The organism is Pseudoalteromonas sp. (assembly GCF_041629635.1).
In the GTDB taxonomy this organism is placed as follows: Bacteria; Pseudomonadota; Gammaproteobacteria; order Enterobacterales; family Alteromonadaceae; genus Pseudoalteromonas.
The window spans coordinates 1-53074 of the sequence record NZ_JBFKMX010000012.1 but is presented as its reverse complement, the minus strand read 5'-3'; the positions used below and the strand labels follow the sequence as shown (position 1 = coordinate 53074).

Below are 53074 nucleotides of genomic sequence, written 5' to 3'. Positions count from 1 at the left end.
AAACCTGCCAAGCTGGGCAAGCTTTAGTACTATTAATGGTGAAATATCTGGCACACCAAGCGCTAACGATATCGGCACCTTTGAAAACATCGAAATTACTGTCAGCGATACGCAAGCTTCTTCTAGCATCACAGTAAGCATTACTGTAAATAAAGCGCCAATTACAAATACCCCTCCTGTAATATCGGGCACACCAGCTGATGCTGAAGAAAATAAACCTTACTCATTTATTCCAGCCGCAAGTGATGCGGATGGCGACACCTTACGCTTTAGTGTTAAAAATCTACCTAGCTGGGCGAACTTTAATACTATTAATGGTGAAGTATCTGGCACACCGACCGCTAACGATATCGGTATCTTTGAAAACATTGAAGTCACCGTCAGCGATACGCACGCTGCTTCTAGCATCACGGTAAGCATTACTGTAAATAAGGCGCCTATAACAAATACCCCTCCTGAAATTTCAGGCATGCCGAAAAATGCCATTGTGGGAATTCCATATGAGTTTTTACCAACGGTTAAAGACAATGACGATGACAAGCTGACTTTTTCAACATCTAACTTACCGACTTGGCTGAGTCTTGATGCAAATACAGGTAAGTTGTCAGGCACAGCTAAAAATGAGCATGTAGGTACGTTTGATAACATTATTTTGACAGTAAGTGATGGCAAGGCCGAGAACACTCTAACTTTCTCTGTGACTGTAGACGCGGCTAATAACTTACCCGTTTTAGTTACAGCACTAGCTACAGCACGCGCAGATGAAAGCTTTAGTTTGCAACTTCAAGTAAAAGATGATGACAATGACAGTGTAGAAATAACACCGCTTAATCTACCACACTGGCTTAGTTTTAATACCAGTAGCTTGGTGTTATCAGGAACACCTAAAGACGACAACGTAGGTAATCGAAAACTTGAATTTACCCTATCAGATGGTAAAGAAACCAATTCACAATCACTTATTTTAACAACCGAGAAAAGTTGGCTTACCATTGCCATTGAAACCGGTAATGCATTGGTTGTAAAAGAGAGCGATACCATTCTAAACGCCGCAATTAACGAATTGTCATCACATAAAGTACGATTTAACGATATTAAATCACAGCTCTTTAAAAAAAATAGCCAAGGTGATGTACTAGATGCTATTGACTGGGATCCGACCCATGATGCGGCAATTTTGCAAGGTCAATATCCGTTTAACGATAATGTACTTTATACCACCAGCTCTAACCAATCTGGCGGACCAGATAGGGTATTACCAATCGCAATAGCTGGCAGTAAAACGCCGACATCAGGAAGATACATCGCTTACGGTGGCAACCCATTTAGAAATTCCGTAAACGATCAAATGCTCAAATTTATGACAAACACATTTGATTGGCTGACTCAAAGTAACACAACAATAAAAAGCCAATTTAATGTTGTGCTTAGTCAATTAGATGAAAGTTATTGGTTTAGAGATCGCAGCTTAACCCGCGCTTGGCTTGATGCTAACTACAGCAATGTCTCTTACAACCAAGCAGGTGATTGTGATGGCAGTAAGTTAGCTGAGTGTATTGCTGCAAAACCTGACGTTATTATCATTTCTCGCATGCTTCGCGATGGCGATAACCAACAGGCAATTTTAGATGCTGTTAGCTCGGCACTTAATCAAAATATTCCTGTGCTATACATTCAGTACGATGGTGGTATTGGTGAACACGGCCGCAAACTGTTGCAGTTGCTTAATATCAGCCATAAAAATGATAATTACTGGTGGAAACTTTATTTAGACGACTTTAACCCAAGTACTGTATTTAATAAGCTGCCAAACGATATGCAGGCGATAAACACTTTGTTAAATAACTTCAAAACAGGCGTGTTTAATGTCGACCTATCAAACTGCGAAACCCGTAGCTGCCCAGATAATTCGAATAGTTATAACGAATTTTTTGCTGGCGCCGATGTTGTTAAAACCATGTTTAATGGTTTTGACAGTGAAAAACGCAATATTTTCAAAAGTGCTGACTATCGTTTAAACAAATTGCTGATTTTACTTGCCGACCATTATCGTCAAACGGTGAGTTTTCCTATGGATAAAATAGCGACAGATACCGTTTCATTCTTTAAATCCTTGTACGCCGATTATGCGGTTTATAATGTACGCGACATTAATCCTACTCAGCCTGATATGGGTAACTTTAGCCGTTCGGATTTCAGCCATATAACGCCTGAACATGCTGCAATTACTTTAACAGCAAAACCTTATTTCCGTTCAGCGGGGGTTTATGCCATTCCGGGGCAATCATTTACGGTAACGCGCACTGATAACCAGGCAGTCACAACCCATATCTTTATCAATACGCTGCGTACAGGCGCAACCCACATTTTCAGTGAAAACAAATACAATCGCCCGTATTTACTTCAAACACAAAAAATAGAAGTAAAACCAAATGAGTCGGTAACGCTTACATCAAGCTACGGTGGGCCAATTCAAATTGCATTTGATAAAAAAGACCTAGAGGTAAACTTTAGTTTTACTCATGTTGGTCGTCATCCTCATTGGCGCAACAAAGATGATGACGCTATTTTTGCAGAACGTATGGCAAGTGGTGATTATGATTGGGCAGAAATTGCTACTCCAGGTTTTGAAGTGCATTCCAAACTCAGCAAACTAGAAGCATCCCTAGCAGGCAGTATTTGGCCTGTAGCCTCCGACTTTGCCAATGCAACATCACGCTACACTCATAACCTAGTACATGTATTAGCTGGCTTTAAAGGGCCAGGTATTGATGTAGAGCCTGAAATTCATGACTTTGTAACCGCTCGCGGGCTCGAAGTAGATACCATTGATATCGTCAAGCATATGAATGCCGACCAACCGACTTGTGGCTGGGGCTGTAGCGGTAATCCTTATGATGCCGGCTGGAACTTTAGCCCTACAGGTCATGGCGACTTGCATGAACTTGGTCATGGTATAGAACGCAGCAGCATGCGTTTTGAAGGCTATGGTGGTCACTCAAATACCAACTTCTATTCATATTTTAGTAAGTCAATTTATGAAGACGACACAGGAGAGTCAGCAAGTTGTCAAAGTTTACCGTTTGAAACACTGTTTAATACACTTCAGCAAAGTAAACTTGAAGCAGATTCAATTGCTTACATGCAAGCGAATTTAACTAAAGGCTGGTCTGAACATCACGCAATTTATTTACAACTGATGATGGCGGCACAGGCTGAAAACACACTTAACAACGGCTGGTTCCTCTACCCTAGATTACATATTTGGGAACGTGAGTTTTATCGCGCAGATGACTCTGATAGTGCATGGGAAGCGAAAAAGAGTGGCCTTGGTTTTTCCAATTATTCTCGCGCAGAGTTATCAAGCATCTCTCGAAATGATTGGCTTTATATATCGCTCAGCAATATAACCCAATTAGATTTAACCACTTGGTTCACCATGTACGGTTTCACAGTATCAGACACAGCAAAAACGCAAGTTAAATCAAATGGCTTTAAAGAGATTGCTGAGGTGTTTTATACCAGCACGGGTACAGGATATTGCTCAAGCCTAGTGCAGTCATCAGTACCCGTAGATGGCAAACAAGTTTGGCCGCATAACTAACCTCTTCGTGTAATATAAAAAAAGCCCAGTTAAATAACTGGGCTTGACTATCTAACTCCAGGGAAATCAGTAGGAGTTTAGAACTGTTGACGGAACGATAGGTAGTATGAACGACCGTAAATAGAATAGAGGTCGCCATCATATCCACCCCAGCGATCAAAGCTTGGGTCTTCATCCGTAATATTGTTAACACCTAATGTAAAGCTGTTGCTCCATGGTAAGTGCATGGTGTATGACAAGTTGTGTGTTGTGTATTCATCCACAACAAACAATTCAGTTTCAGAACCTTCAACAAGATCCCAAGACTTTTGTTCACTCATCCAATTACTCCAGTAACTTACACTATGGTCACCAAGCTGGTAGCTCATAGTCATATTCAAACGTAAATCTGGGTAACCTTCACGACCTGATACGTCTTCTGCTACTACTGCTTCACCATTATCTACATATGTGTATGTATACTTAAGGTACTTGCTGATATTCAATCCTAGGTCCAACTGACCTTCACCAATTTCAAAGCCAGCGTTAAATGAAATATCAAGGCCTTCACGGTCTGATTCACCTAAGTTGATTCGTGGTGCAACAACATAGTCGATACGACCATTTGCAAGTAGAGAAATTTCAGAACCTGGGTAAATTAACGAAATGTCAGGACGTTCAACACCTAAATCATCTGCAATTTGATACAACTTAGCTTGCGTTTGCATGATTTCATCTGAACTAATTGAAGAAATTAAGCCTTCCGTCGTTAATGTCCAATAATCAACAGTAATATCAATGTTTTCTGTAATGTTGTAAGAAACACCAAAGTTAGTTGATTCTGATTCTTCTGGACCAAGGTTTAAATTACCGCCAGTGCGAGTTGGCGCTTCTTCAATACGGTTACAACTATCAATGTCTTCGCCTTCTTCATAACAAGCTACATAGTTAGTGATATCTCCGTAGCCTTCAACCATACCTTTATTCAAATCTGATAGCGTTGGCGCTCTAAAACCAGTCCCCCATGACGCACGAAGTAATAGAGAATCTAAAGGACGGTAACTAACAGAAACTTGCGGATTGGTTGTTGAGCCAAAATCAGAATAATCATCATAGCGACCTGCTAAGTTTAATTCTAACTCGTCTAAAACAGGCACAACAATTTCAAAATATGCAGACATCACATCACGCTTACCAGCACCACCCGAACCGCCCGAACCGCCAACAATTAATCCGGCTTCAGCTAATGCATCAACTTGGTGATCGTATTCTTCTTCACGATAAGAAGCACCAACATATGCACCGATTTCGCCAGCAGGAAGTTCCATCACTGAGAATGAAGCACCACCGGTCAGTTCTAAATATTCAGCTGCGCCGCGTTTATCATAATTTGCTTTTGCCCCTGCAGGCAGTGGTGAATTTGGATCGCGTGGATCCCAGCCAATAAATTCACCGGCTTGCTCATCGTAATAACCGATTAAATCATTCTGCGCACCATCTAGCAGATAGCCTGTACCCCAAGTAAATGCATTGTATTTATTATAGTTAGCTGATACATCCCAATCGAAATGTTCTGTTGTACCTTCTAATGCAAACAAGAAATCAAGTACACTGTCGTGTTTTTCAGCTACACGGTCACCAGCTGTATCAAAACGGTAACGCATACCCGCCCAAGGATCAGCATATAATTCTTTTAGCTCAATACCCTCAGGTGTAGTGTAAGCAGGTAAACCCTGTGGAATAGAAATTGAAGCAGGAACAGGTGCTGAGATATCAAGGTATTTATTTTGTGCCCAATATGCACGCGCTGTAAGTTCGATAGAATCGCTCAGCTCGTAAGTATAATGAATAAGAGTATTGTCACGAGTCGCTTTTGATGTTGCAGCAGCAGCTCGTGTGTAATCGTAGCCACAAATACTATCACCCGCATAATTACGATCGTTTAGTGGACCAATAAATGCTTCACCATAAACCTCGCTACAGCTTACGTCATTTGCAAACGGATGTTCCCATGCCCACCCACCAGCGCCACCTTGAGTTAAAACTCGACCTGTCCAAGAGATATTTTGCCAATCATTTGCATCTGATGAATCACCACCTGGTTGCACAAATGGTTGAGTGTAATCACGTTCCGAAAACATAATATTGTCTTGTTGGAAGTGCTCGATTGTAAAGACAAGGTTGCCTTTATCTGAACTTAATCCCCCAGTGAAAGAGAATTTATTGCTATCACCACCTTCACGATCATGCTGCTCAGTACGCGCATCAAATTGAACACCTTGAAAATCTTTCTTTAAGATAACATTAATAACACCTGCGATAGCATCAGTACCATAAATAGCAGATGCACCATCAGTTAAAATTTCGATTCGTTCAACCGCAGCCATTGGAATTGTGTTTAAATTTGATGCACCACCATCTAAAACAGGTGATTTCGCCATTCTTTTGCCATCAAGCAATGTTAGCGTATGCTGAATCGAAGCACCTTTTAGCGCTACCGTAGATTGTGATGACCAAGAATTATTAGCACCACCACCATAAGAACCGAACGAGTTTAAGTTTGAGTTACGTAATGCGTCACCAACAGTTGCAAAACCCTGCGCTTCTAAATCAACAGCATTTAATACTGTTACAGGGACAGCGCCTTCCATATCAACACGTTTAATGCGTGAACCAGTTACTTCAATACGTTCAACTTGCGCTGCAGCCTCTTCTTCTGCTGCATTAATTGCAGGTGCACCAATTAAAAGGGAAGAAATAGTTAAAGGAAGGAACGCCTTTTTAAAACTTATTTGGTAACCCAAAAAATGTGATTTCATTATATTGCTCGCCATTTATTAAAATAATTTATGTAATTGTGTTATTTAAGTGAGAGTACATAACACACACTCATTTATATAAAATATATTGTATACTTTCTACACAAATAAATAATTTTTTACACTTTTGTATACAAAATATTAATAAGAAATGACGAAAAATAGCTTTTAATACTTAACTATCAGATAGATAGACTTAAGATTGTGATCTAATGTAATCAGAAAATTTTTTGACGAATAAACTGTTTAATGCAAAAAATAAGAAAAAAGGAGCCTAAGCTCCTTTTGGTGTGGGAAAATCAATTTTTAAGCGACTTGTTCATTTGCCGCCGTCAAATTTCGATAACTGGTTTTAAACTTTTCAACAATCAAGTAGTTAACAGGCACCAAAATTAAGGTTATAAACGTGGCGAACACAATACCAAAGCCAAGCGATACTGCCATTGGAATTAAAAATTGTGCCTGTGTTTGCTGCTCAAATAATAACGGCATTAAACCACAGAAGGTGGTAATACTGGTGAGCATTACTGGCCTAAAGCGTGAGACGCCTGCGGTTAATACCGCATCCATTAGTTCAAAACCCTCTTTTCTGCGTTTGTTAATGTAATCAACTAACACTAAAGAGTCGTTTACTACCACCCCAATTAAGGCAAGCATTCCTAGTAAACTCATTATGGTAAGCTCCATCGCCATAATCCAGTGTCCAAGTACCGCACCTATCATGCCAAACGGTATTACGCTCATTACAATAAGTGGTTGAATATACGATTTAAAGGGAATAGCCAATAATGCATAAATTACAAAAAACACAAAAATGAGCGCCCAACCAAGTGAGCTAAATGACTCTCTTTGCTCTTTCGCTTCACCTTCAAGGGAGTGTCGAACACCTGGGTATTTAGCGACTAAACCGTCAAGAAAATCTTTAAGTTCGGCCTGTAACACTGTCATATTGGTATTTGCTTTTTCAATATCCGCAGTAATGTTTACAGTACGGTAACGGTTAATACGGTAAATACTCGACGGGCTTTGCCCTGGCGTTAGTGTTGCCACATGGTTAAGAGGCACTTGACCACCACTTGGTGTATTGATTAATAACGAGTTTAACGTTGTAAGCGAGCTTCGCTCATTAAGCGGTAAACGCACCATAACGCGAACATCATCTCGGCCACGTTGGATCCGTTGTACTTGCACCCCAAAAAATGCATTACGCACTTGGCGAGTCACATCTGTTCTAGTTAAACCAAGGGTTTTGCCTTGCGCTGTAAGCTCTAACTGCAACTCTTCTTTGCCATCACTTAAGCTGTCAGCAATATCAAATACCGTTGGGTAAGTCGCAAGTTGCTTCTTCACTTGATCCGAAACTTCTTGCAAAGTAGTCAGTGACATTCCAGTTAATTGAACATCGATGGGATCGCTTGAGCGACCAATTTCGGCACGAAACGTTAAACTTTCAGATCCTGGAATTTGCCCGATTAAACCGCGCCATTCCGACACTAACTCGCGTGAGCCAATATCAAGCGTACGCGACTCTGGCGGTGTGATCTCAAATCGTACCCCACCGGTGTTAGTTGCACCACCGCGGCCACCTGTGGTTGCCAACACATTAATAATGACACTTTCACCGGTCTCAGCATCACGGTATTTTTCACGTAATACTTCGGCTTTATCTGCCATCAAATCAATGTATTTAGAGGTAACTTCAAAGGGTGTTCCGGTTGGCAAGGTTAGATTGGCTCGCACTGTTTCGCTTGGAATTCGTGGGAAGAAAATAAACTTCGTCCAACCACTCATAATAAGAGACAAGATAATAAAAAACACAGCAACAAATAACGACACTGTGACGCCTTTGTGACTCACCGCTTTATTTAATAAAGGACGATAATATTTAAAAATAATTCTCTCGAATCCATCAGCAAAATTTTGTTGGAATTGGCTAAATTTACTTACTTTGCCTTTTTCTTTTCTGAGCTTTAGATATTTAAGGTGAGCAGGCAATACAAATTTTGATTCAACCAACGACATTAATAATACAGGAATTACCACGACAGGAATTTGCGCAAATAACGCGCCACGGGCACCATCAATAAACGCCAGCGGCAAAAAGGCGGCAACCGTGGTTAATATGCCAAAGGTTACCGGTGTTGCCACTTCTTGCGTGCCTTTAATTGCTGCTTCTTCGCCTGATTCAGCGCTATTTAAATGCGTGTAAACATTTTCGCCGGTGACAATGGCATCATCAACCACAATACCCAACACCAAAATAAAACCGAATAAGGTCATAATATTTAGCGTGATACCAAACAGTGGCATTGCTAAAAATGCGCCCATAAACGACACTGGAATACCAATAAAAACCCAAAACGCAATTGCGGGGCGTAAAAATAAAGTAAGCAACGCAAGTACTAAAATGCCACCTTGTAAGGCGTTTGATGTGAGTGTCGAAATGCGGTTTTTAACAATAATGGAATCATCGTCCCAATAACTTAGCTCATAGCCTTGAGGCAATTTTCCTTGCTGGTTTTCGATATACGCCTTTACTTTATCAGCAACGTCTATCGCGCTTTGATCGCCAATGCGGTAGACCTCAATAAAAGCAGCCTGTTTGCCATTAAAACGAGTACGAACCGGTGATTCTTCAAAGTCATCTCTGATATTCGCCACATCTGATAAACGCACTAACGAACCATCAGCTAAGCTTTTCACAATAATGCTGGCAAATTCGTCTTTGTAATAAGCTTGCCCTTTTGAGCGCAGTAAAATATCACCACCGCTTGAACGTAAATTACCCGCTGAAATATCCGCACTTGATCGTTCAATGGCATTACCCACATCAGCAATGCTTAATTGATATTGACGTAGTTTGTCTTGGCTAATCTCAATAGCAATTTCATAGTTACGCACACCATCAAGTTCTAACTGAGTAACCCCAGGAATACGAAGTAAGTCATCACGGACTTTCTCGGCAAACTCACGTGTTTCTTTTTCTGAATAGCTACCCGAAACCGTAACATTAATAACATCGCGTTTGCGCTGTGCCAAAGACACCACAGGTTTTTCAGCGTCTGCCGGAAAGGTATTAATTGCATCTACACGGCTTTTAATATCCGCTAACATTTCACGAGGGTCGTAACCAGAATCCACTTCAATGGTAACCGATGCTGAGCCTTCCGATGAACGACTGCGGATCTCTTTTATACCCTCTAAGTCTTGTACTGCTTCTTCTACACGAATGGTAATACCTTGTTCAACATCCTCAGGAGTTGCGCCACGCAAAGACATATTCACGCTAATACGGTCGGTTTCAAAGGATGGAAACACCTCAAGCGGTAATTGCGTTGTTAATGAGAATAAACCGCCAATTAAAATGCTGATCATCAGCAAATTTGCGGCAACATGATTGCGTGTAAACCAAGCGATCATAGGGCTTTCTCCTGTTCGCGTTTCGCTTTACGCTCAGCAATCAGTTGCTCCACGGTAATACCGCGTTGTTTCGCAATTTCTTTTAACTTAGTTAAGCGCGCTTCTTGATTTTTTTCTTTGCTTGGCTGCTCGCCAAGTATAGCGACTTTAGTTCCGCTACTCACTTGTCCAAGTGGCGTCACAACAAGCCTTGAATCTGCCTCAAGGCCTTTGCTCACTAGGCTTTCAGTTTCACCTTGCCATGCAAGCGTGATGTCTTTTCGCATTAATTGGTTTTCATTATTAAGTACGTAGACATAACTGCCCTGATAAATGGCATTATTAGGAATAACTAAGGCATTTGGAATTTCACGCCCTGTAATTGTGGCATTAACATATTGACCAATTTTCACCGGGTTTTGCCCAGTCACAGGGGTTGAGTAAGGATCTTCAATTTGTGCAACCACATAAAGTTGTTGTGAAGCATCATTAATTGCACCTTCTGTACGTACTAAAGTGCCTTGCCACACTTGTTCACCAATTAAGTCAGAATTAAAAGTGACTTGGCTATTTTGATTAGTTTTTTCACCGCTTTGATACACTTCAGGCAAATCAATAAAAGCTAAGTCTTTATTATTGATAGGCAAACGAATTTCCACCGTGTCAGTGGCAAATATCTCCGCTAACTGAGTATTGTTTGAAACAACTTGTCCGATATCAACATGTTTCTTCAAAACTCGACCAGAAAAAGGTGCGATTATTTTTGTTCGTTCAAGCGCCAGCTGTGCTTTTTCGAGCTTGGCCTGTGCTGAAAGCACATTTGCCTCTTGTGCGGCAAGCTGCGGTTTGCGTAATACTAAATCGCTTGGAACATCACCACTGCCTAGTCGCTGCCAATCTGCAAGCGCTTGTTTGCCGCGGGCTTGCTCTTCAAACAGCGCCTGCTTTGCAGACAGTAAACTGGCTTCGGCAATTTTCACTTCAGAGCGGTAATCGCGCTCATCAATACTAAGCAGTACCTGCCCTTTTTCAAAAAAACCACCATCACGCAGGCTGTCACTTATAAAGCTAATTTCCCCCGAAACCTGCGCCACCAACACACTTTGCGTTCTTGGTTTTACTACACCATAACTAGCAACGTTTACTCGATATGGGCTTTCGTGAATTGTTTTAATATCAACTACTAGCTGGGCTTGTTTAGCGCCACCAAAACGCTTTGTAGTTGGTGGGTTTTTGAATATCAGGCTCACGATAATGCCTGCCGCGATTAAAATAACAATTGGCATTACAAAACGTGGAAAGCGGTTTTTATTGAACGGCATTAGCGTTTTCCTTTAATTCTTCAACTACAAAATCACCACCTAGCGCAACGTGTAAATTGACGCGGTTAGCAATTAACAAATTCTTTATACTGATTAAACTACTTTGTGCATCAAACGAGCGTTTTTGTGCATCAAGTACGGTGGTGTAACTTACTAGGCCTTTTTGATACTGTTCAAACGACAGGGTCTCTGCCAATTTCGCATTATTAGCAGCTAACAATGTAGCATCATAACGCTGCTGCAAATTACGCTCTGCAGAAATACCATTTTCGACACTTTGAAATGCTAAATAGAGATTATCTAAGTAGCTTATTTCTTGTTTGTTTAATTCAAGTAGGGCTTTTTCTTCATTCGCTTTTAAACGGCCAGCATTAAATAAAGGTGCTGTTAGCGAACCTGCTACCGACCAGGCAATATTACCACCAGCTAACAAATCACTTATATCACTGCTATCTGGGCCAATACTGCCAGTCAATTTTAAACTAGGGAAACGCTGTTTATGGGCATAGGCAAGCGCCGCATCTTTGGCAAGTAATGCATACCAGCTGGCAATTAATGACGGTTTACGAGAGAGTAGTTCTGACGGCATACCTAATGGAATATCCGACTGCAACAGTGGTAACTCCGCGGTAACTGAAAGTAAACCTGAAGGATAGTCACCAATCAACAATTCTAATGCACGAATGCGCTCAATTTGTGTATTTTGCTGGGCAACTAAACGGGATTTCTCATTATTAAATTCATTACGTGTTAAATACACATCAAGTGCATCATTAAGCCCTTGGCGGTAACCTGATTCTATTATGTCGAGATTTTGCTGCGCGAGTACTAAACGTTCATTTAAAAGTGCAACTTGGTTATTCGCTTCAATTACCGCAAACCAAGCTTTTACCACATCAGCAACTAATGCTTGTTTTTGCGAGTAATAATCCGCTTCTAATGCCATTACATTAAGGTTCGCATTGCGCTCTTTAGCGGATAATTTACCCCAAATATCAAATTCGTAAGATAAATTAACATCTAATCCATTACCGTTTGTGTAATTGTCAGTAGTTGGAATATAACGACGGTTACTGCTGAGAGATAAATCAAGGGTTGGCCACAATTCACTGCCTGTAATTACCAGTTGTTGTTTTGCAACTGCTATATCCAATGCTTTTTGTTGTAAAGAGCGATTTTTGGCAAGTGCTTTTTCAACAAGATTAAACACTTGCGTACCTTGCAGCTCTGCCAACCAGTTGTCACGAACAGCTAAGTAGTCATCTTGTGCTTGCCACGCGCTTGGGGTTGTTATCTTCTCGCGATAATCCGTTTCAATTTTATGTGTTGTATTACAGCCAACTAGCAATGTCATTAAGCCAATGGCTAAATTAATGCTAATAAAGGGCTTCAACCTGTTGCTCATTATCATCTCTCACTAGAGAATTTTATATCTTCAATATCATAGTTTAATAATTGTCTAAGAAGTGTCTCAATAAACTTTACATAGACTTACATTCATTGCTAATACAGAAACACATGAGAATAAGATCATTAATGTCGGCTGTTAACGATTTTATTGAGATTAATTGATGTTTAAATTTATGATGGATTGGAAAAGCTATTTGGATCAATCAATGAATAACGATTTAGAGAGATAAGACTTCAGTTAAAAAGATTTAATAGCGGTGGAGATTTCGCCAAATACTAAATTTCAGACATAAAAAAACCCTGACCTAAAGGTCAGGGTTTCGGAGTAAGTGGTGCCCAGCAATTGAGGCGGACAAAATTGTCAGGAACAATTTTGAACATGCGCAGCATGGCTTGGAAAGTACAAGGATGTATTTTCTCATCGAACTAGCGTGAGATTTCGCCAAGCATCTTTATTTCAAGCATAAAAAAACCCCGACCTAAAGGTCAGGGTTTAAGAATAAGTGGTGCCCAGAGGCGGAATCGAACCACCGACACGAGGATTTTCAATCCTCTGCTCTACCGACTGAGCTATCTGGGCATTTAATTCAGTAGCTTAGAAAACCTTAATAGGATTTTCAATACTATTCCAAATAACTCTACTAACAAAGCTATATGGTAAGCTATTTCAGTACTGCTTAAGTACACTCTTACGAGCAAATAAAATGGTGCCTGCTGCCGGAGTCGAACTGGCGACCTACTGATTACAAGTCAGTTGCTCTACCAACTGAGCTAAGCAGGCACACTAAAACTGGTCATCTTTAAAAGATGGTGCCCAGAGGCGGAATCGAACCACCGACACGAGGATTTTCAATCCTCTGCTCTACCGACTGAGCTATCTGGGCGTTTTAATTCGGTAAACTAGAAAACCTCAAAAGGGTTTTCAATGCTATTCCAAATCACTCTACCGACTGAGCGATTTGGGCACTTCATGAAAAAATAAATTTCACTAGACATTTGAGCGCCACTTGCATCTTGCTTTTGCGTTCTGCCTGTCTGGGCGTGCGGCGTATTAAAAGGGTTTTACCTCTTTAAGTCAACACTTTTTTCAAGATTTATATTTGTTTGAACACTTATCACCCAACTTGCACATAAACAACACAACACAAATGAATTCACTTTGCTAAATTCGTATGTAATAGTAAGATTTGTAGTGATTTTTTACTAGTTGTAGGGGTAAATTAACAATTTATTTGCTCTTACATTGAATAAATAACAATAATAACCAAATAAGCCCCATTAATTGGAGTAAGGTTTTTAAAATGCTTGCTAACAAGTTTTTGTCCCTCAAACTAATTCACACTATCAATGCCGTTGCCTTTGTATTTTTCGCAGCCACACTATATATGGCAATAAACAGCTTTTCCCAGCAACAGGCAAATACAGCTCCCCCTTCAAGTTATACTAAACTTGATATTCAAACTATTGCAGACAAAGTTGATAGACCCTTAGTCGATGCAATTACCCGATTTGGTTTTAATAATGCAATTCAAATCATTCACTCTCTTAAGTCGGTGGACAAACAACTCGATTACTACCTTTTTAATTTAAAACGAAATGAGTTTCAGCTTATTAATAAAACGGGGGGGGACTTTGATACCCCTCAAAATAAAACGTCTGTAATTGAGAATGACAATGCGATCATAGTCAGCCAACAACTTAGCCTAGATAACCAAGTCCATGGGTTGCTGGTAATTGAATATCAAAAGCCTTCACAAGTTGTCGCTATTGCGACATCATCAAGCGCGGCATATGTTTGGCTTGTATTTGCCACTGTCAGTGGTATTTTCTGTTTAACCTTTTTACCCACCGCACTGTCTCGTAAAATTATTGCTAATACCAAAAAGTTGGATAATGAAATTAGCTTAATCACAGAAAAAAATGACTATGAATTGCGCGTTGACACTAATATTGGTTTAGGACTTGCGCCAACAGCTGAACGAATCAATTTATTGCTTGATGCGGTAAATAAAAGTGAACAATTACATATTAAAGCTGAAAACAAGTTGCAAGCTTTGCAATCTAGTTTAGAACATCAAGTTGTTGCTCGAACTCAAGAGTTAGAAAAAGCAATTAAAGTAGCTGAGCGTGCTAATGAGGCAAAAACAACTTTCTTAGCGACCATGAGTCATGAAATTAGAACGCCGATGAATGGCGTGATTGGCACAATTGACCTACTGCGCAATACGACTCTTAGTGGCTCACAACATCGTCTGAGCAGTATTATTCGTGAGTCAGCTTTCTCATTATTGGGAATTTTGGATGATATTCTAGACTTTTCAAAAATCGAAGCTGGCAAACTAACTGTTGAAAATAAACCATTTAGTGTTGTAGGTGTTGTCGAAGAAGTTGCAAAGGTGATGAGCTCGATTGCCCATAAAAGCAATCTTGAATTATCACTTTTCATTGACCCTGACATTCCAGAGTCAGTCCTTGGGGATGCCGTGCGCGTTCGCCAGGTAATTTATAATTTATGCTCAAATGCCATTAAGTTCACACAAACTAACGATGATATTCAAGGTCAAGTAAGTATTGACGTTAAATTAACTTCAAATAGCCAAGACTTTGACACTATTGATTTTATTATTAGTGATAATGGTAAAGGAATGGATAAAACACAGCTTGCACGTATTTTCCAACCATTTAGTCAAGCAGAAGAAAGTATCACACGTGAATATGGTGGCACTGGTTTAGGCCTTTCAATTTGTAAGAGTCTAACAGAACTCATGTATGGAAATATTCGTGTAAGTTCAGAACTTGGCCTTGGCAGTGAGTTTGTAGTTAGAATTCCATTTACAAAAGATGAACAAGCTGCAAAAGGAAATCGTGGTAGATTACAAAAACGACGTACTGCACTCTTCAGTCCCTCAGAAGATAATAAGGAGCGCTTACGTTCTTACCTTAATTACTTAGGTGCTGAAGTAACACCGTTTAATCAAATTGGGGATGTTCTTGCAGAATGGCAATTGAAGAAAGGCCTAATTTGGGTAATTGATGGCACTCATGACATGGAAGAAGCCAATAAAATTTTACATAAAATTGCTTATAATCTCGAAGAGCATAACCAGCAAGCCATTGTGCTTGGCCGTTTAACTGAAGCAAAATTAAATTTGAAGAATCTTTTTTATTTATCTGCGATGCCGCTGTGTAAAACTGCATTTTTTAACTCGCTATTGATTGCGGCAGGTTTACAGTCACCAAAAATTATTAATACGCAACGTAAGATCACCCCACTTACAAACGAACAACACAAAGGACACTGCCAAGTATTGCTGGTTGAGGACAATTTAATGAACCAGCAAGTGATTTGCGATCAATTAAATTTACTTGGATACAGCGTCGATATTGCTTCCAACGGCGAAGAAGGCTTTGAAATGTGGCAAAACGGTGTATACGAATTTGTTTTAACTGACTTACATATGCCAAAAATGTCAGGTTATGATTTAGCACGTAAAATCCGCCAAGAATCGCCTTACCGTAAAGATCTTAAAAAAACTACAACTATTGTTGCCGTAACAGCCAATGCGTTAAAAGGTGAGCGCGAAAAATGTATCGAAGGTGGCATGAATGATTACATCACAAAGCCTGTAGAGCTTAACGTTCTTGAAGAGTTAATGGAAAAGTGGCTGCCTCAAACACATATTCAAACCAGTTCAACACCAATTTTAATCGATAAGTTAGTAAGCTATGTTGGCAAAGATATTGAGCAGCATCAACACTACCTTGATATGTTTGCGAAACATGGACAAGACTTGGCTTTTGATATTTCCCGTGCGTTAAAACATGAAGATTTGGAGCAAGCAGGCAAATTGGCTCATCAGTTAAAATCTACTGCAAATACAATTGGTGCAATTAACGTAGCTGAAGCAGCCCAGGCAATAGAAACGCTGATTGAACAAGAACGTGAAATTTCAAGCATAACACTCACTCATTATGCAGATGAGTTAGAGCGTCGCTTCTTTGAAGCTAATGAATATATTCACGATTATTTAAAGAATAATCTTAAAAATTAGTGTCTGTTGAATCTAATAGAAAAGGCGCCAAATCGGCGCCTTTTCTATTTTTCTACAGGTTTATAACCTTCAATTTCAACATCTTTATTTTCAAATAAAAAGCCAACCATTTGCTCTTCAAGAAACCCGCGATGTTCTGGGTCCATCATATTAAGGTGCTTTTCATTGATCAGCATAGTTTGCTTGTGTTGCCACTGTGCCCATGCTTCTTTACAGATATTGTTAAAGATACGCTCGCCAATTTCACCTGGGTAAAGTTGGAAGTCTAAGCCATCAGCTTCTTTTTGTAACTTTTGACAAAAAACAGTACGTGCCATAATCAGTCTCACTTTAAACTTTGAGTGCAGTTTACCCTTTTCTGGTTAAAGTTTTAATTATTTTCTTTGTCGGTGTAGCAAGACCAACTTGCTGTTGCTCACGCAAATTAAACGCTAACACTTCTTTTTCTGCCACTTGCATTGGCATTTTTTTAACATTAATAACCACTGGCGTAATTATTAAATTAAAATGACTGAAAACATGTTTAAACTCCGTTAAAACCTCTTTTTCGCCTGTCAGGTTAAGCACTGCTAGCCAATTATCTAACTCGCTTTCATTTTCAAATTCAAAAAAGCCAAATAACCCCCCCCAAATCCCAGAAGATGGACGCTTTTCCATTAACACTTCATCATTTGATTTAACAATTGCCATTAAACATGATTTTGTCGGGTTGGTTTTCTTCGGTTTAGGATTTGGAAATTCTTTTACACGTTCCGCTTTATGTGCAGCACATTTATCAACTAATGGGCAAGGGCCACAATCAAACTTAGTGCGTGAACAAAGGCTTGCACCTAAATCCATCATCGCTTGATTAAATTCAATAACATTTCCCTTAGGCGTTACCTGTTCTGACAACTGCCATAAAAGATCTTCAACTTTCTTTTCACCATACCACCCAGACACCATAAAAAAGCGCGCTAAAACACGCTTTACATTCCCATCTAAAATGGGGTGATGTTGGCCAAGGGAGAGTGACAAAATCGCTCCCGCCGTAGAGCGGCCAATACCCGGTAGTGCTATAACCTCTTCGATATTTGTTGGAAATTGACCTTGGTATTTTTCCACAATGATCTTTGCAGCTTTGTGCAGATTACGAGCCCGTGCGTAGTAACCTAAGCCTGTCCAGTGATGCAGCACTTTATCTTCATCAGCCTCAGCGAGTGACTCAACAGTAGGAAAACTTGCCATAAATAGTTCAAAATACGGGATCACGGTAATTACTTGTGTTTGCTGCAGCATAATTTCAGACACCCATACTTTATATGGTGTTTTAGCTAACTGCCACGGCAAGGTTTTTCGTCCATACAAGTGATACCAATCGACAACTTGATCAGCAAACCACTTGCTTTCGCTTTTTTCTATTTTCACGCACGACCCTAAATAGAATTGATTTAAATCGTCGCCAGTCTATTAAGGCAAACTGAAAATTCAAGCAAATGTTGCTATTTATTATAAAAAAGCAACAGCTTTACTTGAGCTAAATCCAACTTACGGGGATAATACGCCCCCAAATTTTCAACGTCGGTGAGATATGAGCGATACATCTAAAACTGCTTTAGAGCAAGCAGAACAAGAAGGTAAATACATTCGTAAAGTTCGCAGCTTTGTTAAACGCGAAGGTCGTTTAACAAAAGGGCAAGCAAAAGCGCTTGAAGATAATTGGGCAACAATGGGATTAAATCACCAAGACGGCCTGCTTGATTTCACCAAAGTGTTTGGCAATGACAACCCAGTGGTACTAGAAATTGGTTTCGGTATGGGTAAGTCACTTGTTGAAATGGCAAAAAATGCGCCAGATACAAACTTTATTGGTATTGAAGTACACCGCCCAGGTGTGGGTGCCTGTTTAATGGATGCAAGCGAAGCTGGTGTTACAAACTTGCGTGTTTATGAGCATGATGCAGTAGAGGTACTTGCTGATTGTATCGCAGATAGCTCACTTGCTAAATTACAGCTATTCTTCCCAGATCCGTGGCATAAAAAGCGTCATCATAAGCGTCGGATCGTGCAGCCTGAATTTGTAGAAAGCTTACGTGGTAAATTACAAATTGGCGGTATTTTCCACATGGCGACTGACTGGGAAAACTATGCAGAACATATGCTTGAAGTGATGATGGCTGCTGAGAAATTTAGCAATTTATCTCAAACAAATGATTATATGCCGCGACCAGATGATCGCCCATTAACCAAATTTGAACAACGCGGCCACCGTTTAGGCCATGGTGTTTGGGACTTAATGTTCGAAAGAAAGGTATAAACCATGTTATCAGCTGCCAGCCAGGTATTAATTCGTAATCAAGAATATTTAGAAGCCGAATCTATTTTATTGGTAAACCATATAAATGATGGCTTTGCTGAGCAGCTGTGTAACCTTTATCCAAACACATCGGTAACCGCATTTACCAGCATTTTAACCAACCAAACAGAAGCAAAAAGTCAAAATCTTGAACAAATAGTTGCAGCTGAATTACCAAAGAAGTCATTTGATTTAGTGGTACTTTTTTACCCTAAAGCAAAAGCTGAAGCGCAAATGTTACTGGATAATATTCGCGCTATCAGTTCAGAGACTACTCGCTTACTGGTTGTTGGCGAAAATAAAGGCGGTGTTAAGTCAGCTATCAAACAACTGAAAAATGATACGCAATTTTCTCGTAAAGTTGATTCAGCGCGTCACTGCAGTTTGTTTCAGTTTTCAGGTTTAACTATTAACCCTGATTTCCAACTAGCAAACTATGCTAAGCAATTTGAAATCAATGTAGCTGGAACACCGCTTAGTTTAGTCACTTTGCCAGGCGTATTTAGCCATGGTGAGCTTGATAAAGGCACTGAGTTACTGCTTGAAACAATTAAGCTAAATAACCCAAAAACGCTACTGGACTTTGCAACTGGTTGTGGTGTTATCTCTACATTTTTAGCCAAACATTATACTGAATGCCAGATTGTTGCATCAGACGTAAGCGCCCTGGCATTAGCTGCTGCAAAATTGACCTTCACCAAAAACGGCGTCAATGCAGAATTAAAACTGGCTGATGGTATTTCATCAATTGATGCAAAATTTGACTATATTGTGTCAAACCCACCCTTCCATACTGGTCTTGCAACTAATTACGATATCACCCAATTATTTATCGCTGACGCCAAAAAGCAGCTCAATAAGCAAGGTGAATTACTGATTGTTGCTAATAGTTTCTTGCCTTATGCAGATGCACTAACTGATGAGTTTGATTGTTTTATTAAACTCAAAGACAATAAAAAGTTTACCATTTATTCTGCTACAGCCTGATTTTTCCCATACTTTAACAACCTAAGTGGATAATTTTTTGTGTGTTTATCAAGATATGCTAGTTTAAGCGGCTTTTCCCTCCCCATTGTTTTAACTAAATAGACCTGCCGCTTTTTTACTACATAAAAAGCATTTTGTTTGGCAAATTTGGCATAACTTTTTGCCAAATATAAGGAATTAGCATTAAAAACAATGGTTAATTCCCGGTAGTCCATATTTGCGGAACCTCCCCATATTAATTGAGGTTTCAAACCATTTTTTACCAATCGTCGTATCACCGTTTTTTCTAATATACGATTTTGTTGTTTATTGGACCTTTTACCGTGCGCATTCCAAACACTAAGAAGTGATGTCAATGCATTTTTCATTTTACAATTAGAAAAAGGAGTAAATGTTGCCGTTTGATAAATTTGATAAAGTAAATAGTTGTTATTTTCCATATGCTTGTTGATAATCTAATCACCTTGCGTCTAAACTTTAATTGATAAAAATTGCTTTTACACAAAGATTTGCTTAAAAAGTTCGGTCTCAGTAACATGTAGCTAACCTTGAAAACAAAAATGTAATATGCCTACTTCTCATAAAACAATAACAATTAGAAAGGCTCTAAGCCGAGCAGTGATAGTCATCACTTCTCTAAGCATACTGCTTTCGGTCATTGTTAGTACTGTTATAGATGTAAACAATCAAAAGAAGAACTTAATTGAAGAGCTCAATACACTTGCTGGTATTATTTCCTTTAACGCCTATGTACCGCTTGTATTCTTAGATAATGATGAAATGCAAAAACAGCTCAAAGCCTATGAAAAGATCGATTACATAAAGAATATACATATATATCAAGTTGATGATTTTACCGGTTCTATTTCGCTTTTTGCAACTTACGACACCGCTGATAACCCACCTATCCCCTCACGAGTTAAAAAACTGTCAAACAAAATTACTGCGAATGTTGAAGGAGATAACATCGAAGTGATTTACCCAATTCAGACTGACGACACAGAAGATATAACATCTTCAAACACAAAAATTGACGGCTACGTATATATTCTAGGTACTGATGCTCCTATACAAAAGGCCCTCAAAAATAGAATATCTATTGATATCATAGTCGGTTTAATGATTTTAGTTTCGGTTCTATTAATAACACTAACTTTCCAGCGTCGCTTTTCAAGACCTATTGAAGCCTTGAGCGCAATTGTTAAGGACGTCTCAAAAAACAAAAACTACGATGTTGTAGTACCCAACGCCAAAATTACCGAATTAGATTTATTAGCAAAAAGCATTAACACCCTATTTGCTCGCACCCTTGCCCAATTAGAGCGTCAGAAAAAAGATGAAAAAGAGATTAGACAGCTAAACCAAAACCTTGAACTTAAAGTAAACCAACGTACCGTTGCATTAAAAGAGGCTAATCAAGAGCTATTGAGTACCCTTGAACGAATGCACCAGTATCAGACAAAGATCGTTGAAAATGAAAAAATGGCTTCATTAGGGCAAATGGTTGCTGGTGTTGCACATGAAGTAAACACACCTCTTGGTCTGGGAATTACTGGCTCAACTCTTCTAAAAGATAAACTTGAAGAACTCAAATCACATTTTGACAATAAAACCTTAACATCTTCTCATATGAGTCGTTTTATTGAAGATGGCGTAGAAAATTTAGATTTAATCTATCGAAACCTAAATCGTGCAGCCGAACTCGTATCGAGCTTTAAGCAGCTAGCTGTTACCCACGAGACACAAGAAGGTAAACATATTAATTTATATCACTTCACCAATGAGGTTATTTCGACGTTAACTGGTGAATTAGCAAAGCTTCCTCACAAAGTGTGTGTTGAAGGTGATACAACTCTAGAAATTTGGACTAAGCCGCCTGTTATTCAACAGATTATTGAAAACCTTATCAGTAATAGTTTGATTCATGCATTTTACCCTGAACAACAGGGTAACATTATAATTTCCATCTCGAAACGCGATAATCATGCAATTATTGATTATCAAGATGATGGCAAAGGTGTGCCAATTGATATTAGAAACCGCATTTTTGACCCGTTTGTTACTACTCGCCGTGGTGAAGGTGGTAGTGGTTTAGGTATGCACTTAGTCTACAACTTGGTCACTCAAGCACTTGATGGCAGTATAAAGCTCAATACAGAAGCGCAAAAAGGCGCGCATTTTATTATTGAGATCCCAATTATTGAGGGAGCTTTATAATGCGAAATTTAATCATGGTTTGTTTGCTTATCTTCAGTGTATCCTCGTTTGCGAAAACAGCCGAGCAGCTCCGCGCAGCCTACCTCATTCAAATTCCAGCATTTGTAAGATACACAGACACCTCTCATAAGCCTTTTAAAGTAACTTATTGCTTTGCAGAACAGCTCGGTAAAGTAGGTGGTTTAATAGAAGCGCAACAATCTGTTTTAAAACAGCGAATGAATTTTTCATTAGTAGTTGTCAAACAGCCTAAATTAGAAAAGTTAAAAGAATGTAGCTACCTTTATCTAGCAAAAAATACAGATAATATTAGCGACTTTCTTAAACAAGCAGATACTAAAACCATTGCTATTGGCGAAGAAGTTTCTGTGATGGAAAGTGGCGCTTTAATGGCGCTTGTGCAAGAGCAAAATAAAATCCGCATCCATATTAATCGAAGCAAACTTGATGAAAATACCGTGAACTTTAATGCTCGCTTATTATCGCTTGCAAAAGTAGACAACTATTAATCGAATGTAAGCTAACACATTCCCTGAAAACTTGTTTACTCAAGTGATAGCCCCTATAATCCTAAATTGTAAGAGATTACTGAAAATAATTTTAATTTACCTAAAAGGGTTAAATAAGAATGCAGACGCCTGTGATTTTAATCGTCGAAGATGAAGACGTAACTAGGTTAAATCTTGTCAGCTTATTTGAAGCTGAAGGCTATAAAGTGCTTGAAGCCGTAGACGGTGAAGAAATGCACGAGCGTATTTCGCAAAATGATGATATCAACTTGGTAATTATGGACATCAATTTACCAGGGAAAAACGGTTTAATTCTAGCTCGTGAAATTCGTCAACAACGCAATATTGGCCTTATTTTCTTAACTGGCCGTGATAATGATGTAGACCGCATTCTTGGTCTAGAAATTGGTGCTGACGACTATATCACTAAGCCTTTCAACCCAAGAGAATTGACAATTCGCGCTCGTAACTTACTTACGCGCACTAATTCTAGCGGTGAAGATGTTGAAAGTAATAGCTCCGGATTGCTCACTTTTAATGGCTGGGAATTAGACGAAAATAGTCGCTGTTTAACATCACCTACAGGTGATGTAAAGCGCTTACCTAAAGGTGAATACCGTGCGCTACGTTTAATGCTAGATTCACCGGGTAGAATTTTTAGCCGTGAACAACTTATTAAACATATGACAGGCCGGGAACTTCGTGCGAATGACAGAACCGTTGATGTAACCATTCGTCGCATAAGAAAACATTTCGAAGGTGAAGCAAACACACCTGAACTTATCAGCACGATTCATGGCGAAGGTTATCGCTTTATTGGTAAGATCGATTAATTAATCGTTTTCATCCAATACTTGATTAAGGGCTTTAAGCCCTTTTTTTATATCTGAAACAAGACTAACCAACCAAGCTTCTAATTGCGCATCTTCTGCTGTTTCAGCATTATCTTCCATCTTTTTAGCGAGTTTTTGCACCTCTTTTAATGCAACAGAACCTGCAGCGCCTTTTAGTTTATGTGCTACAGACTTATATTCGCTGTAGTCTTTACCTTGTAATGCCTGTTTTAACTCATCTAAATACTTGGGCCAAAGCTTCTCAAATAATTGAACGCCACGAGCAAACGACTGTACCCCCATTGAATCGACAAAATCTTCGAGTGTTTCCATATCTAATAGATGGCTATCCGAGAATTCAACACAGGACTGATGAAGAGAAGATGATTGCTCCAGCTCCACTTCTTTGGTGGAATGTGGGAACAGCTCTGCTAGCACGCTATCAAGCTTTCTAGTATTAATAGGTTTTGCCAGCGAGCCTTGCATTTTCACACCTGACAAATCTTCTTCAGCACGACGTACATTTGCCGTAAGAGCAACCAACGGTAGATGATCAAACTCCTCTCTGGAGCGTACAATACGTGCAACCTGATCACCATTGATATCCGGTAACTGCATATCTAACAGCACTAGATCAAGATCATCTTCCGTTTCAATAAATGATAATGCATCTTCACCTGTCTCAGCCCAAATAACCTCATGGCCACGCTGTTCCAGTAAATTCGTTGCAATCTCAGCGTTTAACGGGACATCTTCCACTAACAAGATATTCAATGGACGACCATCGTAGACCTGCTGAACAGGTTGCTCTGTTAACACTAATGGGATTTCGATATTGAAAGTACTGCCCTTACCCATTTCACTAACTACATGAATATCACCATCCATCGCTAGAATAAGTGCCCGCGATACTGCTAAACCTATGCCTGAACCGAGCGCATTACCACCAGAAAGATCTGGCACTTTGTAATATAAATCGAAGATACGCCCGAGCTCATCTTTAGCGATGCCAATACCTGTATCACTGACACTAATTTCTAAAAACGATTTGCTGCCACGGTATACTCGTTTGCAATCTAACGTTACGGTGCCATGTTGAGTAAACTTCACCGCATTATTAATTAGATTCCAAAGCACTTGACGTAGACGGGTAGGATCGATTTCCACATGCACATCAAACACACCTGCTTGCAGTACTTTAAATTCAAGTTCTTTTTGTTGCGCTATTAATCCACCGAAATTGAAAATATCATTCAGGAAATCGGCCAGGTTGACACTTTCACATGCAATGTCCAACTGCTCCCTATCAACCTTATCTAGGTCAATGATGTCATTGAAAATATTACCTAAAGTTTCTGCACTAGAAAATACAGTATTACACCAACTACGCTGTTCGCTACTCAATTCTGTATCAAGTAACATGCGCGTTAAGCCAACGATGCCATTGAGCGGTGTACGCAATTCATGGCTTAATGTTGCAATAAACTTACCTTTATCTTTATAAGCCGTTTCTAAGTCCTGTTCGGCTTGTTTACGTGAAGTTATGTCACGACCAAAACCTAATAAACCGATGTATTCATTACTAGGATTAAAAAAAGGGACTTTACGCATTTCAAACCAGCGCAATTCATTATTGACCTGACAACTTACATCCAACGTAACTGACACATGATTTTGTTGCACCTCATTGTCGGTATTTAGTACCGAGGGGGATTGCCCTTTACCAAAAATATCATCCGCACGACGACCAATTAGTTCATAAGAAGATAACCCCATCACTTCTTCAAACATCCTATTACAACCCGCAAACCGCCCGGAATTATCACGGTAATAGAATAAATCGGGTGATGAATCTACAATCGAGCGTAACAAAACCTCTTGGTCATCAAGCTCTTGTTGGGTTCGTTTTCGTTCAGCGATTTCTCTACGAAGTTCCTCTATCGCACGTCGCTTTGCTTGAAAAGCGAGTTTTCTGTCGTCAATTTCATTATTTAAACGTCGAATATTTTCTTTAAGGCTTTGGTTTAGTAGCTTTTCTTGCTTAGTCGCACTCTCTATATAGTTATTTGAGGTGCTTAATTGGTGGTTAATATCAAAAATCGAAATGATAAAAAGCGGTGCAAGTATCGCTGCAAATACCAACATCCCTACAACTTCTAGCCAAGGAATTTGCCCCAGAGAAATATAGTAATAGATACAAGCGACAGCGAGGGCAATTAATTGAATTAAAATAAAAATTACTGCCCCGGCTTTACCTGTGCCAAAGCGGTCTATAAGTCGGTTAAGGGCTAAAACCCAAAAACTTGTCGGTGAGCTAATCATAATAAGTTAACTATAGTCCAAGTTATAACTCACCTTGATAAAGTTATAAAGTTGGCAAAACCGTTAGCTTATTAGCCACTTGGGATAGCGAACATACTTGGAATTCGCCACCTCGTACTTTCACAACACCCAGACGAGCTAATGCTGAACTATTTTGCGAAATCGAAATATTGACGTCTAGGTCATTTACAGTGTCATTACCTAGAGCTTGTTTAGCACCGGTTTTACACATCATTTCATTTAATTTATAGAAATTATCACGAGCAAGCGCTTGTGCCGAAGTGACTTGTGGCTGAGTGCCATTTAACTGAGTTGCATACTTCCAACTTGGAAACTCAACCGACACGTTACCATTACGCAGTGAAATTTGGTCTCCGTGGGTAAAATAATGGCTAGTAAACTCACGTACACCTTCTTTATTATTCTCTTTTGTGATCTCAAAAAGCCACAAACCACCTGAACCAAGCACTTCAACTTCTGTGTGGATCCCTTTTCTTTGCATTACAACCGATGTTTTATTATCTAAACCAAATAAATGTTGATTAGAGCTAAATAATGCAGCGTGTATACCGCGAAGCTGTTTTCCTCTTTCCGATACTTGAGTGTCGATAATACCTGAGGGTAAAAAAGGTAAAATTGCTGATTCAACAACGGTAAATTCGCGTTCACTCTCAAGCGCAATACAATCTGCACCTAGGCTACACGCATCATTTCCTGAGGCAAAAGAAATTGGTTCAGTGGTATTTATCTCGTTCACCACCCCCGTTAATATACTTAACGGTTTTGAATCACTGGTAATAGCATTGATACTGCCACCTTCCACTGCAATGAGCACTTCGTTGTTTTTATACATATCAACGATTTTATCAAGCGCTGCGCTTTTACTGCCCGTTGGCGTATAAAATGCGTGATAACTTAAAAGCGGGCTACCATCTGCAATATAGATAGCGTCCATGCGTTTTATCGTGTCAATTAAGGGTTCAGACTTTTTACATTCACTTACTTGTTGTTGAAATAAGTCTGGGTATAAAACTTCGCGACGAAAACTTGCTAAGCGCTTAATTTGGAAATCTTGCAGACTATCGCACGCTGTTTTTTCATATTCTTTAGCGGTGATAGCAGTTTGCATAGCAGCATCAAGGGGCAACCACACTGCTTCAAAGCCTACCTGCTCAAATAAATTTAAATAGTAATCAACTTTGGCATAGGGATCACGATTCGTGCCCGTAATTACCGCAATACGCGGCTTTCGCTTATTTCCTGCAATCTCAGCGCTCAAATCAAACAAGTTTTGGTATGCGAGGGAAGCTTCAATATTTGTAGTTTCCGCAAAGTTAACCTGAGTTTTTAAACGGTTATTTCGGCTTTCCAGTTGTTTTTGCTCAAGTAAATCAAATAAGTTGCGCTTTTCAAATTCGTATAAACTTTGCCAGATATCACGACCAGAAACAGATTCTTCACCAGTTTTAGTAGAAACGCCGCGCAGAGCTCGCACAAACTGTCGCTCTGTAAGCTTTACATTTTCAAATTTCGGCTTAACTGCTTTTAAAATGTCAGTGACTTGTTTCTTTAGCTCTTCTTGCTCAGTCCACGGATATTGAGAAACGCGTACGAGAGCCTCGTCAGTGATGTCAAAAATTGCTTTTTGTTTCACATCCTCAGAAAACGATTTTTTACCCTCGTCTGAACAAAAACGTTGGCTTTCACTAGAACAAACTGTTAAGTCATCAGACAGTAAAATTAAGGTACTAGCAGAGGATATTGAAAACGGTGCAAACACAACTAAAGAAGTTGCAAGCACTGTATTAACCAGATTTTTTACGTTTTTATTAAACGTTTTATTTAACAGGCAAAGTCGAGCGAAGCGCATAATTAACACCATTTATTGTTATTTTATTGCGTCAATCTAGATACCGAACTGTGCGAGTCGGCAATACCCAAATTCGAATGAGCACAACGAAGTCTTGAAATTTTACCTAGGTTCGCCGCGAGTAACAAGTAGTGAGACTGGTTATGCCAAGGAAAATATCTGTTAATAGTGTAAAAAACAAATTAAATCTGGCATCTATATTGCTTAAAGTTGTTTGTGAAAATTTGCGTCAAAGTTTTGATTTGGAGTATTTATGGAACTTGTTTCTTTATTGATATTAGTACTGGTAGTTGTAGCAGCCTTTATTGCTTCAAAGTTTACCCATTCGGGAAATCCCTACCCGTTCACACAAAAGAAGTCGCTATTTACGCAGGTAGAAACCGCATTTCTTAACCTTTTAGAAAAAGCGATAGGTTCGGATTATAAAATTGTTAGTCGCGTACGACTGATCGACATTTTAGATTTTCAACCAGGTACAGACGATAAATCTCGTCGCAGTGCTCTGGCAAAAGCACAAAATAAACAATTAGATTATGTACTGCTTGATAAAGAAAGCCTAAAAATTGTCGCAGCAATTGACCTTGTTAATAACGCAAGCAAGAACGGGCACAAAGCAAAAAAAGATTGGTTTGTTAATGGCGCTTTAGAATCTGCTGGCATTCCGCTAATTCGTATTAAAGTGAAATCAGGCTATAAAGCGCAAGAAGTAAGACAAGCAATACTCTTTAAACTTGGTAAACAAGTCAATAACAGTAAGCCTATTCGTAAATCGACCATAAAGAGCACACCTGTACTTTCTCCGTCACAAGTTAAGTCACAGTCAACCGCATTGGCACAAGTTTAAACTTTCTTATAAAAACCCGCATATTGCGGGTTTTGTTTGTCTATTGGTTGTTAACCTAGCTATAATTCCGCCATATTTATTTTTTCGCTTTCTAGATAGGCAAAATCATCATGAAAATCGGTATTATTGGCGCAATGGAGCCTGAAGTAGCAATTTTAAAAGCTGCTATCGAAAACACGCAAATCACTGAACGTGGTAGTTTCACTTTTTACCAAGGTCAATTGGCAGATCAGGATGTTATTTTAGTACAATCAGGTATTGGTAAAGTTGCTTCTGCACTTGCTACAACGCTGATGATTGAGCTTTTTGCACCTGACTGCATCATTAATACGGGTTCTGCAGGTGGTTTTGAACAAAGCTTAAACGTAGGCGATGTAGTTATATCGAGTGAAGTTCGTCATCACGATGTTGATGTTACAGCTTTTGGATACGAAATGGGTCAAGTACCACAAATGCCACCTGCGTTTATTGCACATAAAACACTGGTAGAAAATGCAGAAAAAGCGATTGCTTCTATGTCGAAAGGCATTAAAACAATGGTTGGCCAAATTTGTACAGGTGATTCATTTATGTGTGACCCTGTTCGCATCGAAAAAACACGTGAGCAGTTTCCAAATATGCTAGCTGTTGAAATGGAAGGCGCAGCGATTGCACAAGTATGTCATCAGTTAAAGACACCATTTGTGGTTATCCGTTCACTTTCGGATATTGCTGGTAAAGAGTCCCCAGAGTCATTTGAATCATACCTAGTAAAAGCGTCAGAAAACTCTTCTGAAATGGTTATTGCATTACTAAATAACTTAAAGCAGGTTTCTCTGTAAGTGGGATTTGAGCTCCCACTTTTTTCTATCAGTGCATGGAGCACTTTGCTGCTTGTACTGCTTACTTCCTTTATATATTTACCCGCTGAATATCATCCTACACCGCTAATTCGACTATTAATTGGCAAACTTGCAAAACGCATTTATGACGATAAGTCATCGCCATTTTATCAAGTATTTTCGTCTCTGTTTTTAACCTCATTAATCGTTTGCTGCTTTACCGTATTAAGTATTGGCGTTATTAGCTTTGCCCATTTCCCAATCGCATTTGAGTTACTGGTTTTGTTTTTATTTATCTCAAACCCGTACAGTAATCCAAAACTAAAACGCGCCACTTGGTTGTTAGCACAAAATCAAAAACCTGTGGTACGCGATATTTTGAGCCAATTTTTAAGGCGCGACACCACTAATTTATCTGAAACGGGAATGGTAAAAGCTATTATCGAATATCAAAGCTTAAGCTTCGTGCGTCAATTTTTTATCCCATTGATATTTTATTACTGCTTTGGTTTTGTGATTGCCTTGGTATATTGCTTAATACTTATCTGCGCCAATGCATATTCAAAAGAAACACCACCCAATAGTAAATTTAGCCTTGCAAGTAACGCCATTATTGCCGCTTTCGAATATATTCCATTACGCCTGTTTTGCTTGCCACTACTATTAAAACCGCGTACTAAAGGTTTTCATTACCTGTCTTTATTTGTCAGTAATGGTTATAACAAGAATTCATGCTTTCTACTTTCATGCCTTGCCGGATATATTGACAAACAACTCGGTGGTCCTGCTTTTTATCAAGGGATTAAGTACAGTAAAACACGCATTGGGCCAAAACATTTACCTAAAATAGATGCCATAAAACACGCTAAAAATGCACTTCTTTTTGCTAGCCTATTTTGGCTTGTGATTATTTTATTGTTGGAAACAATTTATGCGCTTACCCATTATCTATAGTTTTGTATTATCATTTTTCTTTTTTTGCAGCCAGGCTCTTTCAGCTTCACCTAAACGGATTGCCACACTTGCTCCTCATTTAACAGAGTGGACCTATTCACTTGGTAGTGGTGATCAAGTAATCGCGGTAAGCAGCTATAGTGATTTCCCAGAAGACGCAAAAAAGCACCCAATAATTGCTGATGCAAACGGCATAAACTTATCAAAATTAGTTGAGCTAAACCCCGACCTTGTTTTAGTTTGGCGCTCGAATGCCAAACTTGGGCAAATTGAAAGAATGAAGCAATTAGGGCTAAATGTATTTATATCAGATCCACATACGCTCGAAGATATCGAAAAAGAAGTTACAGCGCTTGGTGAGAAGTTATCGCAACAAGTCGCTGCCAAAAACTACACCACTCAATTTAAAAGCGATATTGCACAATTAAAACAGCGCTACCAAAAGTCACAATTCGCCCCAGCGTTTTTTCAGCTATGGCATACCCCCATTATGACTGCAAATAAGCACACTTTGGTTAATCAAATCTTTGAAATATGTGGCCTTGAAAATGTGTTTGCCGCCAGTGATGTTAATTACCCAACAGTTAATAAAGAACAAGTAATGCTGAAACAACCTGAATTTATTGTGATTTCAGAAATGGATGAACACAATGTGCAGTCTGAGATTTGGCAAGGTATGGTGTTTATCCCTGCAGTGAAGAAAGGGCAAATAATCAAGCTAAATCCTGATCATTTACATCGTTACACCAACCGTGTGCTTATTGCTGCCGATGAACTTTGTCACAAGGTAAGTGCTTTTTAATAGTAATGTATGAGGGTTTAGATTAAGCCCTCAATTTCAAGTAATCGCTGTTTAGCATCAAGCCCACCAGCATAGCCAGTCAATTTACCATTACTGCCAATAATACGATGGCAAGGCACAATAATTGATATTGCATTGGCACCATTGGCATTTGCCACTGCGCGAACCGCACTTGGCATATTCATCGACTGCGCTAATTGTCCATAACTTTGCGTATTTGCAAAAGGAATTGTCATCAATGCTTGCCAAACTTTTTGCTGAAAGTCAGTACCAACCAACTTCAACGGCAATGAAAATTCGCTAAGTTCTTTTGCAAAATAAGCTTCTAACTGGTGTATTACCTGCTTATTAAACTCACTTTTAGCAAATATAAACTCAGCCTTAAGCCCATTACTAATTCGGTTATCTACACGCGACCTTGCTTTACGATTTTGCCAATCACACAAGCATAATTGTTCATCTATAGACCCTATAAGCAATTCATCTACCGGGCTTTTATATTCTGTGATAATTATTTTAGACATATAAAAAAGCCCACTTTCGTGGGCTGCTTTTATTAATTTACAGTTACTTTTGCAAATTTACGTTTACCTACTTGGTAAACTTCACAACTGCCAACTTCAATCTGCATTTTGCTATCTGACACTTTTTCTTTCGCATTGATTTTAACAGCACCTTGCTTAATCATACGAATTGCTTCTGATGTACTTGCAACTAAACCTACTTCTTTAAGTAAGCTAGCAATAGTAAGTTCGCCATCTGCAGTAATTGTTACTTCAGGAATATCATCTGGTAACGCATTTTTTTGGAAACGCTTAATGAAATCGTGATGTGCTTCTTCGGCAGCTTCCGCTGAGTGGAAACGTGCAATCATTTCTTTCGCGAAATCAATTTTAATATCACGCGGGTTAGTACCATTTGCAACTTTTTCTTTAAGCGCTTCAATTTCATCAATACTTAATGCACTTAACAGCTCGTAGTAACGCCACATTAAATCATCAGAAATAGACATCACTTTACCAAACATATCGTTTGGTGCGTCTGTAATACCAATGTAGTTACCTAATGACTTAGACATTTTCTGAACGCCATCAGTACCTTCAAGTAATGGCATCATTAATACTGTTTGCGGCTTTTGACCTTCGTCTTTTTGTAATTCGCGACCCATTAACAGGTTAAAACGCTGATCGGTACCACCTAACTCAACATCTGCTTCAAGAGCAACCGAATCCCAACCTTGTACAAGCGGATATAGGAACTCATGAATTGCAATTGACTGACCACCAGCATAACGCTTTTTAAAGTCATCACGCTCTAACATACGCGCAACAGTCTGGCGCGCAGCAAGTTTGATCATGCCTGCAGCACCTAACTTTTCCATCCACTCAGAGTTGAATGCAACCGTTGTTTTTGCCGGATCAAGAATTTTAAATACTTGTTCTTTGTATGTTTCTGCATTGGCGAGCACATCTTCACGAGTTAGCGGCTTACGTGTTACATTCTTACCTGTTGGGTCACCAATCATGCCCGTGAAGTCACCAATTAAGAAGATAACTTCATGGCCAAGATCTTGGAATGTTTTCATTTTATTGATCAGTACAGTGTGACCTAAATGAAGATCTGGCGCTGTTGGATCAAAACCCGCTTTGATTTTTAATTTTTTACCTGACTTTAGTTTTTCAACTAATTCTTCTTCAATCAGGATTTCTTCTGCACCACGCTTTATTTCCGCTAACGCAGCTTGGATATCAGCCATGTATTTCTCCATTTACCAAAGCACATTTGCGTACTTTGACAAAAAATTCATTTTTAAGATAACAATTTCTTGATTCTACCCTATATTCTGGTCACTTTAAATGCACAAAACACTGGCACTACAGGTCATATAAGGTTATTCTGATTTTATTCACTTTTATTTAATTAATGTAGCAAAAGGCACATTATGGTTTTGCAAGTAAAAAAACTACCGAAAAAACATAAAATGTTGCTCGCTGGGGTAGTTACATTTATTACAGCTTTGGTGCTTCTACCCTCTGAGAAGGCGAGCGCGTCAAGGCAAACCAATCAAGATGCGCTTGAAATTGGCAAGCGTTATGAACTTGCAATTGAAGTAGAAAAATTAGAACAAGAAACTGCTGCAGCCAAACCTGCTGTGGAGTTACCTTTAGTAACTCTTGATTTTAAAGAGTTCAAAGTTAAAAAAGGCGATAACCTCGCAAAAATCTTTAAACGAGCAGGTTTTTCAGCGTCAACTCTGCATAAGATTATTAACGCAAACAAATTAAACAAACAATTAACCAAGATCCACCCTGGTGATTCTCTGCTCTTTGCAGCAAATGAAAATAACGAGCTTATTCAGTTAAACTATCAAATTAGCCGCACAGAAACTTTAATTGTTAAACTCAATGATGATCAAACAATTAGCTCAAGCCTTGATAAAAAAGACATTGAAAAACGCACTGAATATGCATCAGGTATTATTGATTCAAGTTTTTGGAATGCGGGGATAAGCGCTGGCCTTAATGAAAAGCAAATCATTAATTTTGCTAACATTTTTGGTTGGGACATCGACTTTGCTAACGATTTGAGAAAAGGCGATGCATTTACGCTAATCTATGAAAATCATTATGTTGATGGTGAATACATTGGTACAGGTAAAATTTTAGCTGCTGAATTTATTAACCAAAGCGAAAACTATGCCGCAGTGCGCCATACCGATGATAACTTCTATACCCCAGAAGGTCGCAGCTTACGCAAGGCTTTTTTACGAGCGCCGGTTAACTTCAAATATATAAGCTCAAGCTTTAACCCACGCCGTAAGCACCCTGTTACTGGTCAAGTTAAAGCACACCGCGGTATTGATTACGCAGCAAAAACCGGCACTCCGGTTGTTTCAGCTGGTAACGGTACGGTGATTAAAGCTGGCTACAACAAATACAATGGTAATTATGTATTTATTCGCCACGGGCAAGAATACGTAACCAAGTACCTTCACTTGCATAAGCGCAAAGTTAAACGCGGTGAAAAAGTAAAACAAGGCCAACTTATTGGTACTGTTGGTGCAACTGGCCGTGTTACGGGCGCACATTTACACTATGAGTTTTTAGTAAACGGGGTTCATCGTAATCCACGTACTGTTAAGCTACCAAAAGCTGAGGCGTTACCTAAGTCTGAATTAGCCAGTTTTAAGCCTTATGCCCAAAATATGGTTGCGAGTTTACAGAAAAACAGAGAGTTACAACTCGCACTAGCAAAATAGCATATTAGGCACCTTCGGGTGCCTTTTTCGTTCTAACAGAGCAAATATCTTCTGCCTATACTTAAAGCTAAGGAGGAAGATATTATGTTGTTTATTTTACTCGTCAGACGCCTCATTTTTATAAGCCTTTGTTCTTTTTTATTAACTTGCACTCCTGCACCCCACTCCCAGTTTCGTGTTTTAAACACCGCACCTTTACAAACGACAACCCAATTGCATGTTGAGTCACATATTCGCTTTAGTAAAAGACCAACAGATTTTGTTAAATACCCAATTGCGCTTGGTTCCGTAGGCCCCGTTACACCGCTTTACGCGGGCGCAAATCGCTATCCATTTTCCTGTGACACAATGCGCTCTGGGCTTGGTCAACCCGAGGTAGATAACCAGCAAGCATTTGGAACTGCTGTCTATCATGAAGATGAAGCTGGCAAAATCACCAATACTATTGTGGGCTACAGTAAAGACTGTTTAGCACGCTCAAAATTACGTTACTTTGCTCTTAGCGCTGATGGTAAAAGTGATGAGATATTCTCGCTTTCACAATTTAAAAGAAAAGAAAATAGCCAACAGCTACTACTCATTAGATTAGAACAAGGCACAATTAATCGACATATCTACACCATTGCGATGCCAATTACACCACACGAATTTGGTAGTTGGAAAACCCGCTCTCTTTGGAACAACAAACTTATTTATCAGTTTGCTGGCGGTGTTGGCATTGGTTTTCGGCAAGGCAAAGTTAATCCAGCTAAATTACTTAATCGACGCTATCGCGAATTACAAAAAGGCTATGCAGTAATTACATCAAGCGCTAATAAAACGAGTTATACCTATAATATGCTGCTTGCCGAGGACACTGCTTGGCGCGTTAAACGCCAATTTGAGTCACTTTACGGTAAACCTAAATATACCATTGGCATTGGCGGCTCTGGCGGTGGCCTTGCTCAATATCTAATAGCACAAAATAGCCCAGGCTTAATTGATGCAGCTATCCCACTCTATTCTTACCCTGACATGGTTTCGCAAACCATCTACGCCTTAGATTGCGATTTATTTAACACCTACTACCATTTTAAAAGTGAGCTAGCCCAGTGGGATAACAGCATAAAAAAACGCGCTGTTGAAGGTTTAAATAATGCAGAAATAGAGCATAAATCATGGTTTTACACACCTATCAACCAAATGCTAACAGGCAATTCAGTATATCGCCCGAAAGTATACAGTGAATGTGTCCATGGTTATTTTGGCTTAAGTAGTCTTGTTAATAACCCTGCACAAGGTTTTTTAAAGCCTTTATTTAGCCAAACTGTTAATCAGCAAACTAACTGGAGTTATTGGCAAGACTTAGCACTTATTACCCAGCAAAAAAATGAAGCAGATGCCCCTGCGCTTTGGGACAACCAAGGTGTGCAATATGGTTTAAAAGGGTTACAGCAAGGAGTATTAACACCCGAAACGTTTTTGCATCTCAATTACCATATTGGTGGCTGGAAACAGCAATCGAAACAGCAACCTGAGCAGTTGTTGTTTTTTCCTTTTGTTAAAACACCCATATGGTTAACGCAATGGAGTCGTCACAATATAACTAGTGCAGGCGACAAACCAGCACAACGAACTCAATCAAATATCGCGGCAATTCAACAGGCCTATCGCTATGGCCAAGTTTATTTAGGGGTAAATACTATTCCCACTATAGATATTCATCACTATCTAGAGGAGCAGCTTGATATGCACCATATCTCCACTTCTTTTGCGACTCGTTTACGGATCCTGCAGCAACATGGAAACCTCAAAAACCACCGAATTTGGATATCAAACAAGCACTACACGCCTCTTAATGAAGCTTTTGACACTTTAGATTTGTGGTTAACAACACACAAAGCACCGTTAAACGCCAGTGATCGCTGCTTTGGTGAAAAAGGTGAAGTTATCGCTGATGGAGAAGATGTATGGAATGGTGATTGGAATAACCAAGACGATGGAGAATGCACGCGTCATTTCCCAATTTATACCAACTCACGCATTCAAGCTGGCGGCCCTTGGGCTGGCAGCGTATTTAAATGCCAGCGAATTTCAGTGGAGCAGGCTATCAAACAAGGTGTTTACCACCCTATTGATATGGCACCTTACCGTGACAAGTTAGCACAAACATTCCCAAACGGTGTGTGCGACTACAGCAAACCCGATTTAGGAAACCCATTTAGCGCATTAAATGGTAAATTAAGCTTATCACCATTGAAATCATTAACAGTGGCCAAATCCAGCGAGCAATCTTAGCAGTTTGCTGCTCTGAAAATCGCACACCCGACTTTTCAATCAACGGAATAATGACAATTAATGCCACAAAAAGCACAATCAACAAAATGAAAACATTCATTTAAAACAATCCAATGTATTAGTTTAGAAAGTGATTGTATCGAGAAAAATGAAGATAAAAAAGCGGCCGAATTAACGGCCGCGAAATGAGCTGGTTGAGCTCTACGATGAAACTTATCCCACCATGGCAAGCAGTATACCGGCAGCAACTGCACTACCAAGTACCCCTGCTACATTTGGCCCCATCGCGTGCATTAACAAGAAGTTATGAGGATTTGCTTCTAATCCAACTTTGTTAACAACACGTGCCGCCATAGGTACTGCTGATACTCCCGCAGCACCCACAAGTGGATTGATAGGTGTTTTACTGAATTTGTTCATTACTTTAGCCATCAGTACACCTGAACCAGTGCCAATACCAAATGCCACAGCACCAAGGGCTAAAATCCCCAGAGTTTCGACCGTTAAGAATTGATCAGCCGCAAGCTTAGAACCCACAGCCAAGCCAAGGAAAATAGTAGTAATATTAATTAACTCGTTTTGCGCTGTTTTACTTAAACGATCCACTACACCTGACTCGCGCATTAAATTACCTAAACAGAACATACCCACAAGTGGTGCAGCTGCAGGTAAGAACATGGCTATAAGCACTAACACCAATAATGGGAAGATAACCTTTTCAGCTTTGCTTACTTGGCGTAACTGTGGCATTTCGATATTACGCTCAGCTTCTGTAGTAAACAGCTTCATAATTGGCGGCTGAATAATAGGCACTAACGCCATATAAGAATACGCAGCAACCGCAATCGCTCCAAGTAGATCTGGCGCCAATTTCGATGCTAAGAAGATCGCTGTTGGGCCATCAGCACCACCAATAATCGCTATAGCAGAAGCGTCTTGCAGCGTAAATTCAAAACCTGGTATGTAGTTTAAGAAAATGGCGCCAAATAACGTGGCAAAAATACCAAACTGTGCAGCAGCTCCTAACAGCAACATTTTAGGGTTCGCAATTAGCGCACTAAAATCAGTAAGTGCACCAACGCCCATAAAAATAAGCAGTGGGAACACTCCTGAATCAATACCAATTTTATAAACGTAATAAAGTAACCCACCAGCTTCTGACAGCCCTGCAAGTGGAATATTAGTTAAAATGGCACCAAAACCAATCGGTACTAATAAAAGAGGCTCAAAATTGCGCACAATTGCAAGGTATAGCAATAGTGCACCAACTAGCATCATGATTAATTGTGGCAATTCTAAATTAGCAATGCCCGTCGCTTGCCATAAGGTCAATAAGCTTTCCATTACACCTCTCCAACCTTACACTAACGAAAATAAAGGATCGCCAGTCGATACTGAGTCGCCTTCCGATACAAATATTTCAGCTACCGTACCGTCTTTTGCTGCGCGAACTTCAGTTTCCATCTTCATCGCTTCCATAATAATCACAACATCACCTTGAGACACTTGTTGGCCAGGCTTTACACTCACTTTAAAAATATTACCTGACAATGGTGAATTTAGCGTTTCGGCAGCATCAACAGAAGCTGATTGCGGCAATACATCTGTGTGCTGATTTGCAGCGCTTGGCACTGGTTGAATATTGGTTAGTTCACCACTTGGTGCCACACTTACCGCATACACTTTACCGTCAACACTAATACTGTAATGTTCTGTTTTACCATTACCTTTTGGTGCTGGCGTTTGCTCTGTTGGTAACGGATCATTGCTTGGCGCAGGCTCAAATGCATCTGGGTTATTGCGGTTTTTAAGGAATTTCAAACCAATTTGCGGGAATAATGCATACGTTAATACATCATCAATTACATCATCTGCCAAATCGAGTTTATCTTTTTGCGCAATTTCATCTAACTCTTGTTCTAATTTGCTTAGCTCTGGTTCGATTTGATCCGCAGGGCGACATGTAATTGGCTCAGCACCGTCTAAAACTCGTTCTTGTAGCTCTTTATTTACTGGTGCTGGCGTTGCACCATACTCACCTTTAAGTACACCTGAGGTCTCTTTAGTGATTGATTTATAACGCTCACCTGTGAGTACATTTAAAACAGCTTGGGTACCAACAATTTGCGACGTTGGTGTTACTAATGGCAAAAAGCCTAAATCTTCACGTACTTTTGGGATTTCCAGTAATACATCGTCAAGCTTATCTTCTGCGCCCTGCTCTTTTAACTGGTTTTCCATGTTTGTTAACATGCCGCCAGGCACTTGCGCTAACAAAATACGTCCATCAACGCCTTTTAAACTACCTTCAAATTTTGCATACTTTTTACGTACTTCTCTAAAATAGGCTGCAATTTCTTCCAATAGATTCATATCAAGGCCAGTGGCACGATCTGTATTCTCAACGATTGATACCATAGTTTCAGTAGCACTGTGACCATAAGTCATACTCATACTAGAAATTGCGGTATCAAGCATATCGATTCCGGCATCAATCGCTTTTTGGTATGTTGCTGTACTTAGGCCTGTTGTGGCATGGCACTGCATTGCAATTGGCACTGCAACAGTCTCTTTTAATCCGGTGATCAGTTTTTCCGCATCATACGGATTGAGCAAGCCCGCCATATCTTTAATACAGATTGAGTGAACACCTAAGTCTTCTAACTGTTTTGCTTGATCAAGCCACATTTGTAAGTTGTGAACTGGGCTAACTGTGTACGAAATTGTACCTTGTGCGTGTGCACCTACTTTTACCGCTGACTTAATTGCCGTTTCTAGGTTACGAACATCATTCATCGCATCAAAAATACGAAATACGTCTACACCGTTTTTATGTGCACGTTCAACAAAACGTTCAACAACGTCATCGGCATAATGGCGGTAGCCTAGTAAGTTTTGTCCACGCAGTAACATTTGCTGTTTGGTATTTGGCATTGCCGCTTTTAAGGCACGAATGCGGTGCCAAGGATCTTCACCTAAATAACGAATACAAGCGTCAAATGTTGCTCCACCCCACGATTCCATTGACCAATAGCCGACTTTATCTAGCTTATCTGCAATTGGTAACATATCTTCTAAACGCAAACGCGTTGCTAACAAAGACTGGTGAGCATCACGCAATACTAATTCGGTTAATTTTAATTGTGACATTGATTTGGCCCCTTTTATTATTGCTTTTCGCGGTATTGTTTTACTGCCGCGGCAATCGCAGCTACGTGACTAGTTGGTACTTGATTACCGGATAATTTAACTGGGTTTGGTTTTACTTTAGGTGTATCAAAGTTAGCAAGTGCTCTAGACATGCCTTTAATGGTAAAAATTAATATGGTCAAAAAGACAAACACCACCACCATACCTGTAAACATTAAAACAGCTGCTTCTATCAGCAATCCTGATACATCCATTCCCCACCTCAAATTAGCATTTTTAGTTAAGTTTTTTTAATAACTATTCAAAACTGATGACCAATATTGATCACTTACAACAAATTGTCAATTGGTAAAACCAATTCACAACACTATACAAGATTAAACATGTCATTAACAATAGGCTAAAAACATGACAAACATGAGCTTATTTCATGACCTTTTTTATATAATATGGGAGGAAGTAGATAGCAGCTATGCATGTTACTGCTGTTTTACATAAAATTACCTGCTTAATCGGTATATTCGAATAGCCAAGTCATCACACTAAAAATTGGTAAGACCAATTATTTAAGTCTAAGTTATATTTATTTGATGTCGCAATTTTTTCAAAATATGCACACGAATATTAGTGGAGTATAAATAGAGGTATCTCTGAAGATGAAATATTGCCACAAGGCAATTTTCATTTTGATTAGTTTGATTAAGTTTACAAAAATCAGAATCATCACGAAATTTGATAAATCTGAAAAGTATTTATCTAATTTTAGGCAAAAAAACGATGCTCAATGGTTGATGTCACTTCAAAAGAAGTGGCGGACGCGGGACTTGTTTATCTAAAAGAGTGAACCTCCGATCGCCTAGTTCGTAGCCAGGTACTCTATCTAGCTGGGCTAAACCGTCAAAGTATGTATTTGCGTTTAAATAGGACTCTGATGTTTTGCCTTTAGCAAATTTTAGGAACAAAAAAACCGACGATTGTCGGTTGATGTCACTTCAAAAGAAGTGGCGGACGCGGGACTTCTTTATTTAAAAGATTGAACCTCCGAGCGCATGGTTCGTAGCCAGCTACTCTATTCAGCTAGGCTAAGCTTCCGTAATATACTTTAGTAGTTTACATCTAACTCTGATGCTTTCTATCTAACAAATTTTAGACACAAAAAAACCGACGCTCAATGGTTGATGTCACTTCAGAAGAGGTGGCGGACGCGGGACTTACTTACCTAAAAGTGAACCTCCGACCGCCCGGTTGGTAGTTAGGTACTCTATCCAGCTAAGTTTCGCGTCCGCAGTATGCTTTAGTTTTTACATCTAGCACTGATGCTTACGAACCTTGTTCGTTGCCAACTTGGTCTAGCTACAACTAATTAGCTAAATTTAGGCACAAAAAAACCGACGCTCAATGGTTGATGTCACTTCAGAAGAAGTGGCGGACGCGGGACTTACTTACCTAAAAGAGTGAACCTCCGACCGCCTGGTTCGTAGCCAGGTACTCTATTCAGCTAAGCTTACGTAATATGCTTTAGTAGTTTACATCTAACTCTGATGCTTTCTATCTAACAAATTTGAGGCACAAAAAAACCGACTTTCGTCGGTTGATGTCACTTCAGAAGAAGTGGCGGACGCGGGAGGATTCGAACCTCCGACCGCCTGGTTCGTAGCCAGGTACTCTATCCAGCTGAGCTACGCGTCCGCGATATTTCTAATTTTACATCTTAGCCGATGACTATTTATTTAACCACTTTAGTAAAGTGGCGGACGCGGGAGGATTCGAACCTCCGACCGCCTGGTTCGTAGCCAGGTACTCTATCCAGCTGAGCTACGCGTCCGTACAAGACATGGCGGAGAAGGAGGGATTCGAACCCTCGATAGGGCTACAAACCCTATACTCCCTTAGCAGGGGAGCGCCTTCGGCCACTCGGCCACCTCTCCGTCTTGTGGGTGCGTATATTAAAGCCTATTGAAAATAAGTCAAACAATTTTAGTCATATTTTTTCTGTTCGTTCACAGAATATGCAGTTTGCTTATTTTTGTAGCTAAGGCGGCTAGAATATACAAGTTTTTGCATTAAGTAGCAGCCGAAACTGCTACTTAAATTTACTTATTTTACACTTTCAATCCAGCTATCTAGTTTAGCTTCTAGAATCGGCATTGGCAGTGCACCATCAATCAAAATTTGTGTATGGAACGCTTTAATATCAAATTTATCACCAAGTGCAGCTTTTGCTTTTTCACGCAGCTCACGGATTTTAAATTCACCCAATTTATAAGATAAGGCTTGTCCAGGCCAGCCGATATAACGCTCAACTTCTGAAATAATGTCACTTTCAGCCATAGATGAATTTGCCTTCATGTATTCAATACCCTGCTCACGTGTCCAACCTTTTGCATGGAATCCCGTGTCTAATACAAGGCGCATTGCGCGTAATTGCTCATCAACTAAACGTCCGTACCACATATAAGGGTCCGTAAATAAGCCTAGCTCTTTACCTAAACTTTCCGCATACAATGCCCAACCTTCAGCAAACACAGTGTAGCCACCAAATTTTCTAAAACGTGGTAAACCTTCTACTTCTTGTTGTAATGCAATTTGGAAGTGGTGACCAGGAGCAGCTTCATGAATTGAAAGAGTTTCTAATAAGAATTTTGGCTGCGCTTTTAGGTTATGCGTATTGATATAAAACACGCCCGGTCTTGAACCATCTGGTGCGGGTGCTTGGTATGATGCGCCCGCAGCAGATGCCGCTCTAAATGCTTCTACTGGTTTAACAACATAATCTGCTTTTGGCGCGATATCGAAGAGTTTAGGTAACTTGGCATCAATCTTGACTTTTACGTCTTCATACGCTTTAACTAGATCTTCTGGCTTATCATAATAAAACTCATCACTATCACGTAAATGAACGAAAAATGCGGCTAAATCACCTTCAAAGCCAACAGCTTCTTTCACACCTTTCATTTCATTTAAAATGCGCTCTACTTCACGCAACCCAATTTCGTGAATTTCGTCAGCATTTAAATCAAGCGTAGTATGTTGTTTAATTAAAAACTCATACCATGCTTTACCATTTGGTAAGTTTGCATAACCGACTTTCACATTTGCAGCTGGAATGTATTCTTGCTCTAAGAATTTAGCCATTTTTGCGTATGCTGGCACCAGAGTGTTCAAAATAAGTGCTTGATAGTCTGCTTCGATTTGCGCTTTATCTTGTGCTGAAATTGACTCTGGCATATCAGCTACAGGCATCCAAAAAACACTTTGTGTATGATCAGTTACAACGTGGGCTTGGAATTGTGGCAGTAACTTTTTCGCAAGCACTTGAGGCAAAGTCACATTTTGCTTAATGCCTTCACGCATATTTTCTTCGACACTTTCTAACCAAGTAACAAAACCATTTGCGCGACCAATAAAGGCATCAAATTCAGCCTTAGTTGTAAATGGTTGTGCACTTTTACCTGAACCAAGGCTTGCAAAGGTATTATGTTCGCCCGCCATTTGATCAATTGGAATTAAGTAGCTTGGAAATTTCTCTGACTCCAAAGAAAGGGCTAAGTCACGCTTGAAAATTTGGTAGCTTAACAGATCTTGGCCGGTTAACTTTGTAGCATCAATAGCAGCTAATAATGACTGGTATTTCTTAGTAAACGCCGTTGCTTTCGCTCGATTTTCAGCGCTTATAACTGGGCTCCACTGATTATTGTATTGAGATTCACCCACATAAGTACCAGATACCGGTGAAAATGCTAAAGCTTCATCAAAATAGCTTTCAACAAGTTGATTGAGTTTTTGATTTTCAGATAATTGAACTGTTTGCTCTGTGGCTGCTTTTTCAATAACGGTTGTATTCGAATTCGATTGTGTATCCATGCAACCTGTTAGTGCAAGGCCTACCGCTAGTGCGAGAGAGGTTTTTTTAATCATAGCGTTGTTATCATTGTTAAAATTGTATACATCATAACAGTAGATAAAACAGTGACAAGGTATTAAAAACAAAAAAAGCCAGCATTAATGCTGGCTCTTAAAATTCTGCTCTAAACTATTCGTTGCCTGGTTCAGAGTTAGCTTTTTCAGCTTGAATTCGCATATAAATTTCTTCACGATGTACTGAAACATCTTTTGGTGCATTAACACCAATACGCACTTGGTTACCCTTAACGCCAAGTACAGTAACTGTAACTTCATCCCCAATCATGAGGGTTTCACCTACGCGACGAGTCAAAATTAGCATTCTTTGCTCCTAAATATCCAAAGTTTAAAGATTCCGTATCAATTCCATTTTACATGAATATTATTTAAAAAGTTAGAACTTTTACTGGTCTAAAGTAAAAGCACTATGTAAAGCTCTAACTCCCAATTCTAGGTACTTCTCATCTACTAAAACCGAGACTTTTATCTCAGAGGTTGAAATAAGCTGAACATTAATATTCTCATTTGCTAATGCTCTAAACAGCTTTCCTGCAACACCAGCATTTGATTTCATTCCTATCCCAACAACAGAAATCTTAGCAACAGTTTCATTAACTGTAACTGAATCCGCATTAAGAGTTGTAAGATTTTGTTTAATTAACTGTTCTGCCAACTGCGAATCGACTTCATGTACAGTTAAAGCATAGCCGACTTTATCGCCTTTGCAGGAAAAGTTACTGATCATGTCAATTTCTATGTTGTTATCAGAAAATATCTCTAAAAATTCAGCTAGTTGCTGTGGTGTATTCTCTAAGTTATGTACTTTGAACAGCACTTCATCTTTGCTAAATGCAATCCCAGAAACTACCTTTGAATTCATAGGGTTTTCCTCATAACTAATTAAAGTACCATGATCAGGTTCGAATGATGAAAGCACACGTAAAGGCAGGTTATGCCTGCCAGCTGCTTCTACAGAGCGGATTTGTAAGACTTTAGCGCCTAAACTCGCAAGCTCAAGCATTTCTTCAAAGGTAACATAATCCATCCGCTTCGCTTTTGGTTCAATGCGTGGGTCGGTAGTGTAAACACCATTTACATCGGTATAAATCTGGCATTCATCGGCATTAATTGCCGCAGCAACTTCAACCGCTGTGGTATCCGTGCCACCCCTTCCAAGCGTGGTGATATTACCTTCGATATCTCGCCCTTGAAATCCGGCAAGGATCACAATACGCCCCTGCTCTAGCTCTTGATTTAAGCGTTTTGGCGGGATCATCTGAATTCGCGCTTTACCAAACAGGTTATCGGTCATAATGCCCGCTTGATCAGCCAGTAAGCTAATTGCCGAATGACCGCGTTTGATAATAGCCATAGCAAGCAATGCAACAGAAACTTGCTCACCGGTAGTTAACAATACATCGAGCTCACGAGAACTAGGATTGGAGTCAATTTGCCTTGCGAGATTAATTAGACGATTGGTTTCGCCAGACATCGCTGAAACAACAACAACGACTTGATGCCCTTGCTGTTTAGAGCGCACAACCAGATCAGCGACAGCTTCAATCCGCTCTATCGAACCAACTGAAGTGCCACCAAATTTTTTAACTAATAACGCCAAGTTTAAGCGCGCTCACTCACCCACGCATTCACACTTTCAAGTGCTGCAGCTAAGTTTTCTGGTTGAGAGCCACCTGCTTGTGCCATATCAGGACGACCACCACCTTTACCACCCACTTGCGATGCCATGTGGTTAACTAGCTCACCGGCTTTAAACTGACCAGTTAAGTCTTTTGTCACACCCGCAATTAGGCTTACTTTATCGCCACTTGCAACACCAAGCGCAATAATGCCTGAGCCAAGTTTGTTCTTAAGGTCATCAACCATACCACGCAATGCTTTTGACTCAGTGCCTTCAACATTTGCTACTAGTAATTTAACGCCATTTACATCTATTACAGCGTCAAGTAATGATGCACCAGCTGCACTTGCAAGCTTATCGTTAAGTTGCGCAATTTCTTTTTCAAGGCCTTTAGCGCGCTCAACTAATGCTGATACTTTGTCTAACACATTATTGCTATCGCCTTTCACTAGCGCAGCAATTGCTGATAATGTTTCAGCTTGTTTATTGATGTAAGCAACTGCACCTTCACCTGTCACTGCTTCAATACGACGAACACCTGCAGCAATACCACCCTCAGACACAATCTTGAATAAACCGATGTCGCCGGTGCGCTTAACGTGCGTACCACCACAAAGCTCAATTGAGAAATCGCCAATGCTAACAACGCGAACTTCATCGTCGTATTTCTCACCAAATAACGCCATTGCGCCTTTTTCTTTCGCTGCATCAATTGCCATTAATTCGGTATTTAGATCGATGTTTTTACGGATCTCAAGGTTCACCATATCTTCGATGTGTTGTAACTCTTCTTTTGTTACTGCTTCAAAGTGTGAGAAGTCAAAACGTAAACGCTCAGGATCATTTAATGAACCTTTTTGCGTAACATGGTCACCAAGTACAACTCGAAGTGCTTCGTGTAATAAGTGCGTTGCAGTGTGGTTCTTCTTGGTGTTATCGCGACGTGTTGCATCAACATGCGCATCAACACGGTCATTCACACCAATACGGCCAACTACTTTACCTTTGTGGGCGAATGCATTACCCAGTTTTGTGGTGTCTTCAACAATAAACTCACCATTAGCAACTTTAAGCACACCCGTATCACCAACTTGACCACCGCTTTCTGCGTAGAAAGGTGTGCGATCAAGAATAACAATACCTTGCTGTCCGTCTTCAAGAACAGTAACGGCATCTGCACCGCTAAATAATTCAACCACAGTACCTGTGTATTGCTCGCTATCGTAACCTTTAAATTCAGTGGTTTTTTCAGACTTTAACTGGTCATTGTAGTCTGCACCAAACTTACCAGCTTGCTGCGCTTGTTTACGTTGAACTTCCATTGCTTCTTGGAAGCCACGCTCATCAATGGTCATAAAGCGTTCACGAGCAACATCTGCCGTTAAATCTGCAGGGAAACCATAAGTATCGTAAAGCTTAAATACTAAATCACCTGGGATTACATCGCCTTGTAAATCTTTTAGGCTTTCTTCTAAAATCGCAAGACCACGATCAAGGGTTTTACCAAACTGTTCTTCTTCAATACGAAGTACTTTTTCGATAATCGCTTGTTGCTGATGTAATTCTGGATAAGCTTCACCCATTTCTGTTGCAAGCGCTGCAACGAGCTTATGGAAGAAGGTACCTGTTGCGCCCAGCTTATTACCGTGACGAACAGCGCGGCGAATAATACGGCGTAATACATAACCACGGCCTTCGTTTGATGGCATTACACCATCGGCAATTAAAAATGCACATGAACGAATATGGTCAGCAATAACACGCAATGATTTATCTTCTAGATCTTGTGCGTTAGTTACAGCAGCCGCAGCTTTGATTAAGTTTTGGAAAATATCGATTTCGTAGTTTGAGTGAACACCCTGCATAATTGCAGAAATACGCTCAAGACCCATACCTGTGTCAACAGACTGACTTGGCAGAGGGTCCATTGAACCGTCAGCGTGACGGTTGTATTGCATAAATACTAGGTTCCAGATTTCGATAAAACGGTCACCGTCTTCTTCTGGGCTGCCCGGAGGTCCACCCCAAATGTGCTCACCGTGATCGTAGAAAATTTCTGAGCAAGGACCACAAGGACCTGTATCACCCATTGACCAGAAGTTATCTGCTGTATCAATACGAATGATCTTATCTTGTGGTAAACCCATTTCTTTGTGCCAGATATCAAACGCTTCGTTATCAGTGTGATAAACCGTTACCAGCAGCTTCTCTTTTGGTAACTTGATAACATCTGTTAGAAATTGCCATGCAAACTTAATCGCATCTTGCTTGAAGTAGTTACCAAAACTGAAGTTTCCCAGCATTTCGAAGAACGTGTGGTGACGGGCAGTATAACCTACGTTTTCTAAATCGTTGTGCTTACCACCAGCACGCACACAGCGCTGCGAACTCGTCGCACGATTGTATGGACGGCGCTCTGCACCTAGGAATACATCTTTAAATTGCACCATACCTGCATTGGTGAATAGCAAGGTAGGATCGTTGCCTGGTACCAATGAACTTGATGGCACCACTTGGTGTTGCTCTGATGCGAAATAATTTAGAAACGCGTTGCGGATTTCCGCGGTCGTCATATGCTGCATGCTACCTCTCACTCGTTTGACGGACTTGTTTGCATTGCAAATTCAATTTGTTCATGATTAAACCCTCGATAATTCATGTAGCGAATGCGCTTCGCTTTTTCTTTAAAGTCGAGGGAACTACTTGTATTTGTGAATTTCTTATTATATGCGGATTGGGCCTGCAGATACCAGTCTATTTCTAATTCTTCGACAATAGTTTGTACTAGATCGGCACTTACCCCTTTTTGATAGGCTTCATTTTTAATTCGCATTAACCCCAAACCTTTATTTATTTGGCGTCGCACAAAGCTTTCGGCATAGCGAATATCATCAATGAAGCCATAATCTTCACACCATAAAATGAGCTTTTCAATAAACTCGTTGTCTTCACAACGAGTAGCTAATTTTTTGGCAATTTGTGCTTTGGAATACTCTTGTCGTGAAAGCAACCAAAGCACATAATTTTTTAATTTGGCTTGTTCTTTTTCTGTCATTTACGCATCAAATCTATCGTGATTTTGCGCTTGTGGCTGTTCATTATTTGACTGTTCGGATTTAACGATTACTGATGACATAAACATCGCTTGGAAAGACACAAAGAACCCTGCATAAAGCACTGGTAAAGTAAATAACAATGGAATAAATGATAAGAATGCGGCAAATAAAATTAGGCCCGCTGAGATTGCACCAAAAATACCCAGCGCCGCCATATTATGCCAAAACACCAAAAGGCTTGCTTTGATACACTCTAAAATGCTGTTGTTTTCAGAAAAATAAACCAGCGGAATCGTGTAAGCAAAACACATGGTGTAAAGTGAATACGCAGCAATAAGCACAATGATATTTGAAAACTGAATGCTATCGATTACTTGTTGTGCATGTAACTGCACTAGGTCAACATTTTGTGATTCAACGGCCTGAAGATAGGCATTAAGAGGCTCACTCAAGCCTTGAAATAACGATGTTGTTAAAAGCGCTAAAATAAATCCACCAAATAGGTGATAAAGCCCTAAGCGAAATAACATCAAACGTCTTCCAGCTTCACTAAACACATTAAAAAGGTCAAAAAATGCGATTTTTTTACCTTGTTGACGATTTAACATGGCACGATAAAAACCCGCCGTGACAAATGGCATTGCCAGTGCTGCAGGCAGCTGAAAAATCGGCGCAACCAATGCGATTAAAGATAAAACACCAATAAATAGGTGCATTAGAATAAAGGTACCAGGTTGGCATTTAAACAATTCCCAACCAGCTTTAAACCAGTTAACACCTGCTTTTGCCTTAAAAATCCGTATTTCAATTGCCATTTTTCTTTCTTATAAATGAAAACGCTCCATAAAATGGAGCGTTAATAAATCAACACGATAGCTCTATGCTACTTTTTTAGTTGCGTTAAATCCAGCATATGTGAACCATGAGCCACTTTCGTCGCTAAATAGGCTTCATTGCCTTCTTTTAAATGTGCTGACGTACCGACTTGCTCCACTATGTTTATGCCCGATTCACTGAGCGCTTTAACTTTACGTGGATTATTTGTAAGAAGTTTAACTGATTCAATATCAAGCGCCTGCAACATTAACGCTGCATCTCTAAACTCTCGTAAGTCGTCGGCAAAGCCTAAATGATTATTTGCTTCGTAGGTATTCATACCTTGCGACTGTAAAACATAGGCATCAATTTTATTATATAAACCAATACCACGCCCTTCTTGGCGTAAATAAAGAATAATACCGCCTTGCTTGTGCATCATTTCAATGCATTCATCAAGTTGTTCGCCACAATCACAGCGTGAAGAATGGAATACATCCCCTGTTAAGCACTCAGAGTGCATACGAATTAACGGGTTTGGCTCTTTATCAGCGTTATTAAAGATTAAAGCGACGTGTTCTTCACCGTCTAAAAGACCATGAAAAGATACAATTTCTGCAGGGATTTTACTGTTTTTGCCAACTTTGAGCTGGACTCTTGCTCTTACTTCAGCCACGACATTTCCAACAAGTATTTTGTGATATTATAACACTAGCTTTTTATTGAAACTAGCGTGTAGGTTTAAATATGTGCTTTTTTCAGCTTTTCAATGCCTGTTATAAACTTTATCCGCCAAATCCCATAAATAATAGGTTAGCTCGCTTTTACAAAGCTTAAAGCCTTAATCGAAAGAACAGCACCCACTGCTATAGGGTTAAAAAAGGAAAATGGTTCACTTGAATAAGAAAAATAATGCGTTAACTGCCATGTTTGCAGTTAACACACTAAGTTAGAAAGGTAAAAAATTAAACGACTAATTTAGCTTTGTTTCGGATACTAATTCTTGACCAAAATTGATCATGCGAATGCGGTTAATTGAAACATTTTGATTTACCTATAATTAAACAATAAATGTAATAACACACGGCATCACACATACTCAAAATTGGTTATAGGTGCTTATTTACCGACAAAAAGAATTATCACTTTAAGTTCAGTGCACTGCACCTACACCTTATTAACACGCTGATTTTAAATCTATACCATCGCTAAATGTGAATTAAACGAAACAAATTACTTATAGATAACAAATGATGATAAGCATTGTATCAATAGACTCGATATACTAAGCTTAATTGTAATATTAGGTGCATAATTCATAAATAGTCAGTCTAATTATAGAACTTTGATGCTAAGCTATCTGATGGCAGCTTCTGGGAACACATGCGACTGTCAGATTTGAATAGTCTGACAGGTCAAGTTAAGCCTTCTTCAGCTTAATCAGACTCTTCTATCCAAGCCATTTGAACTGCTTCTAAAATACGTTCGCCGCAGTGGTTTGGGTCGTCATCAAAATCCTCTAAATTAAGTATCCACTCGCGTAAATCTGTAAAACGTATTTTCCTAGGATCTACTTCTGGGTACTCATCGAGTAGTGCTAGCGCGATTTCAAATGAATCAGTCCACTTAAGGTGCATACATTCTCCTTACTTAATTAATTTCAGTCAGATAAACAAAAGGGAGACTCACCGTCTCCCTTTTAATCTAGTTGTAAAATTGTTTATCGTACAATCTTCATTTCATTGAGTAGGTTTTGGGCATTATCGACTTTGTCCATTACCCAAAGCATATAACGTGAATCTACGTGGATTGAACGATTTAAGTTTTCATCGTAATCCCAGTCACCAATGATACTTTCGTAAACACCGTCAAACAGTAAACCAACAAGTTCTGCGTTACCGTTAAGTGTTGGTGAGCCTGAGTTACCACCTGTGGTATCAACATTTGATAAGAAGTTTACTGGTACTGTGTTCATACCACCTGTGTAATCACCGTATTGCTTTTGCTTGATTAAGTCATTTTGCTTTTTCGGTGAGTTAAATGGTTCAACATCGGTATTTTTAGCAAGCAAACCTTCAAGTGAAGTAAACGGCGTTGCTAAAAGGCCATCTTGCGGCGAGTAACCACCCACTGTACCGTAAGTAACACGTAATGTGCTGTTTGCATCTGCGTATACTGGCTTATTAAGAGATTTATTGTAGGCAATAATCGCTTCCATTAATGCTGGGCGCGCCGCCTGCATTTTACCCGTTAGTTCTTTCTCTTGATCTTCAATTGACTTCATTACACTGAAAATCGCTTTTGCGTATTTCACAAATGGGTCGTTGCTTTGATCAAGCTGCGCAAGATCTAAGTCCAGCATCCATAAACGCGCTTTTTCATCAGCCAGTTTAGAGTTTGCATACATTTCATCTAGCATTGCTGCATGTTTTGTTTTATCAAAACCATTGGTTAGATTTAGCGCGCTATCAACTTCAACTAAACGCTCATTTGCAGGAAGTGCAGCGTATAGCTCTAAGAAATGAAGTAGAATGGATTTATCAACTGGCTCTGCATAACGACGGCTCATGCTCTTAAGACGCGCTTCAATACGTGGTAAATCACGCTCTTGATAACCACTTTCGCGCTCAGCGTCTGGCTTTTGCTTTTCAACGGCTAAACGATACAACATACGCGCTGTTGAAATCATTTGCGAGCGGTGTACGTAACCAAGCATACGATCACGTTGGTTATGCTTTTGTGACTCTGCAACAAGCGCTTCTAAATCAGCTAACACACTACCGTATTTTGCTTTACGGTCACTGTCACTGTTGATCCACGCTTGTAGGTCTTGTTCAAACTGCTGCTTACGGGTGTACATCGACCCTTTTTTGAAGCTCTCAATCATTGAGCCATAGTTCTTAATGTAGTTATTGTAACCAGCAATCGTGCTTTCGTATGCGATACGCTCTTGCGAACCTTCTGGCGCATTTTCTTCAATCAGCTCAACATATTTAGAGTTATGCTTGCGCGCAAGTGGGTATGCGGTATTGAAAACATAATCTACTTCTGGAGATACACGGTAACGGTTAGTACGGCCTGGGTAGCCTGTTACCATTACAAAGTCACCTTCTTGTACCCCTTTAGCACTCACGCTCAGGAATGAATTAGACTCAAACGGTACGTTATCTTTTGAAAATTCTGCAGGTTTGCCATCTTTACCAACATATGCACGGTAGAATGCAAAATCACCTGTGTGACGTGGCCACATCCAGTTATCGATATCGCCACCGTATTTACCAACCCCCATTGCCGGCGTGTAAGCTAAACGTACATCTTTAATCTCAAGCGATTTAATTAGGTAATACTCTAAACCACCGTGGAAGGTATACACATTACAGCGGTAGCCTTTATCTTCTTCACACTCAGCAACAAGTGCTTTGCGGTTAGCATCAATTGCTTCGTAGCGAGCTTTGCCAGCAAGACTTTCAGTGCCTTTTTTCACTTTGGCCGTTACATCAGTTACTTCTTCAGTAACATAGACACGAGAGCCCGGTGCAGCTGGTAAATCTTCAGAAGGTTTCTTTGCTAAAAAGCCATTTTCTAGAATGTTGTTATCAGTTGTTGAATTGTACTGGATAGAACCATAAGCACAGTGGTGGTTAGTTACAACTAAACCTTTTGGCGATACAAATGATGCAGTACAACCACCAAGGCTGATGACGGCATTCATTGGGAACTCGGTAAGCTTTGAGATTGACTTAGCGTCGATTGTTAAGCCTTTTGCTTTAAGGACATCTTCTAATTCAGGTAATTGGTGTGGTTGCCACATACCTTCATCGGCAAAAGCCGAGCCTGCAAAGCTAACTGCAAGTGCAGCTGCGATCGCTTTAATGCGCATTGTGCGTTTCCTTTT

Annotated in this window: 36 protein-coding genes and 6 tRNA genes; 13 read left to right on the top strand and 29 right to left on the bottom strand. The window is 39.7% G+C overall.

Annotated elements, in window-relative coordinates:
* Positions 1-3604: ImpA family metalloprotease (locus ABYD77_RS03425; protein ID WP_372767012.1), on the top strand; the 3604-nt coding region annotated here is incomplete at its 5' end.
* A 77-nt stretch (positions 3605-3681) separates the two neighbouring features.
* On the opposite strand, the gene ABYD77_RS03420 is transcribed toward ABYD77_RS03425, so the two are convergent.
* The 7 genes from ABYD77_RS03420 to ABYD77_RS03390 all read right to left on the bottom strand — a co-directional run bounded on the left by ABYD77_RS03420 (position 3682) and on the right by ABYD77_RS03390 (position 13417).
* A complete protein-coding gene (locus ABYD77_RS03420) occupies positions 3682-6402 on the bottom strand; it encodes a TonB-dependent receptor domain-containing protein (protein WP_372767010.1) in 2721 nt (906 codons plus the stop codon).
* 306 nt (positions 6403-6708) lie between these two features.
* The gene (locus ABYD77_RS03415; RefSeq protein WP_372767008.1) at positions 6709-9822 is read right to left on the bottom strand and encodes an efflux RND transporter permease subunit; all 3114 of its coding nucleotides are present in this window, start codon (positions 9820-9822) and stop codon (positions 6709-6711) included.
* Positions 9819-11123: an efflux RND transporter periplasmic adaptor subunit gene (locus ABYD77_RS03410; protein ID WP_372767006.1), complete on the bottom strand. Its 1305-nt coding sequence runs from the start codon at positions 11121-11123 to the stop codon at positions 9819-9821. The genes ABYD77_RS03415 and ABYD77_RS03410 overlap by 4 nt, the downstream gene beginning before the upstream one ends.
* A complete protein-coding gene (locus ABYD77_RS03405) occupies positions 11110-12528 on the bottom strand; it encodes an efflux transporter outer membrane subunit (RefSeq protein WP_372767004.1) in 1419 nt (472 codons plus the stop codon). The genes ABYD77_RS03410 and ABYD77_RS03405 overlap by 14 nt, the downstream gene beginning before the upstream one ends.
* Before the next feature lie 509 nt (positions 12529-13037).
* Positions 13038-13113: transfer RNA gene (locus ABYD77_RS03400), tRNA-Phe, on the bottom strand.
* 125 nt (positions 13114-13238) lie between these two features.
* A tRNA-Thr gene (locus ABYD77_RS03395) sits at positions 13239-13314 on the bottom strand.
* 27 nt (positions 13315-13341) lie between these two features.
* A tRNA-Phe gene (locus tag ABYD77_RS03390) sits at positions 13342-13417 on the bottom strand.
* Between the two features lie 417 nt (positions 13418-13834).
* Here ABYD77_RS03390 and ABYD77_RS03385 point away from each other — a divergent pair.
* Positions 13835-16585, top strand: a complete 2751-nt coding sequence (locus ABYD77_RS03385; protein WP_372767002.1) for an ATP-binding protein — start codon at positions 13835-13837, stop codon at positions 16583-16585.
* 44 nt (positions 16586-16629) lie between these two features.
* Here the strand turns inward: ABYD77_RS03385 and ABYD77_RS03380 are convergent, their stop codons facing one another.
* Complete coding sequence (locus ABYD77_RS03380; RefSeq protein WP_274763308.1) at positions 16630-16902, bottom strand: oxidative damage protection protein; 273 nt, start codon at positions 16900-16902, stop codon at positions 16630-16632.
* 31 nt (positions 16903-16933) lie between these two features.
* A complete protein-coding gene (gene mutY / locus ABYD77_RS03375) occupies positions 16934-17992 on the bottom strand; it encodes an A/G-specific adenine glycosylase (RefSeq protein ID WP_372766999.1) in 1059 nt (352 codons plus the stop codon).
* Between the two features lie 163 nt (positions 17993-18155).
* Between mutY and trmB the strand changes: the two genes are divergently transcribed.
* Together trmB and ABYD77_RS03365 are read left to right on the top strand one after the other, a co-directional pair.
* Positions 18156-18881 (top strand): tRNA (guanosine(46)-N7)-methyltransferase TrmB, encoded by a 726-nt coding sequence (gene trmB / locus ABYD77_RS03370; RefSeq protein WP_372766997.1) that lies wholly within the window; start codon positions 18156-18158, stop codon positions 18879-18881.
* Between the two features lie 3 nt (positions 18882-18884).
* The gene (locus ABYD77_RS03365; RefSeq protein WP_372766996.1) at positions 18885-19907 is read left to right on the top strand and encodes a methyltransferase; all 1023 of its coding nucleotides are present in this window, start codon (positions 18885-18887) and stop codon (positions 19905-19907) included.
* Here ABYD77_RS03365 and ABYD77_RS03360 read toward each other — a convergent pair.
* Positions 19889-20347, bottom strand: a complete 459-nt coding sequence (locus tag ABYD77_RS03360) for a hypothetical protein (RefSeq protein WP_372766994.1) — start codon at positions 20345-20347, stop codon at positions 19889-19891. The genes ABYD77_RS03365 and ABYD77_RS03360 overlap by 19 nt on opposite strands.
* A gap of 178 nt (positions 20348-20525) precedes the next feature.
* Here ABYD77_RS03360 and ABYD77_RS03355 point away from each other — a divergent pair, with 178 nt between their 5' ends.
* From ABYD77_RS03355 to arcA, 3 genes are all read left to right on the top strand, one after another.
* Entirely contained in the window at positions 20526-22124 is a 1599-nt protein-coding gene (locus tag ABYD77_RS03355; protein WP_372766992.1) for an ATP-binding protein, read from the top strand.
* Positions 22124-22633 carry a YfiR family protein gene (locus ABYD77_RS03350; protein WP_372766990.1) on the top strand — a complete coding sequence of 170 codons (510 nt, stop codon included), beginning with the start codon at positions 22124-22126 and terminating at the stop codon, positions 22631-22633. Before ABYD77_RS03355 ends, ABYD77_RS03350 begins: the two co-directional genes overlap by 1 nt.
* 119 nt (positions 22634-22752) lie before the next feature.
* Entirely contained in the window at positions 22753-23466 is a 714-nt protein-coding gene (gene arcA / locus ABYD77_RS03345) for a two-component system response regulator ArcA (protein ID WP_372766988.1), read from the top strand.
* Here the strand turns inward: arcA and ABYD77_RS03340 are convergent, their stop codons facing one another.
* Together ABYD77_RS03340 and ABYD77_RS03335 are read right to left on the bottom strand one after the other, a co-directional pair.
* Positions 23467-25788, bottom strand: coding sequence for an ATP-binding protein (locus ABYD77_RS03340; protein WP_372766986.1), 2322 nt, complete (start codon positions 25786-25788; stop codon positions 23467-23469).
* A 43-nt stretch (positions 25789-25831) separates the two neighbouring features.
* Complete coding sequence (locus tag ABYD77_RS03335; RefSeq protein ID WP_372766984.1) at positions 25832-27658, bottom strand: hypothetical protein; 1827 nt, start codon at positions 27656-27658, stop codon at positions 25832-25834.
* A 253-nt stretch (positions 27659-27911) separates the two neighbouring features.
* On the opposite strand from ABYD77_RS03335, the gene ABYD77_RS03330 reads away from it, so the two are divergent.
* The 4 genes from ABYD77_RS03330 to ABYD77_RS03315 all read left to right on the top strand — a co-directional run bounded on the left by ABYD77_RS03330 (position 27912) and on the right by ABYD77_RS03315 (position 31079).
* Entirely contained in the window at positions 27912-28502 is a 591-nt protein-coding gene (locus ABYD77_RS03330; protein ID WP_372766982.1) for a DUF2726 domain-containing protein, read from the top strand.
* A 110-nt stretch (positions 28503-28612) separates the two neighbouring features.
* On the top strand, positions 28613-29323 hold the full coding sequence (gene mtnN, locus ABYD77_RS03325) for a 5'-methylthioadenosine/S-adenosylhomocysteine nucleosidase (RefSeq protein WP_372766980.1): 711 nt from the start codon (positions 28613-28615) through the stop codon (positions 29321-29323).
* Positions 29324-30277, top strand: a complete 954-nt coding sequence (locus ABYD77_RS03320; protein WP_372766978.1) for a cobalamin biosynthesis protein — start codon at positions 29324-29326, stop codon at positions 30275-30277.
* Entirely contained in the window at positions 30255-31079 is an 825-nt protein-coding gene (locus tag ABYD77_RS03315) for a helical backbone metal receptor (protein ID WP_372766976.1), read from the top strand. The genes ABYD77_RS03320 and ABYD77_RS03315 overlap by 23 nt, the downstream gene beginning before the upstream one ends.
* A 17-nt stretch (positions 31080-31096) precedes the next feature.
* On the opposite strand, the gene ABYD77_RS03310 is transcribed toward ABYD77_RS03315, so the two are convergent.
* The gene (locus ABYD77_RS03310) at positions 31097-31603 is read right to left on the bottom strand and encodes a methylated-DNA--[protein]-cysteine S-methyltransferase (RefSeq protein ID WP_372766974.1); all 507 of its coding nucleotides are present in this window, start codon (positions 31601-31603) and stop codon (positions 31097-31099) included.
* A 32-nt stretch (positions 31604-31635) separates the two neighbouring features.
* Entirely contained in the window at positions 31636-32835 is a 1200-nt protein-coding gene (gene tyrS, locus ABYD77_RS03305; RefSeq protein ID WP_372766972.1) for a tyrosine--tRNA ligase, read from the bottom strand.
* A 186-nt stretch (positions 32836-33021) separates the two neighbouring features.
* Between tyrS and ABYD77_RS03300 the strand changes: the two genes are divergently transcribed.
* Both ABYD77_RS03300 and ABYD77_RS03295 read left to right on the top strand, forming a co-directional pair.
* A complete protein-coding gene (locus ABYD77_RS03300) occupies positions 33022-34338 on the top strand; it encodes a peptidoglycan DD-metalloendopeptidase family protein (protein ID WP_372766970.1) in 1317 nt (438 codons plus the stop codon).
* Between the two features lie 84 nt (positions 34339-34422).
* On the top strand, positions 34423-36615 hold the full coding sequence (locus ABYD77_RS03295; protein WP_372766968.1) for a DUF6351 family protein: 2193 nt from the start codon (positions 34423-34425) through the stop codon (positions 36613-36615).
* A 213-nt stretch (positions 36616-36828) separates the two neighbouring features.
* Here ABYD77_RS03295 and ABYD77_RS03290 read toward each other — a convergent pair whose 3' ends face one another.
* From ABYD77_RS03290 to ABYD77_RS03220, 15 genes are all read right to left on the bottom strand, one after another.
* Positions 36829-37959: a sodium ion-translocating decarboxylase subunit beta gene (locus ABYD77_RS03290; protein ID WP_372766966.1), complete on the bottom strand. Its 1131-nt coding sequence runs from the start codon at positions 37957-37959 to the stop codon at positions 36829-36831.
* A 15-nt stretch (positions 37960-37974) separates the two neighbouring features.
* Positions 37975-39765 carry a sodium-extruding oxaloacetate decarboxylase subunit alpha gene (oadA, locus tag ABYD77_RS03285; RefSeq protein WP_372766964.1) on the bottom strand — a complete coding sequence of 597 codons (1791 nt, stop codon included), beginning with the start codon at positions 39763-39765 and terminating at the stop codon, positions 37975-37977.
* A 17-nt stretch (positions 39766-39782) separates the two neighbouring features.
* Positions 39783-40019 (bottom strand): OadG family protein, encoded by a 237-nt coding sequence (locus ABYD77_RS03280; RefSeq protein ID WP_372766962.1) that lies wholly within the window; start codon positions 40017-40019, stop codon positions 39783-39785.
* A gap of 1358 nt (positions 40020-41377) precedes the next feature.
* Positions 41378-41454 (bottom strand) — tRNA-Arg (locus tag ABYD77_RS03275).
* Positions 41455-41513: 59 nt separating this feature from the next.
* A tRNA-Arg gene (locus tag ABYD77_RS03270) sits at positions 41514-41590 on the bottom strand.
* Between the two features lie 10 nt (positions 41591-41600).
* Positions 41601-41693, bottom strand: a tRNA-Ser gene (locus ABYD77_RS03265).
* Between the two features lie 169 nt (positions 41694-41862).
* Entirely contained in the window at positions 41863-43683 is a 1821-nt protein-coding gene (locus ABYD77_RS03260; RefSeq protein WP_372766960.1) for a DUF885 family protein, read from the bottom strand.
* Positions 43684-43798: 115 nt separating this feature from the next.
* Positions 43799-43990: a carbon storage regulator CsrA gene (csrA, locus tag ABYD77_RS03255; protein ID WP_274761899.1), complete on the bottom strand. Its 192-nt coding sequence runs from the start codon at positions 43988-43990 to the stop codon at positions 43799-43801.
* An 81-nt stretch (positions 43991-44071) separates the two neighbouring features.
* Positions 44072-45286, bottom strand: coding sequence for an aspartate kinase (locus ABYD77_RS03250; RefSeq protein WP_372766958.1), 1215 nt, complete (start codon positions 45284-45286; stop codon positions 44072-44074).
* 2 nt (positions 45287-45288) lie between these two features.
* Positions 45289-47889 (bottom strand): alanine--tRNA ligase, encoded by a 2601-nt coding sequence (gene alaS, locus ABYD77_RS03245; protein ID WP_372766956.1) that lies wholly within the window; start codon positions 47887-47889, stop codon positions 45289-45291.
* A gap of 8 nt (positions 47890-47897) precedes the next feature.
* On the bottom strand, positions 47898-48362 hold the full coding sequence (locus ABYD77_RS03240; protein ID WP_372766954.1) for a regulatory protein RecX: 465 nt from the start codon (positions 48360-48362) through the stop codon (positions 47898-47900).
* Complete coding sequence (locus tag ABYD77_RS03235; RefSeq protein ID WP_372766952.1) at positions 48363-49178, bottom strand: BPSS1780 family membrane protein; 816 nt, start codon at positions 49176-49178, stop codon at positions 48363-48365. It lies immediately after the preceding gene.
* Between the two features lie 68 nt (positions 49179-49246).
* Positions 49247-49855, bottom strand: coding sequence for a GTP cyclohydrolase II (ribA, locus tag ABYD77_RS03230; RefSeq protein WP_372766950.1), 609 nt, complete (start codon positions 49853-49855; stop codon positions 49247-49249).
* Between the two features lie 760 nt (positions 49856-50615).
* Positions 50616-50816: a Fe-S cluster assembly protein IscX gene (iscX, locus tag ABYD77_RS03225; RefSeq protein ID WP_372766948.1), complete on the bottom strand. Its 201-nt coding sequence runs from the start codon at positions 50814-50816 to the stop codon at positions 50616-50618.
* 83 nt (positions 50817-50899) lie between these two features.
* Positions 50900-53059 carry a S46 family peptidase gene (locus ABYD77_RS03220; RefSeq protein ID WP_372766946.1) on the bottom strand — a complete coding sequence of 720 codons (2160 nt, stop codon included), beginning with the start codon at positions 53057-53059 and terminating at the stop codon, positions 50900-50902.
* Positions 53060-53074: the final 15 nt, after the last annotated feature.

Coding starts and splice junctions, on each gene's coding strand:
- ABYD77_RS03420 (WP_372767010.1), bottom strand. CDS start 6,402: ATGAAATCACATTTTTTGGGTTACCAAATAAGTTTTAAAAAGGCGTTC.
- ABYD77_RS03415 (WP_372767008.1), bottom strand. CDS start 9,822: ATGATCGCTTGGTTTACACGCAATCATGTTGCCGCAAATTTGCTGATG.
- ABYD77_RS03410 (WP_372767006.1), bottom strand. CDS start 11,123: ATGCCGTTCAATAAAAACCGCTTTCCACGTTTTGTAATGCCAATTGTT.
- ABYD77_RS03405 (WP_372767004.1), bottom strand. CDS start 12,528: ATGAGCAACAGGTTGAAGCCCTTTATTAGCATTAATTTAGCCATTGGC.
- ABYD77_RS03385 (WP_372767002.1), top strand. CDS start 13,835: ATGCTTGCTAACAAGTTTTTGTCCCTCAAACTAATTCACACTATCAAT.
- ABYD77_RS03380 (WP_274763308.1), bottom strand. CDS start 16,902: ATGGCACGTACTGTTTTTTGTCAAAAGTTACAAAAAGAAGCTGATGGC.
- trmB (WP_372766997.1), top strand. CDS start 18,156: ATGAGCGATACATCTAAAACTGCTTTAGAGCAAGCAGAACAAGAAGGT.
- ABYD77_RS03365 (WP_372766996.1), top strand. CDS start 18,885: ATGTTATCAGCTGCCAGCCAGGTATTAATTCGTAATCAAGAATATTTA.
- ABYD77_RS03360 (WP_372766994.1), bottom strand. CDS start 20,347: ATGGAAAATAACAACTATTTACTTTATCAAATTTATCAAACGGCAACA.
- ABYD77_RS03350 (WP_372766990.1), top strand. CDS start 22,124: ATGCGAAATTTAATCATGGTTTGTTTGCTTATCTTCAGTGTATCCTCG.
- arcA (WP_372766988.1), top strand. CDS start 22,753: ATGCAGACGCCTGTGATTTTAATCGTCGAAGATGAAGACGTAACTAGG.
- ABYD77_RS03340 (WP_372766986.1), bottom strand. CDS start 25,788: ATGATTAGCTCACCGACAAGTTTTTGGGTTTTAGCCCTTAACCGACTT.
- ABYD77_RS03335 (WP_372766984.1), bottom strand. CDS start 27,658: ATGCGCTTCGCTCGACTTTGCCTGTTAAATAAAACGTTTAATAAAAAC.
- ABYD77_RS03330 (WP_372766982.1), top strand. CDS start 27,912: ATGGAACTTGTTTCTTTATTGATATTAGTACTGGTAGTTGTAGCAGCC.
- mtnN (WP_372766980.1), top strand. CDS start 28,613: ATGAAAATCGGTATTATTGGCGCAATGGAGCCTGAAGTAGCAATTTTA.
- ABYD77_RS03315 (WP_372766976.1), top strand. CDS start 30,255: ATGCGCTTACCCATTATCTATAGTTTTGTATTATCATTTTTCTTTTTT.
- ABYD77_RS03310 (WP_372766974.1), bottom strand. CDS start 31,603: ATGTCTAAAATAATTATCACAGAATATAAAAGCCCGGTAGATGAATTG.
- tyrS (WP_372766972.1), bottom strand. CDS start 32,835: ATGGCTGATATCCAAGCTGCGTTAGCGGAAATAAAGCGTGGTGCAGAA.
- ABYD77_RS03300 (WP_372766970.1), top strand. CDS start 33,022: ATGGTTTTGCAAGTAAAAAAACTACCGAAAAAACATAAAATGTTGCTC.
- ABYD77_RS03295 (WP_372766968.1), top strand. CDS start 34,423: ATGTTGTTTATTTTACTCGTCAGACGCCTCATTTTTATAAGCCTTTGT.
- ABYD77_RS03290 (WP_372766966.1), bottom strand. CDS start 37,959: ATGGAAAGCTTATTGACCTTATGGCAAGCGACGGGCATTGCTAATTTA.
- oadA (WP_372766964.1), bottom strand. CDS start 39,765: ATGTCACAATTAAAATTAACCGAATTAGTATTGCGTGATGCTCACCAG.
- ABYD77_RS03280 (WP_372766962.1), bottom strand. CDS start 40,019: ATGGATGTATCAGGATTGCTGATAGAAGCAGCTGTTTTAATGTTTACA.
- ABYD77_RS03260 (WP_372766960.1), bottom strand. CDS start 43,683: ATGATTAAAAAAACCTCTCTCGCACTAGCGGTAGGCCTTGCACTAACA.
- csrA (WP_274761899.1), bottom strand. CDS start 43,990: ATGCTAATTTTGACTCGTCGCGTAGGTGAAACCCTCATGATTGGGGAT.
- alaS (WP_372766956.1), bottom strand. CDS start 47,889: ATGCAGCATATGACGACCGCGGAAATCCGCAACGCGTTTCTAAATTAT.
- ABYD77_RS03240 (WP_372766954.1), bottom strand. CDS start 48,362: ATGACAGAAAAAGAACAAGCCAAATTAAAAAATTATGTGCTTTGGTTG.
- ABYD77_RS03235 (WP_372766952.1), bottom strand. CDS start 49,178: ATGGCAATTGAAATACGGATTTTTAAGGCAAAAGCAGGTGTTAACTGG.
- iscX (WP_372766948.1), bottom strand. CDS start 50,816: ATGCACCTTAAGTGGACTGATTCATTTGAAATCGCGCTAGCACTACTC.
- ABYD77_RS03220 (WP_372766946.1), bottom strand. CDS start 53,059: ATGCGCATTAAAGCGATCGCAGCTGCACTTGCAGTTAGCTTTGCAGGC.